Genomic DNA, 55,405 nt, shown 5'->3' with positions numbered 1-55,405 from the left:
AGGGCAAAGACGCCTGCGCCTGTCGCCGCGAACGCGACTACAAATGCGACTGCGAATGCGACGACACCTGCAAGCCAGAGTGCGAGTGCGCCAGAACCTCCGAGCGCACCTTGGTCTGCGCCCCGGGATGCGACAGCGAACAAACCGATGCCCGGGACCCCGCCTGCGACTGCCAATGCAAATACGCCTGCGCCCGGGGCGGCGTCGAAGAGTACGCCCGCGACTGCGCCTGCACTTGCGACTGCGACTGAAAGCCACCGTAAAACACGCCACATGGCGCGCCGACAGACGGGCAGTGGGCGGGAGACCCATATCCAGGCTACTATCGATCCGGGCAATGGCAGCGCAGACAGTAGACGGGTGGCGCCGGAAACATCGCCCGCCATGCCCAATGCCGCCTCAACCGGACCGGACTGTCCCGTCACATACCAGACCAGCACCACACTCATCACCGGGTAGACGAGCGCGATCAACAGGCAGCGATCCAACGCGGCCCCGCTCCAATATCGGGACCAGCCAGATTCTGTGCCCGCCGCACTGCCCGCCGCGCCATCATAGAACCGGTCGACAGTATCGAGGGTTCGGGTGAGCATGGCCTCGTAAATCGCCGGAAACCAGCCGCCCGCCCCCAATCGAGAGCGCCAGTTGCCGTAGCCTTCACGCATGGCAGCAACGGCAGCATCCTCGCCGACATAGTCCTTGCCGGGGCGGAGCTGAACTTTAAAATAGTAGAAGAAATTTGCGAGGACCACCAAGCCCACCACGATCAAAACCCCGGCAGCGTAGGTCCCGAAGAGATCGGCCAGAAGCCGAAAATAGCTGTATATATCCAACAAAGGGCCGCTCCCGGTTCAACGCCAGATTAGCGGTGATGTCCGACAGCGCAACCTGGGAGCTAGCAGCCAACCCAATACTCGTGCCGGGGCAAGAGTCTCCAATGCATCAACACCGCCAGCAGGCCCCACCCAGACAAGCCGGCGGATCAGTTGCGCGCCGGACGCCCCCCCGGCCGATTTACCCCGCCCGCACCGGCGGCACCCAGTCGGGCGAGCCGAGCATATAGGGGCGTTTGGGGCGGCCCGTGACTTCCATCGACTTCGACAGCACGGCGCCGTCGGCAGCGAGGATGAGTTTGAGCATGCGGGTCTGGTGGCGGAAGCTGAGGCGGAAGCGGCCGGCATCGGTGTCCATGCCGGCTTCACACAGGCTGGTGATCTCGCCGGCCTGCATTTTCGCTTTCACTGCAGCCTGGTCGAGACCGAAGGCGGCGGCGAGGAGGTCGGCATCCACAGTGAAGTCGCCGGCGGTGATGGTGACGGGGCTCATCGCGGCCTCAGCTGCACTTGGAATAGCCGCAGCTGGTGCAGGTATTGCAGCCTTCCAGCTTGCGGATGGTGGGTTGATGGCATTTCGGGCAGAGCGGACCGGGTGGCCGCGTGGCGACCGCCTCGACCTCGGCCTGGCCGGCCGCGGCGCGCTGCGCCTCGGGCAGGATTGTCACCGGCGCCCCGACGCCCTCGATCATGTTGAGATGGCGTTCGATGACACCGCCGATCACGGCCAGCAGGCTTGGCTCGTAGCGGCCATTGACGAAGGCGCCGCCCTGGGGATCGAACACGGCGCCGAGTTCCTCGGCGACAAAGCGGACATCGCCGCCGCGCCGGAACACGGCCGAGATCATCCGCGTCAGCGCCAGCGTCCAGGCGTAATGGTCCATATTCTTGGAATTGATGAAAATCTCGAATGGCCGCCGCGTGGTGATGGTCGCGCCATCCTCGCTCTCGCGGGTCTCGAGAATATCATTGAGGGTGACATAGATCGCGTGCTCGCTCTGCGGCCAGCGGATCTTGTAGGTCTGGCCGGGCAATTCCTCAGGCCGGTTCATGAAGCCGGCCGGCGTCGCCCCGGCACCTGTTGCCCCGGAGACGGGTGCCGTAACCGCCGGCGCGTCCGGCTTGGACAGGACCGAGCCGGTGATGTCATTGGGCCGGTAGGTGGTGCAGCCCTTGCAGCCGAGATCATAGGCGAGCCGGTAGACCGATTTGAAGGCCTCGAAATCGATATCGCGCGGCAGGTTGATGGTCTTGGAGATGGAGCTGTCGACCCATTTCTGCGCCGCCGCCTGCATCACGACATGCTCGCGCGGGGTCAGCCCGTCGGCCTCGACGAAATAATCCGGCAGCGCCGCATCATCCCCGAACAGGGCGCGGTAGGTGAGATAGGCGAAATCGCGAACCTCCTCCTCGACGCGCGAGCCATCGGGCTGCAGGACCTTGCGGTTGAAGACATAGCCAAACACCGGCTCGACGCCGCCGCTGGTATTGTTGGCGAACAGCGAGATGGTGCCGGTCGGGGCGATCGAGGTGAGATGGCTGTTGCGGATGCCGTGCTCGGCGATCAGGGCGCGCACATCCGCGTCGAGCGCCTGGACCATCGGCGCCTTGAGATAATGCTCGGCCTCATAGAGCGGAAAGGCGCCCTTCTCGGCGGCGAGCAGGGCGCTGGTGCGATAGGCCTCATTGGCGATCAGGCCGAGCCAGCGATCGACCGCCGCGACGGCTTCATCGGAGCCATAGCGGATGCCACACATGATCAGCGCATCGCCCAGCCCGGTGACGCCAAGGCCGAGCCGGCGCTTGTTGAAGGCTTCCTCGCGCTGTTTTTCGAGCGGGAAATTGCTGACATCGATGACATTGTCCATCATCCGCACCGCAGTCGCGACGCAGGCTTTGAGGGCCTCGGGGTCAATGTCCGCGGTGTCGGTGAAGGGGTCGGCGACGAAGCGGCTGAGATTGACCGAGCCGAGCAGGCAGGCGCCATAGGGCGGCAACGGTTGTTCGCCGCACGGATTGGTCGCGGCAATCGTCTCCAGCCAGGACAGGTTATTGCTCTGGTTGATGCGGTCGATGAAGATCACGCCCGGCTCGGCGCAGTCATAGGTCGCCTGCATGATCGCGTCCCAGAGCTCACGCGCCCGCAGGGTCGAATGGCGCTTGCCATTGAAGTGCAGCGGCCAGTCGGCGTCCTGGTCGACCGCCTCGATCAGGGCGTCGCTGACGAGGACGGAGAGATTGAAATTGCGCAGCCGCGCCTGGTCGCGCTTGGCCTCGATGAAGGCGAGAATATCGGGGTGATGGTCGCGCATCACGCCCATCATCGCGCCACGGCGCGAGCCGGCGCTCATGATGGTGCGGCACATCGCGTCCCACACATCCATGAAGCTCAACGGCCCGCTGGCATCGGCATCGACGCCGGCGACATGATCGCCCTTCGGCCGGATGGTGGAGAAATCATAGCCGATACCGCCGCCCTGCTGCATCGTCAGCGCCGCTTCGCGCAACATGTCGAAAATGCCCGGCAGGCTGTCGGGGATGGTGCCCATCACGAAGCAGTTGAACAGGGTGACATTGCGGCCGGTGCCGGCGCCCGAGATGATGCGGCCTGCGGGCAGGAAACGGAAATCCTGCAGCGCGCTGCGGAATTCGCGCTTCCAGCGCGCCGCCTTCTTGCCCTCGCAGCGCGACAGCGCCTTGGCGATGCGCTCCCAGCTGTCCTCGATCGTGGCATCGACAACGCCGCTCTCGCCGCTCTTGAAGCGGTATTTCATGTCCCAGATATCGGTCGAGATTTTTTGCAGGGCGATCATGATGCTCTCTGTTGGGTGCGGGCCGGAAATCAGGCGCAAGGGGCGAAATATACGGGATTCCGGGCCCGTTGCCTGCCCGGATCGACGGTCATCTTGACGCAGACCAATAGGCGTTGGCAGCCGCGATGGTCGCGAAATGCGTGGCGATCACGGCGCTGACCGCGATCAGGGAATCGGCATTTTCCGCATAGTCGGGCCGCAGACGGTCGCGCACGGCAGCATCGCCCTGGGTTTTCTTGACGCTCATGCGCGCCAGCTTGATTGCCAGATCATAGCCCTCGCCCGGCGTTGCCGTGGTCAGGGTGGGAAGCCAGTTGTCCATCTCTTTGCTCTCCTCTTGCGGGTCAGGAATCGGCCATGGCGGCCAGTTGTGGCAGCGCAACATCGGCCAGGGTGGAGCGGTCGAGCTGGGCCAGGAAGGCCGTCTCGGCCTCGCGCAGCCGCGATTTGAGTCGGCAATGCGGGGTGATGGAGCAATTGCCGCCATCGGCGGCGAAGCAATTGACCAGCGCCTGGTCGTTTTCCAGCACCCGGATGATGTCACCCAGGCTGATCTCGCGGGCCGGACGGCCCAGCCGGGCGCCGCCGCCACCGCCGCGCCGCGTCGTGACGATGCCGGCCTGGGCCAGCGTCGCCATGATCTTGGTGAGATGATGCCGCGACAGCCCGAATTCATCGGCGAGTTCCGCGGTCGAATAGGCCCGGTCGGGGTCCGAGGCCATCCGCATCAGCGCCCGCAGGCCAAAATCGGTGAAGGAGGTCAGGCGCATGGCGAATCGACTCTCAATTGGTATTTACAATACCTATTAGCAGGGTCTATGCGTGAGGCAAGCCCTGAATTCAAAACCGCCGGAATGCCACCTGACCCTTCCTGTCCCGCCCCATCTTGCCCAAGGAGAGACCCGCATGACGCAAGACCTGCCCCCCGATGACCCGGCCGAACTCACCCGCTTTATCGAGACGCGCTACCACGCCATACACCGCGCCCAGCTGCCCGATCTGACGGCGATGGCGCTGCGTGTCGAGCGCGTCCATGCCGACGCTGCCAAGACCCCGCACGGGCTCGCCGACCTGCTTCAGGAATTGATAGGCGCGCTGGAAGTCCACATGAAGAAGGAGGAGCTGATCCTCTTCCCCGCCATCCGCCGCGGCGGCGCTTCAGGGCTGGAAAACCCCATTGCCGTGATGCGGACCGATCATGAGGACCACAAGGCGGAAGTCGCCAAAATCCTCACCCTGACCGACAATCTGACCCTGCCCGATGGCGCCTGCCGCACCTGGACGGCGCTCTATGACGGCCTGGAGATCTTCATCAGGGATCTGGACGCCCATCTCCAGCTCGAGAACGAAGTGCTGTTCCCGCAATTCGAGCCGGAACAGGTCTGAGCCGGACTCGGCAGGCCGCGCGAGCGCCGCGCCATCTTCCCGTCCAAGGCGGGCCATCGCATAATCGCCCGTCAAGCGCACCGGCCTGCCCGGCCGGCCCGGAGGACAAACCGAATGAGCGACGCCAAGGACAACTCACGCGGCTTTGCCTCACCGCCCTGCCTCGCCCACGAGATCGACCCGGCTTATGCGGATATGGTCGGGACCGATCCGCAGCAGGCGCTCGAGGTCACGCGCTGGCGCACCGCCGAACGTGCACGGCTGCTGGGCGAGCGGGCCGCACTGTCGCTGGCGGCGCGCAAGGCTGCCGCTGCCGCGATCACCCCGCGGCTTGATCAGCTGCTGGCGCGGCACTTTGACCGGCTCGACGGGCTGACGGTCTCGGCCTGGTGGCCGATCCGGGCCGAGCTCGATCTGCGGGACTGGCTCTCGAGCCTGGCCGCACGCGGCGCACGCGCGGCCCTGCCTGTGGTGACCACAAGGCACGCACCGCTGGAGTTTCACGCATGGACACCGCAGACGCCGATGACACGCGGTTTCCGGGATATCCCGGTGCCGGCCGCAGGCCCGGCCGTCATCCCCGACATCGTGCTGGCGCCGCTGGTCGGCTGGGATGGCGCCGGCTACCGGCTCGGCTATGGCGGCGGCTATTTCGACCGCACGCTGGCGGGCCTCGCCCCGCGTCCTCTGGCGATCGGGATTGGCTTCGAGGCGGCCCGTCTGGCCACGATTTTCCCGCAACCCCACGACATCGCCATGCAGGCGATCATCACCGAGACCGGCGTCGCTGCGCTGGATCCTGCACGCTGATCCGGCATCCGGGCGCAGCTGCTTCGACCCATGAAAAAGGCGGCACCGGTGACCGGTACCGCCCTCCTCGCAATCATCGGCCAGGATTATTCCTGGGGCATGGCGGCTTCAGGCGCCGCATGCATTTCATGCGTTCCAGCCGGTGCCGCATCGTCCTGCGGCATGTCCTGCATGCTGCCTTCATGATGCCCGGCAGCCGTGTCATCCTCGGGATGACGCTGCGCATGGATGATGTCGTGACAGGCGTTGAAGCGGGCGCGGGTCTCGTCGTCCATGCCGGCCAGAACGGCGTCATGGGCGGCGGTATCGCCTTCAGCGACACCGGCCATCAGGCCGTCATACAGCGCCATGCAGGCTTCCTGGGTCGGCGCGGTGGTTTCGCCGGCCATATGGTGGTCCATGGCAAGGGCCGACGAGCCGATCAGACTCAGGCTCGACGATGCCATCATGGCCAAAACGAACTTATTCATGGGGGTCTCTCTCCTGGATGACCAATGGGGCATTCGCCCCGGATATGCGCCCTGATGCTGTGTGGCACGGTAGCCGCGCCGGTCGTCAGGGCCCCTCACCATGCGCCCGCTTCTGCCTTCTCAGCAAGGGAAATCGGCAGCAATCCGCCACCCGGCTTAGAACATAATAGCGCGTGTAAGTAACTATTCACTTGCGTCAATCGGAAAGCCGTGACAAACGGCATGTGAATGAACGCTTACTTTCATGCCTGACGGAGACTGACCATGACCGGAAAACTTCGCGAAGACCTGTTTGAGGGTGCCGATCCGAATATCGGCGTGACCGCCCCGCGCGGCACGACCAAGGCGCGCATCGAGCGCGCGGCGCTGCAGCTGTTTGCCCGCCACGGCATGGACGGCGTCTCGATCAAGCAGATCGCCGAGGCCTGCACGATTTCCGACGGCGCCATGTATCGTCATTTCAAGAGCAAGGACGCGCTGGCGCGGCAAATGTTCGAGGCGATCCATGCCCGCCTGCTCGAGCTCGTCGCCAGCACGATCAAACCCGATGCCAGCCTGGAAGACACTGTCCATGCCGTCGTCGCCGCCTATTGCGAGCTGGCCGAGGCCGATCCGGCGCAATTCACCTACCACCTCACCCACCGCAACTACTTCATCGCGGCGAGCGGTGATGGCGGTGCCGATCCGTCCTCGGTGATGGCGGCCTGCGTGGCCGACGCGATGGCGCGCGGCGAGATCCCGGCCGGCGATCCGGAACTGGCGGCCGCCATGGCGCTGGGTCTGGTGATGCAGCCGGCGGAATACCGCATTTTCGGCCGCATCAAACAGCCGATGACCGAACTCATTCCCGTTTTCACGGCCGCCATCATGGCCGTGCTGCGCGCCGCCTGAGCGCCCTGCCCCTGATTTCGAACCCAAATTTCGGAGACACATCATGCGATCCCTGATCTTCAATCTCGCCTATTATACAGTCTCGGCCATCTATGCGGTTATCTGCGCGGTGCTGGCGCTGCTGCCGGGACGCAAAATCCTGATGCATGGCATACGCTCCTATGCCCGCATGACGGTGCTGCTGATGCGCTGGATTTGCGGGATAAGGGTGGAGGTGCGCGGCACGCCGCCGAAGAACCAGGCCGTGATCCTGGCCGCCAAGCACCAGTCCTGGGGCGATGGCCTGGTGATGATGGCCAAATGCGGAAATGTGAACTTCATCTGCGGCGACCACATGCTCAACTACCCGCTGATCGGCTGGGTGTTGAAACGCTGCGGCGCCATCGTGGTCTCCAACCAGGGCGGCCCCGAGGCCATGGCCAGCCTGCGCGACGGCGTGACACGCGCCCAGGGCGAAGGCTCGCCGCGCCCGATCCTGATCTATCCGGAAGGCCATCTCACTCCGGTCGGCACCGGCATGCGCTACCGCTCCGGCGCCTGGCAGCTGTCGTCACAGCTGAACCGTCATGTCGTGCCGGTCGCGACCAATCTCGGCCAGTGCTGGCCGCAACAGAAATGGACCAAGTTTTCCGGCGCGGCGGTGATCGAATTCCTTGAACCGATGGGCCCGAGTGCTGACCGCAACACCTTCCTGGCCGAGCTGGAGCTGCGCGTCGAAACCCGCTCCCGCGCCCTTGAGGCTGAATTTGCGACGCCGGACACAGAATCGGGTTCTGATCGCGCAAAGACAACAAAAACAAACGCGACCATGCATACACGCCTGGTTTGACTGAACAAGCAATCGCTGGGGTAGAGCAATGCGTTCGCTTCTCTTGAATATCGTCTTCTGGACCCTTTCGGGCGTGTTTGCCATCCTCTGCTATATTGCAGCCTGGCTACCGGGACGCCGCGTGCTGATGGCGACGATAATCGCCTATGGCAAGGCCACCCGCCTGTGCATGCACTGGGTCGGCGGCATCCCGGTCGAGGTGCGCGGCCAGCCGCCCGTCGGCGAGCCGGTGATCATCGCCGCCAAACACCAGGCCTATCCTGACGGGCCGCTGATGGTGGCGCTGGCCGGCGATCTCAACTTCGTCATCGGCAATGGCATCGAGAAATTCCCCATGGTTGACCGCATCGTCAAATGCGCCGGTGCCACCATGGTCGATGCCCAGGGCCATACCCGCGCCCAGGGCGCCTTGCAGCAGGCCGTCAGGCGCATTGCCGATGATCATCGCCCGCTCCTGATCTATCCGGAGGGCGGCATGGCCGCTGTCGGCGTCACCCGGCGCTACCGCAAGGGCGTCTACATGCTCTACGCCGAACTGGGCCGCGCCGTGGTGCCGGTCGCGACCAATCTCGGCCTGCGCTGGCCCGAGGAGGAATGGGAAAAACATCCCGGCCCGGCCGTGATCGAATTCCTCGAACCCATCCCGCCAGGGCTTCCTCGTGAAATCTTCATGCAACGCCTGCAGGATGTCATTGAAACGCGAACCCGCGAGCTTGAAGCGGAGGGACAATCATGAGTGCCAGAATCGCAGCCCAACTCGTCACCCAGAGACGTTTCCTGCCGCTGCTGCTGGCGCAATGCCTCGGCTCGCTCAATGACAATCTCTTTCGCTATGCCCTGGTGACCATGGTCACCTTCTCCGGGCTGACCCTGTTCGGGATCGAGCGCGACATCCTGGTGCCGATCGCGGCCTCGATGATCACCCTGCCGATCTTCCTGTTCTCGGCCATTGCCGGCCGGATGGCTGACCGGTTCGACCGGACCCGCATCATGCGCGTCACCAAGCAGATCGAGATCTGGATCATGCTGCTGGCCGCGCTCGCCCTCGTGCTGCGGCAACCCTTGCTGCTGCTGCCGACCCTGTTCCTGATGGGGACGCAATCCGCCTTTTTCACCCCGGCGAAGAATGCAGCCCTGCCCAGCCTGATGGCACCACACGAGCTGGTGCCCGCCAATGCGCTGCTCAGCGGCTTCCTCAATGTCTCGATCCTCGCCGGCGTGGCGCTGGGCACCTGGCTGGCGGTGCGCCCGCTGGGCCCGGAAATCATCGGCGGCGCCCTCGTCGTGATCGCCATTCTAGGCTGGCTGTCGGCGCGGCAATTGCCCCATGTCGACGGCGCCAATCCGGACCTGCCGCTGAATTTCAACTTCCTCGCCGAAACCGTCCGCGTCCTCGGCTATGCGCTCAAGGCACCGGAAGTGTTGCGGCCCCTGCTCGGCGCGGCCTGGTTCTGGATGCTGGCCGCCTCGATCATCACGCTGATGCCGGTCTTCACCGCCTCGGTGCTCGGCGCCGACGAGACCGTGGTGCTGTTGTTCAGCGCCCTGTTCACGGCCGGTGCGGCCATCGGTGCGCTGCTGTGCGGTGCGCTCAGCGGCAAGGGCGATGCGCTCGCCTTCTCGATCGCCGGCGCGATCGGGCTGGTGATCTTCACCACGGACGTCGCCCTGGCCACATGGTCCAATCCGCTGGTGCCCGAGGGCGCGCCGCTAATGGATGCCACCGCCTTCTTCGCCGAGCGTGGCAATTGGCGTCTGCTCGCCGATCTCGGACTGGCTGCCGTCTCGGCCGGCCTGTTCGTGGTCCCGCTGCAGGCGATGGCGCAGCGCCGCGCCGCGCCGGAGCTGCGTGGACGCCTGCTCGCCGCCGGCGGCATCATGAATGCGGCGACGGCGACGCTGGGCCAGTTCACCCTCGCCTTCATCGCCATGGGCCAGCTACCGATCCAGACCGCCTTCCTGCTGATTGCCGGCGGCAGCGCCCTGGTGGCGCTGGTCACGATCTGGCGGCTCAGCCTGCGCCGCAAGGCAGCGTCTGCGCCTCAATGATAGCCAAAAGCCGGCTCAGGCGCTAAAGGGCCAAGGCATGAACATTATCACGACAACAGACCAGCTCGCCCGGGCCTGCGACGCCCTCCTCCAGGCCGAACATGTAGCCGTCGACACCGAATTCATGCGCGAGACGGTCTATTGGCCTTCCCTGTGCCTGATCCAGGCCGCTGGCGGCGATACCGAAGTCATCATCGATCCGCTCGCCGAGGGCATTGATCTCGAGCCCTTCTGGGAATTGATGGTCGATGAGCGGGTGATGAAGGTCTTCCACGCGGCACGCCAGGATCTGGAGATTTTCTACAATCTCGGCGACGGGCTGATCCCGACGCCGATGTTTGACAGCCAGGTCGCGGCGATGGCGATCGGGCTGGGCGATTCCATCGCCTATGACAATCTGGTCCAGACCCTGCTCAAGCGCCCGGTCGACAAGGGTTCACGCTTCACCGACTGGTCACGCCGGCCGCTATCGGACAATCAGCTCGTCTATGCGATGGGCGATGTGACGCATCTGCGCGATCTCTACCCGATCATGCGCGAGCGGCTGGAAAAGAAGAACCGCACCGCCTGGGTGCAGGACGAAATGGCCATCCTGACCAGTCCCGACACCTATCGCATGGATCCGGAAGACGCCTGGAAGCGCCTCAAACTGCGCAAGATGCATCCCAAATGGCTTGCCGCCCTGCGCGCCGCCGCCGCCTGGCGCGAACGCGAGGCCCAGACCCGTGACATGCCGCGCCAGCGCGTGATGAAGGATGATGCGCTCTACGAGATCGCGACCCTGGCCCCGACCGAAGAGGGGCAGATGCAGGGCCTGCGCGCCGTGCCGCGCGGCTTCGAGCGCTCCAAACCGGCCGAACGGCTCTATGCTGACATGAAGGCCGCGATGGCCGATCCGGAAAGCTATGCGCCCAAGGTCGAAAAGCCGGCACCAACGCCGCAGGGCATTGGCCCGACCATCGAATTGCTCAAGGTCTTCCTCAAACTGGTCGCCGAAGAGGCCGGCGTCGCGCCGCGCCTGATCGCCACCATGCCCGACCTGGAAAAGATCGCCGCCAGCGACAATCCCGACGTGCCCGCCATGCGCGGCTGGCGCCGCGGTGTGTTTGGCGAACCGGCAATGGGCCTCAAACGCGGCGAAATCGCGCTGGCGCTCGAGGACGGCAAGGTCATCGCCAAACCGGTGGGCAACAAGGCCTGATCAGCAGCCATCGCGGCCCGCTAGTCCAGCGTCACGCGCGTTGTCTCAGCCGAGACGATGGCGAGATTGCGCGTCCCCGCCTCACCCCAACGCAGCTGGTAGTCGCCCGGCGCCAGGGTGACTGGCTCGCCTGCACGGCCGTGGCCGGCAGTTTCGCCGGTGGCCGCATCGATGATTTCGAACTCGACCGCGATCGCCTGGCTGAGCGCAGCTTCCAGCTCGGCACCGTCACCGGCGGTGAAATAATCGCCATTGCCGAGCGCCGCCCAGGCGCGAAATTCGGCTTCCAGATCCGCATCATCGATGGCAAAACCGACGATATTCACGCGGATATCCCAGCCCCGGTCACGCAGGCTCTGGATCGCGGCCGCCGGATCGCCGTCACAGGTCTCCTCACCATCGGTCAGCAGGATCAGGATGCGCTGGCCCGTCGCCGCGCCCAGGTCATCGCCAGCCAGGGCGATGGAATGGCCCAGCGGCGTGCGGGCGAGATTCATCGCATTGACGTTCGAGATCACGGCGCTGGCGGCGTCCGGCACCAGCGGTCCGAGCGGGATTTCCAGGTCGGTGCGGCAGGAATCGGTTTCCCGGTGGCCAAACACCCGCAGCGCGAAACCGGTGCCGGCGGGGATGGTGTCGCTGACCAGATGCGCCAGCGTCTGGCGCGCGATCTCGATACGCCGCTCGCTGCCGATACGCTGCAGCATCGAGCCTGAGGCATCGAGGATGACCCCGACCGCGTCCTGCGGTCCGAGCTGGGCGCGCGACTGTTCGACCAGCAATTCGCCGGGCAATTGCGGCGCCGGACGGACGGTGATCGCGCGGCGTGCCATCTCGCGGCCGGCGCGGCTGAAATAGACCAGCTCATACTCACCTTCGCTGGCGGGCGCGACCAGCGGCGCGACCGGCTCGTTCGGGTCGATATAGCGATAGGCGGCCTGGCTGCCATCGGCCGCCTGCATCCGGATGACATCGCCCTGATTGCCGGCGCCCGACCAGCGCGCCTCGAACTGCATCCGCGCCTCGACCGCGGACGGGGCGTCCAGTTCGATACTGGCGGGAATGACCTCGATCGGTGTGCGGCCGATCACCCGTCCGCCGGAGAGATAGACGATATCGACCGGTCCGGTGGTTTCCGCCGCGATCAGTACCACGCTTTGCCCGGTCGCGGCGCTGACATAGCGATAACTCGCGCCGCCCAGCGGCTCGCCATCGCGCGCGGCGAAGGTGATCCGGTCCTGTGCGTTGCGCGGGCCCTCCCACGCGACGGTGACGGTCCCGCCTGCATGCACCTGCGCCGGCGCGGACAGGCTGGCGGTGATGCCGCCAACCGTCAGCGGTGCACGCGCCAGCACGGTGTCGGCGCTGACATAGACGATATCGTACTCGCCGGCATCGCGCGGCGCTGTCAGGCGCACCGGGCTGCCATTGCGGCTGCCGGTATAGGCATAGCTCAGACCGCGGATCACGGCGCCATCGCGTTCGGCCAGGGTGATGCGGTCGCCATTGCTGTCGGGTCCGGTCCACACCACCTCGAACGCCGCGCCTGCATCGGCCGTATCGGGTGCCGCCAGTGTCGCCTCGGGCAGGTAGACGCTGAGCGGGCGGCTCGCCTGCACCTCGCCGCCATGGACATAGACGATCACATACTCGCCGGCCGCATTGGGCGCGAGAATGCTCTGGGGATTGGCGCGGACATAGGCATAGACAGACCGCCGCTGCTCGCCATCGGCGGGGCGGATCTCGATCAGGCCGCCATCGTCCTGCGGTGCGGTCCAGCCGATATCCAGGCTCTCGCGGATATGGGCCCGCTCCGGCCCGTCGATGGTGTAGGCCTGGGCCAGGCCGGCGCCGCTGACGACAAGCGAGGCGAAGAAGGCGAGCAGATACCGCATGGTCTTGATCCTTGTTCCGGGAGCGAGCTCAGGGTTCGACATGGTGATAGCGCTCGAAGGCGCGAAACTGCGTCCCGTCCCAAAACACGGTCCAGGCCTGTTTTTCGATCCGCTCGACGGAGATCACATCGCCGTGCACGCCGGGGACGATGCCGGGACGTTCAGCCTCGGGCCCGGCATCCAGTGCGGTGACTTGCCAGGCTTCGGCCTGCTGCAGATAGGCGCCGAATGCATCAGCCGCCCCGCCGTCGACCGCTTCAAGCACGTCAATCCAGCTGCCGGCCCGGCAGATCGCGATGGCGCGGGACTGATCGCGGGTCCGCCGCACCGGCGCCGCGATATCGAGCGCGCCATCGCCATCAAAATCACCGCCCAGCGTGCGCGGCAGCATCCAGGCCTCCAGCTCATAGTCAGAGGTGAGGCCGCAATCGCGCAGCTGCTCCACCTCCTCGGGGAGGAAAACCGGGCTGGCAAGATCGGCCGCCGTCTGCTGCTCTTCCTCCGTGCGCGGGAAATACAGACAGGCGTCGAAGCGCAGATAAACCAGCCGCGCCCGCTCTCCCGGCTCCAGGTCAGCGAGACCGTAATCGCGGATATTGAACACGCCCGGCGCCGGATTGCCGTCATCGCCGGCGATCACCAAACGGCGCTCCAGTTGCGGCGCATTGATATCGCCCTGATTGGCGGCGGTATTGGCGGCATTGCGCAAATGCCAGCCGCTGAGCCGGCGCGGATTGGTGTCCAGATGCAGCGGCGGTGTCAGGGCGGTGCGGTCCTGCCCGTCGGCGTCGATCACGGCAATGACCCAGCCATGGGGCTGTGGCTGCAGTTCGAACCGCCAGTCGCCATTGACCAGAACGCTATAGGCATGCGCGCCGGAGATCTCGCCGGACACAGACCCGGCGCGCAGCGCTGAAGTATCCTCGCAGACCTGTGCTCCGGCCGGCGCGGCCAAACCCGTCAGCATCAGCGCCAGGGTCAGAACGGGGGCCAGCGCGCTGCAGGACATCACCTCATTGGCCGACATGGTCTCCCCCTATTCCGGACCCGCCCCGGAGGCGGGAAGCTGTGTCACGGGCCGGGTCTCATTCGGATCTCCCACCGCTTCACCGCTGACGATGACGGCGCGATAAGCGATGAAGACTGCCAGCCCCGCCGCGAGCAGCAGGCAGACGAGCGTCAAGGCGTTGAGCCGGGCCGCAGGCAGCCAATGTCCGGCAGTTGCGGCAATGAGACCGGCGATGAGTGCGCCGCCGAGCCCATAGCCCATGGCTTCAGGCGCGGCCGCCAGACCGGCGCCGGGATCGACCCAGAACTGTCCCGCCAGCCAGGTCGTCAGCGCAAAACCGACCAGGATCGCGGCCAGTGTGCGCAGTGGCAGGAGGACGAAACGGGCCAGGGCGGAGCCGGGACGCGACGTGATCACGCGCCGCTAGCCCAGTGCCAGAGTGACCAGACTCATCGTCGTCCCCGAGGCGCCCGGGGTCAGCGTCAGCATGACGCGACGATTGTCCTTTTCGAAGATCATGGCGGTCTGGCCCGGCACGCCCTGCGGTGCGTCGGCCTCGCTCCAGCCCTCGGACGGCATCTGCGCGGAATACCAGCTGGCGACAGTGCCGGCCTCGGCCTCACTCATCGCGGCGATACTGTGGCCATTGCCCGGAATTGTGCTGGCGCCATAGATATTCAGGCCCGGATAGAGCGGGATATCGCCCGGGAAGCCGTCGGGCAGATCCAGATTCATGCCGACCTGCCCCATCCCCTGATCGATCGCCACCGACTCGACCTCGCCATCGGGCGCGGTCCGGACATCGGCATCGACGCCATGCGCCGCAGCATAATCCTCGATCTGGTCCGCCTGCGTTGATTGCGCGGATTGCGTGCCGCTGTCACCGCAGCCGGCCATGAGTCCCGCGGCCAGGCATAGTGTCGTCATTGACCTGAAAATCGTGTTCAAAACATCCTCCCCGAAAGGACCGGTCCTGGCCCGGCCGGACCGCGCCAGGGCGATCACAACCCGGGCAGGCAGTCCGGCGCATGGTTAACCTATACGTCACCTTCACGCAGGAGCGGGGAAATGTGAAGCAAAAAGCGGGTGGCGCTATAAATACCGCACTTCGCCCTTGCGCCCGATCGCGGCCGCGAGCGTTTCCAGCAGGGAGACCGCGCGCTCGATATAGAGGTCGTGGACGCTCTCATCGATGTCGAGGCAGACCAGCCCGGGCTCGACGCGCAGGGTGAAGCGGTCGAGCAGGCTGGCGGAGCGGCCCGAGAGCTTGGCGCCAAGGCGCAGGGTACAGCCCAGCATCTGGGCGACATCGTGCTGGGCCTCGTCGATCAGATGGAAGACCGGCAATTCGTCGAGCGCGCTGCGCTTGCCGCCATAGCGATGATGCATCACGGCGGCGAGAAAGGCCCGCTCGGCGTGATTGATGCCGGCGAAGGGCGCATAAAGCACGCTGTCGCGCGTCAGTTCGAGGCGGTGATCGGGATGGCGGCGGGCACCGAGATCGGCCAGCCGTGCCGCCGCTTCCTGCAGCACGCGGTCGCGACGCGGGGTGAAGACGGTGGCCACCTCGGCCATGGCCGGCGCGATCCAGCCCGCCAGCGAGCGCCCGAAATCCGGGGTCGGCGAGACCGGTCGCGCCAGCGCCTCGGCGCCGGCAATCAGGGGGTCGATCGCCTGGACCGCCGCGGGCAGGCCCTGCATCAACACACCTTCGCGCAAGCCATAGGCGGAAAACACGACATGGGAGAACTTCCCCATCTCGACGATGCGGCTGAGCAGCAGGGCCGCATAGGGAATGGTCGGCGCGCGGCGCGAGGAGATGCCGGGAATGCCGGCCAGTGATGCCGTGCTGAGGCGGCTGGCCAGCCGCGTCAATTCCCGCACCCGCTTGGCGTCAATACGAAACTGGTGCGCGACCCGCAACGGATAGTCGGAGCGCGCGAATGCCAGCTGCGCCAGCGATCGCCAGGCACCGCCAATCGCATAGAATTCGCCGCGCTGCCCGATCAGGACTCCAGCCTCGCGCAGGCGTTCATCGATCAGTCCACAGACCGCATCGGCATCCCACGGGCCGGGCGGGATCCCCTCCTGGGGGCCGAGCGCGAAGGTTTGTCCCTCACCGAGTGCGCCATGATCGATCGGCGTCAGTTCGAGGCTGGAGCCTCCGAGATCGCCCATCATGCCGTGGGCACCGGGAATACCGGTCACCAGGCCAAGCGCGGAGAGTTCGCCTTCCTGCGCGCCGGACAGGACGCGAAGCTGGAAACCGGTCTCCGCGGCAACGCGCTGCACGAAATCCGGCCCGTCGCTCGCATTGCGCACGGCGGCGGTGGCCACCGCATAACGCTCGCTCACACCCTTGGCGTCGAGCAGGCGTTCGAAGCGTTTCAGGGCCCGCATCGCAATATCGATATTGTCGGGATGCAGCGTACCGCGCTGGCGCAAGCCGCGACCAAGCCCGGCCATCACCTTCTCGTTGAAAACCGGCCAGATCGCCCGCCCCTCAAGGCGGAAATGTACCAGGCGCACGGTGTTCGATCCGACATCGATCACCGCGATATCACGCTCGATCGCATTCTCCGCAAAGGCCGGATGAGTGATGGTGTGTGCCGGATCCAAGAGCGCTAACCATCCCCCGTGAGCACGGGCGGCTGGTCATTCTTGAGCGCATGACCGCGCCCGGACAGGCTCGGATTGGTCATGAAATAGGCATGGGCGCTGAAGGCCTTCTTCATGCCCGACGTATCGACCCGGCGATACTCGCCCTGCCCGTCCATATACCAGCTCTGGGCGGTATCATTGAGATTGGCGACCATGATCTGGTCGAGCACCTGCCGATGGACAGTCGGGTTCTGGATCGGACAGAGCAGCTCGACGCGGCGGTCGAGATTGCGCGGCATCCAGTCAGCCGAGGAGATAAACACCTTCGCCGCCGGAGACGGCATTTCGCTGCCATTGGCAAAACAGGCAATGCGCGAATGTTCCAGAAAGCGTCCGACCAGGCTTTTGACCCGGATATTCTCCGACAGGCCGGGAATGCCGGGGCGCAGGCAGCACACACCGCGCACGATCAGCTCGATGCGCACGCCGGCCTGGCTGGCGCGGTAGAGACCATCGATGATTTCCGGGTGCACGAGCGCGTTGAGCTTGGCCCAGATCGCGGCCGGCTTGCCGGCTTTTGCGTTGGTGATCTCGTTCTCCATATGCGCCAACAGGTCTTCCTTCAGCCGCAGCGGCGAGACCGAGAGGCGTTCGAGATTTTCCGGGCGTGCATAGCCGGTCACGAAATTGAAGATACGGCCGGCATCGCGGCCAAAGGCGGGGTCAGCGGTAAACAGCGAGAGGTCGGTATAGATCCGCGCCGTGATCGGATGGTAATTGCCGGTGCCGAAATGAGCGTAGGTGCGCAGGACCGTGCCCTCGCGCCGCACGACCAGCGAAATCTTGGCGTGCGTCTTGTATTCCATGAAGCCATAGACGACCTGCACCCCGGCACGCTCCAGGTCGCGGGCCCATTTCAGATTGGCTTCCTCGTCAAAACGCGCCTTGAGCTCGACCAGGGCAGTGACATTCTTGCCCGCCTCGGCGGCCTCGATCAGGGCGGCGACAATCGGCGAGTTTTTCGAAGTGCGGTACAGCGTCTGCTTGATGGTGACGACGTCGGGATCTGCCGCCGCCTGGCGCAGAAATTTCACCACAACATCGAAGCTCTCATAGGGATGGTGGACGATGATGTCCTTCTCCCGGATGGCCTCGAAGCAATCGCCGCCATGATCGCGAATGCGTTCCGGATAACGCGGTTCATACGCCGGGAAGACAAGGTCGGAACGGTCATCGGGAATGAGCTGATCGATCTGGGCCAGACCAAGCAGGCCCGGCATCGGCACGACATCCTGTTCTTCGGCATGCAGGTGAGCAACGATGAAATCGCGAAGCACCGGCGGCATTTCCGCATCCATCGTCAGGCGCACGATGACGCCGCGGCGGCGCTGCTTGACCAGACGTTCGAATTCCAGAACCAGATCCTCGGATTCCTCCTCGACCTCGATATCGCTGTCGCGGATCACCCGGAACGCTCCGCGTCCGAGCATTTCATAGCCGGGAAAGAGCTCGTCGACATACATCGACAATACGGTCTCCAGCGCCACGAAGCGCCGGTCCGGTCGGCCGCGCCCGCCATGAGCCCGCGCTGGCAATTCGACGAAGCGCTTGACGCCGGACGGCATCGGGATCAGCGCGTTCATGATCTTGCCGGTGCGGTTATTGCGCAATTGCAGCGCCAGCGCGAAACCCAGATTGGGAATGAAGGGAAAGGGATGCGCCGGGTCGATCGCAAGCGGCGTGATCACCGGCAGGGTATGGGAGAGGAATTCCCCGCGCAGCCAGGCGATATCGGCCTTCGACAGATCAGCCTCCGCGAGCACGCAAACGCCAAGCGCCGCGATCTCGTCGCGCAAGGCGCACCACAGGGTCTGCTGCTTGCCAATCAGTTCGCTGGCCAGGACATGGATCTGCTCGACCTGCTCGCCCGGGGTGAGCCCGTCGAGACTGGTGGCGGTGACGCCATTGCGGATCTGGGCCCGCAGACCGGCCACCCGCACCATGTAGAATTCATCGAGATTGCTCGCCGAGATCGACAGGAAGCGCAGGCGCTCAAGCGCTGGATGGTTCGGGTTTTCCGCCTCGCTGATGACGCGGCGGTTGAAGCGAAGCCAGGACAGTTCGCGGTTCAAGAACCGGTCCGGCGATGCCATCAGAGCCTCAATATCCGGCGCGGTATCCGGCGTGGCGAGCTTGGTCATTCGCTGTCTCCATCCTCGGGCAGGTCTTCGAGCACCGCGCGCACCACGGCACGGTTGACCGGTGTCTGCCGGGCCAGGGCAAGCTTGTCCATGCGGTCAACAAGGCTGCGCACGGCCGAGACCGAGCGCTCCATGCGCGGCAGCATATACTCGATGACGCCCGGCCGCAGCGGCGCTCCACGGTCCTGGAATTGCTTCAGCAGGAACCGGGTCAGCAATTCATCATCGGGTTCACTCAACTCGACATGCGGCAGGGCCCGCAGGCGTGAAACCAGATCCGGCAGGCTGGCACGCCACAGCACGGGCGGTGTGGCGCCCGTCATCAGCAGGGCCGGGATATCGCCCTCCGCAGCGCGATTGATGGCGTGAAACAGCGCCGCATCATCAATCCCGCCATCGACATCCTCGACCACCAGGCAGCGCCCGGACGGCAAACCCGCCAGGCAAGCCGCGAGGCCGGCCGCATTGGTGATCTGGGCTCCGGCCTGCTGCGCCCAGATTGCCGCGAGATGGGATTTGCCGGCGCCGCGCGGTCCGGTCAGGGCCATTACGGCGCGCGGCCAGTCCTGCCAGCGCGACAGGGCCGCAACAGCATCCGCATTGGCGCGGCCTTCGACAAAGCTTTCCGCGCTGAAATCCACCCGGACGGGCAGATTGAGCACCAATTGGCCGGTCATGCGTTTACAGGTCCGATCCTGGCTCAGAATGCGCTGCGAACGACCCAGCCCAGCCCGGGATGCTGTTCCAGCGCCGCACCACGTTCAGCAAGTTCTGAAGTCAGCTGTTCTAGCGCACCGCGATGGCTGACCGTCATCAGGGCACCGTCGCGCGAAATCGCATCCAGGCGCGCATCACTGACCAGCGAGGCGCCGGTCAGCGCCGCCTGCAAGGACTGCCACTCGGTCAGCCCGCCATAGATCACCGTAATGCGCATTTCCTCGGTCGAGGTGTTGCGCACGATGGCTTCGCGCTTCCAGGCATTCTCGCGCCCGACGACGAAGCTCAGGGCACCGTCGCGCCAGCTGCCATAGACCGTTTCCGGCCCCCAGGTATCAACGGCCATTTCGGTGCCGGCTTCCAGGCTTACCAGGAAACCGCCGATACGGCGCACGCCATCGCGTTCCTGGCCACGCAGAATGGCGATCCGGCTGACGCCATGGAGCGCGGCAATCTCGCGCAAGCGCGGCTCGTCCAGGCTCAACGCATCGCGGGCCGAGAGGATCGAGCGGCCTGCATCGCCATCCGGTACAATCATCGGCGCCAGGGCGTGGGCGTAGGAGCGGCTGGTCCAGGCCGACAGCCAGGGATTTTCGTCCCAGAGATAGAATTGCCCGCCAGCATCATAGACCGGCAGCACCAGGGTCGGCCGCGCCTGGGATTCGACGAAGGGAACGCCATAGCTGGTGAGCAGTCGCACGACGGCGCGGCGGTCGAAATTGACCGCCAGTTCACCGAGATAGCGGGTCGCGCTGCGTTGCTCATTATCGATCTGCAAGCCAGAGATAAGCTCGGCAATCGCGGCACTGTCGAAGATCGAGTCGATCGCACCGGCCGAACCGAAATCAAGCGGCGTGCCGACGCGGTCCTCCGGCAGGGTCATGCGCTCGATCAGCCGCTGCGCGGCCTGCGCCTGTCCACGCCGCATGGCGATAGTCTGGGCGTCGAGCGCATTGCTGCCGGTGGCGTCAATGGAGACGCCGAGAATCGTATACGGGTCATCGGCGCTGGCGAGCGCGGGAATGGCGAGGAACAGGCAGATCGCGGCAAATATCGGTCGCACGGGCACGACTCCTTGGTATCGATTGACCTTTAGTATAGCCAGACACAGTCGCGCGTGAAGCCCGTGACTTGCTTCTCAGGCAGGTTTCGACTGTACTCCGCCGCGTTTCACTCAGGGCTTGGAAACCAGCATGACCGCCACAGATGACAAAAAACGCCCCAACGGGCTGACCTATGCGCAATCGGGCGTCGATATCGATGCCGGTGATGCGCTGGTCGATCGCATCAAACCGCTGGCCAAATCGACCCGCCGCCCCGGCGCTGCGGCCGATCTGGGCGGGTTTGGCGGCGCCTTTGATCTCAAGGCCGCGGGCTATAATGATCCGATCCTAATTTCCGGCACTGACGGGGTTGGCACCAAGCTGCGGCTGGCAATCGATACCGGCAAGCTCGACACGGTCGGGATCGATCTCGTCGCGATGTGCGTCAATGATGTCCTCGCCCAGGGCGCCGAGCCGCTCTATTTCCTCGATTATCTCGCCACTTCCCGGCTCGACCCCGTGCGCGGCGAAGCGATCATTGCCGGCATTGCCGCCGGCTGCCGCGACAGCGGCTGCGCCCTGATCGGCGGCGAAACCGCGGAAATGCCCGGCATGTATGAGGGCGATGATTTCGATCTCGCCGGCTTCGTGGTCGGCGCGGCCGAGCGCGGTGCGCTGCTGCCCGATCATGACCGCATGGCCGCCGGCGATGTGTTGATCGGCCTCGCCTCCTCGGGCGTGCATTCCAACGGGTTCTCGCTCGTGCGCAAGGTCGTCGAACTGTCCGGCCTGACCTGGTCGGATCCCGCCCCCTTCGCTGCCGGCCTGACACTGGGCGAAGCCCTGCTGGTGCCGACACGGCTGTATGTGAAGGCCTGCCTGCCGCTGATCAAGGCCGGTCTGGTCAATGGCCTCGCCCATATCACCGGTGGTGGCCTGGTCGAAAATCCGCCGCGCATGACACCCGACCATCTCGTTCCCGTCATCAATTACGACGCCTTCGAACTGCCACCCGTCTTTGCCTGGCTGACGAAGACCGGCGGGATTTCGGCGCATGAAATGCACCGCACCTTCAATTGCGGGATCGGCATGTTGCTCTGCGTCGCACCTAACGATGTCGATGCGACGATCAGCGCGCTTGCGCAAGCCGGCGAGAACGCCATGATTATCGGCGAACTCAAGCCCGCCTGATCCCGGCCCAAGCCGCAGATAACAACCTGAGCCAAGGACGCACTAGATGGCGAAGACCCGAATCGCCGTGCTCATTTCCGGGCGCGGTTCCAATATGCAGGCGATCATCGAAGCGGCGAAGGCCGACAGCTATCCTGCTGAAGTCGTGGTGGTCATCTCCAATAATCCCGGTGCCGCCGGACTCGATTTTGCCCGCGAGGCCGGGATCGAGACCGAAGTGGTCGACCATCGCGAGTTCGAGACCCGTGAAGAGTTCGAACAGGCGCTCGATGCGACCCTGAAACTCTATGATACGCGCATTGTCTGCCTGGCCGGCTTCATGCGCATCCTCACGCCCTGGTTTACCGAGCGCTGGCGCGACCTCCTGCTCAATATCCACCCCTCGCTGCTGCCGGCCTTCAAGGGCCTGCACACGCATGAACGGGCGCTGGAAACCGGCGTGCGCATCCATGGCTGCACGGTGCATTATGTGCGTCCGGAAATGGATGATGGCCCGATCATAGGCCAGGCCGCCGTGCCGGTCCTGCCCGATGACACGCCCTCGACGCTGGCCGCCCGCGTCGTCTCGGCCGAGCACAAGCTCTACCGCCAGTGCATCGCCCTGGCCTGCTCCGGCAAGGCGCGTGTCGCCGGCGGCCGTGTCCGTCTGCAAGTGCGCGAATTCGGCGCCGAGTTGCTGATGAACCCGCACGATTGAGGCGATCAGGGATATTGCGATGCAAATCACACCATCCCTGGAGATCGACGAGGCCGAACTGGAAGAGCGCTATACCCGCGCCTCCGGCCCCGGCGGTCAGCATGTCAACAAGACCGAAAGCGCGGTGCAGCTACGCTATAATCTCGCCGCCTCGACGGCCCTGCCGCCAGCCGTCAAGGCCCGCCTGGTCCGCCTCGCCGCCAGCCGCCTGACCAAGGAAGGTGTGCTGGTGATCCGCGCCGAGGAGACGCGCTCGCAGGAGCGCAATCGCGCTGCAGCGCGCGAACGGCTCAAGGCGCTGGTGATCGAAGCGCTCACCCCGCCCAAGCCGCGTATCAAGTCACGGCCCTCGCTGTCCTCGATCAAGAGGGTCAAGGCGGCGAAGGCGATCCGCGGGACGCGGAAGTCGCTGCGGCAAAAGCCGGGTACGGACGACTAGGCTGACGCCTCGGCCACCACCGCATCGATCGCTGCCAGGTGCGCCTCGATCTCGGCGGGCTCGAGGAAACTGCCGCGGAAGGAATTCTTCGCCAGCTCGATGATCTCCGCCTCGGTCAGCCCGATCGCATCGGCGGTACGGCGGTAGTTCTCGTTGATATAGCCACCGAAATAGGCCGGATCGTCGGAATTGACCGTCGCGCGCAGGCCGAGCGAGAGCATGGTCTTGAGCGGGTGATCCTCGAGCCGCTTGATGACGCACAGGCGCAGATTGGAGAGCGGGCAGACCGTCATCGTCATCTTCTCGCGGCCAAGCCGGGCGACCAGCGTGCCGTCCTCCAGGGCGCGATTGCCATGGTCGAGCCGGTCGATATCCAGCATGTCGAGCGCTTCATGGATATAGGCCGGCGGCCCCTCCTCGCCGGCGTGGGCGACGCGCTTGAGACCGAGCGTGCCGGCGGCAGCAAACACCTGGCGGAATTTCGACGGCGGATGGCCAAGCTCGGAACTGTCGAGGCCGACACCGTCGATGCGGTCGAGATGTTCCGACGCCATTTCCAGCGTCTCGAAGGCGTCCTCCTCGGAGAGGTGACGCAGGAAGCACAGGATGAGCTTCGAGGTGATGCCCCATTTCTCGCGGCCCTCATCGAGGGCGGAGGTGATGCCATTGATCACGGTGGCAAAGGCGATACCGCGATCGGTATGGCCCTGGGGATCGAAGAAAACCTCGACATGGCGGACATTGTCGGCGTGGACACGCTCGAGATAGGCCAGCGTCAGATCGTGGAAATCGGCCTCGGTGACCAGCACATTCATGCCGACATAATAGATGTCGAGAAAGTCCTGCAGATTGGAGAAATCATAGGCCTTGCGGATGTCCTCGACGCTGGCGAAGGGGATCTCGATGCCGTTGCGCTTCGCCAGTTCGAACATCAGTTCCGGCTCCAGCGAGCCTTCCAGATGCAGATGGAGTTCGGCCTTGGGCAGGCGTTCGATCAGGGCGTGAAGGGATGACATGCCGGGCCTCGCATTTGCGGTGGGATGAGTCGGGCGCAAACTGACGCGCGCCGGGCCAATCGGCAAGGGCCTCAACCGAGAAGGATCATCGCGGTCGTGACCAGCAGGATCGCCCCGATGGCGAGATTGAGGATACGCGCCGAGCGGCCATCAGCCATGAAACGCTTCAACGCTCCGCCCGTGAACACCCATAACAGGCCGCAGGGCGAACCGAACAGAATGAAGGTGACGACCATCAGAACCGCCCGCTCCGGTGCGGTATCGGCCAGGGCGACATAGGCGCCGGCCGCCGACAGCGTCATCAACAGGGCTTTCGGATTGACCCACTGGAACAGCGCCGCCTCATAGCTCCGGATCGGCCGCGAGCGCGAGGGCGCCGCCGCCTGGCCCTGCGCACCCGGCTTCGCCAGACCCGCACGCAAAAACAGCCAGGCCATCCAGGCGAGCCAGATCGCACCGCCGAATTTGACCAGCATCACGGCCATCGGAAAGCGCGCCACCAGCGTGCCGAGTCCGAAAACCGCCGCGACGAGCATGATGTTGAAACCGATATTGACGCCGAGCCAGGTCGGCAGGGTCGCGCGCACGCCGAACAGGGCGCTCGAGGACATCAGCATCAGATTGTTCGGCCCCGGCGTTACCGACATGACGATGACGAAGCCGACCAGGCTCAGATATAACGCAACATCCATCAGTCATGGCTCCCGACGCGAAGCCATTCAATCCGGCAGGCCCGGCCCGGTTTCAAGCCGGGCGCGCAGCGCGTCACGCCGCTCAACCCGCCGTCAGGATCATCACCACGGTGGCAATGAAGACGGCGCCGATGGCGAAGTTCAGGATGCGCGCATGATGGTGATTGCCCATCACCCGCCGCAACATCCCGCCCGCCAGCACATAAATCAGGCCGCAGGGCGTGCCGAACAGCGCGAACACGCCCAGCATCACCGCGGCCCGCTCAGCCGATGTCTCGCCCAGCGCCGAATAGCCGCCGACGATCGACATCGCCAGCAAGAGGCCCTTCGGATTGACCCACTGAAACAGCATCGCCTCGGGCACATTCATCGGACGCGCCCCGGTCTTGGCAGCCTCGGCCGGGTCGGTGACGCCGCCGCGAATGCCGGCCCGGATATAGGTCCAGCCCATCCAGCCCAGCCAGGCGGCACCACCCAGGCGAACCAGCAAGGCCGTCCAGCCGAAGCGCTCGAACAATTCGCCGAGCCCGAACACCATCGCCGTCAGCAGGATAGCAAAGCCGAGATTGGCGCCGATCCAGTGCGGCACGGCAGCGCGGGCGCCAAACAGGGCGCTCGAGGTCAGCAGGATGAGGTTATTCGGCCCCGGCGTGCCCCACATGGCGAGGATCAGGCCGGCGAGGCTTGCCATCAATGCGATATCCAGAATGTCTCTCCTGCGGCAAAGGCCTGTATTCACAAAAAAGGCCCGGCGTTTCCACCGGGCCTCCTGTCTGCGTATCAGCGGTCAGCCTTAGCCGACCATTTCGATACCGGCGAAGAAATAGGCGATCTCTTCAGCAGCGGTTTCAGGCGCGTCGGAGCCGTGGACCGAATTGGCTTCGATCGACTCGGCGAATTCCTTGCGGATCGTGCCGGCTTCGGCCTGTTCCGGATTGGTGGCGCCCATGACGTCACGATATTTCGCAATGCCATTCTCGCCTTCGAGAACCTGGACCACGACCGGGCCGGAAATCATGAAGGAGACGAGGTCGTTGAAGAAGGGACGGGCCTTGTGGACGCCGTAAAACGTCTCGGCCTGGGCGCGGCTCAGCTGCATGCGCTTTTGCGCGATGATGCGCAGGCCGGCGGCTTCAATCTTGGCATTGATGGCGCCGGTCAGATTGCGGGCAGTGGCGTCAGGTTTGATGATCGAGAAGGTGCGTTGCAGCGCCATGATGTGAATTCCTTGGATTGGGGAGGTTGAGATTGACCGGCCCGGCCGGGGTGGAGATGTTGCGCGGGCTTATAGCGGCGCTTGCGCAATGTGTGAAGCCGGGTTACGCGCCTGCCCATGCTACACATCAATGATCTGACATATCGTATCGAAGGCCGGATGCTGTTCGACCAGGCGACCTTTCACCTGCCCCCCAAATGCAAGATGGGGCTGGTCGGGCGTAACGGGACCGGCAAGTCGACCCTGTTCCGCCTGATCCGCGGCGAGATCGCGCCCGAGGGCGGCGACACCACGCTGCGCAAGGGTGCGCGCGTTGGCTGGGTCGCCCAGGAGGCGCCCGGCGGTGACGAGAGTCTGATCTCCGTCGTGCTCGATGCCGACCTCGAGCGCGCCGCCCTGCTCACCGAAGCGGAGACGGCAACCGATCCCAACCGCATTGCCGAGATCCAGATCCGGCTGGCCGATATCGATGCCCACACCGCCGAGGCCCGCGCCGGCTCCATCCTCTCCGGGCTTGGTTTCACGGCTGAAGAACAGTTGCGCGCCTGCCGCGAGTTTTCCGGTGGCTGGCGTATGCGCGTCGCCCTGGCCGCGACCCTGTTTGCCGAACCCGACGTATTGCTGCTCGACGAGCCGACGAACTATCTCGACCTTGAAGGCGTGATGTGGCTGCAGACCTATCTCAAGAGCTTCCCCGGCGCCGTGCTGGTGATCTCCCACGACCGCGATCTGCTGAACGGTTCGATGCAGCGCATCGCGCATCTGAAAGACGGCAAGGTCAGTGTGTTTGAAGGCGGTTATGACGACTTCGAGGCCGCCCTGGCCGAGCGTCAGCGCCTGCAGGTGAAGATGGCCGACAAGCAGGATGCCGAGCGCCGGCATTTGCAGGCCTTCGTCGACCGCTTCAAGGCCAAGGCCTCGAAAGCGAAACAGGCCCAGTCCCGCGTCAAGCGGCTGGAGAAGATGCAACCGGTGGCAACCGCGGTCGCCGATCCGGTCGCGCCCTTCCTGTTTCCGGCGCCGAAAAAGGCGATGGCGCCGCCAATCGTGCGCATTGAAGAGGTCGATGCCGGCTATGCCCCGGGCAAGCCGGTGCTGCGCAATGTCAATCTGCGCATCGATCCGGATGACCGTATCGGCATTCTCGGCCGCAATGGCGCCGGCAAGTCGACGCTGGCGAAGCTGTTGTGCGACAAGCTGACCCCGCTCTCGGGCCATATGCGTCACCACAAGAAGCTGGAGATCGCCTATTTCGCCCAGCACCAGATTGACGGGCTGCATGCCGACACCTCGGCCTATCAGCACGTGATCGACCTGATGCCGGATGCGACCGAGGCCCAGCGCCGCGGCCGTCTGGCCCGGTTCGGCCTGCCGCGCGACCGCCAGGAAACCCCGGCCGGTTCCTTGTCGGGCGGCGAGAAGGCACGGTTGATGTTCAACCTGATCACCTTCCATGGCCCCCACTTGCTGATCCTCGATGAGCCGACCAATCACCTCGACATGGACAGCCGCTCGGCCCTGATCATGGCGCTGAATGATTATGAAGGCGCCGTCATCCTGATCAGCCACGACCGGCACTTGATCGAGAGCTCGGTCGACCGTCTCTGGCTCGTCGCCGATGGATCGGTGAGACCCTATGACGAGGATATCGAGACCTATCGCCAGAGCTTCTCGGGGCGTCCGGCCCGTGCGGCCAAGCGCGAGAGGAAGGAATTGCCGCAGGACGACAAGAGCGTCAAACGCCGCAATCTTGCAGCCCGCCGTGACGAGCTCAAACCGCTGCGCACCGAATCCACCCGCTGGGCCAAGGAAGCCGATCGCCTGCGCGGCATTCTCGAAGTGATCGACCGCGGTCTCGCCACGCCCGGCCTCTACAAGAAAGACCCCAAGGCCGCCAAGGACCTGCAGATGAAGCGCGCCAAGGCGGTCGAGCTGATCGATGCGGCCGAGGCGAAATGGATGGCGGCAGAAGAAAAGCTCGAAGCGGCACGGGCGGGATAGGCGGCGCACCAAAATCTCCACGCGGCTCGCCGCTGGAGGTTTGAGGTGTTCCCACCGGGGTGGGAGGGTGTGGGACGCCTTCGAATGCCGAACTGGCGCCAGTTTGATTTTGTTTGGTGTGACAATCGAAGCCGTCCCACACGTGCAGTTTTGTCGGACTGTCTCCACCCCGGTTCCAATCCAGAAAGGTACTCAGGTCGGTCGTTTAGTGCCGTCAGACCTTCTGGACGCCCTGCCAGCGCTCGGGATGTCACCCCTCTGCCCGGACAGGCTGCACGCTTCCAACCGCCGCGATTGACTGAGCTCACGCCTCCCGTGCGACCGGAACAACGTGATTATGCGCCAGGGTTGGCGGGGTGGGGATAACTTCCCTCAAAATTCGTCATCCCGGCGAAGGCCGGGACCTCGAACGACCGGGCTCCGCGCCTGTCACGTCTGGGTCCCGGCTTTCGCCGGGATGACGTGGGATCATTGTCCGCCATGGGGGATAGCGGGCCCTTGCACGGCGCGTGGGCCAGGCTCACAATCAGCACCGCGAGACTCGGCGAAGACGGCCTCAACGATGAAAATCAAACCCTGGTATGCCCAACTGAACAAGCCCGCCTGGGCGCCGCCGGCCTGGCTGTTCGGACCGGTCTGGGCGGTGCTCTATTTCATTATCGCGATCAGTTTCAGCTTTGTGTTCTGGCTTGCCCTGAACGGCGCCATCTCACCGTGGCTGGCGCTGCCTTTCGGCCTGAACCTGATCTTCAACGCCGCCTTCGCACCCTTGCAGTTCGGCCTTCGCAGTAATGGGCTCGCCGCCATTGATGTCACGCTGGTTGTGATAACGCTGGTCTGGGCCTTGGTCGTCATCCACCCGGTGCTGCCATGGGTGGCATATGCCAATCTGCCCTATCTGGCCTGGGGCCTGTTCGCCACGGCGCTGCAATACACCATCACCTGGATCAATCGCGATCCGGCTAGCCGCAGGTAATGCTCTCGACCGTATCGTCATCGGCGATGCGAATGGTGAGGCGTTCGGGGATGTATTCCATCGTGACGCGCGAATAGCGGCCGATGACGCGGTAATTGGGCGGCAGGCTGCGGCTGTCGACGCTGACGCGCGGCTGGCCGACATGATGCTGGAAGTTTTCCATGCCGCACGAACCGGTAATCGGGCGCTGGACCTCGGCGGTGCCGATATCCTGGACCGCGCCCATGGCGGGCATGTCGGAGGCCGGCTGGGCCGGGGCCGTCGCGGGCATGGCGGTCGGCAGCGCCGGGTGCGGGGCCGGGGCCGCGTCAAAGGCGCAGCCCGCCAGCAGCAGGCCGCCCACAAGAATTGAAACAGTTTTCATGAAATCACGCCCGCCGGGTCAACCACACCAGAGACGCACGATAACGCCGTCGCCATCGAGATCAAGATTGAGGCGTTCGCCGCGATAATCCATCGTCACCGGCTGGCCGGGGTGGATCGGACGCACCAGGCGCGCCAGGCTGTCGAGATCGACCTCGCTGACCGCCTGGCCGATCAGGTATTCGCGCGCGACGGCGCCGCAGGGATCATCGGTATTGTCAAAGCCCGGCAAGGTCGTCGTGCCGCCGGTGTCCGGCGCGATCGTGGCGCAGGCCGAGACGGCGAGCGCCGACAGGACGGGTAACAGGATGCGCTTGCTCATGCCTTCTTCTCCCATCGGCCTTCCGGTGACTGACGCCAGTATGAGACGGTTCGCTGCGGTGTCGACAGTTGTTTCCACAAACGCCGCGCCGCATTGACCGCGCTCTCGTCCTGGCCGTCGAACATGACGATGACGCGCTCGAACGCGTCCGGATTGTCCGGCTGGGCACCATCGAGCAGGAAGAGGCATTGCGCCTGACCCGGATTGGCCTCGTCGCTGGCGAGCAGGACGGGCTGGCGCTCCGGCCCGGGCTCGTCGGCGCGGCCATGCGGCAGGAAACTGTCCTCGCGCCAGGTCCACAGCGACTTGTCGAGTGAGGCGAGACGGTCCGCATCACCGGAACGCACCAGCGCGCGCCAGCCCTTGGCCAGCGTCTTTTCAAGCAGTTCGGGCAGCACATCTTCAGGCCCCGAACGCTCGAGATGGTAGAACCAGATATCGGCCGGCATGGACAAAAAGGGCGGCCCGAAAGCCGCCCTCTCCTGTTTCGAAGGCTAGCCCTCGTAATTGTCGCGCACGAAGCGGTCGAGCATGCGCACGCCCCAGCCCGTGCCCCAGCTGGGCTGGCGTGGATCGTCCTTCATGCCGCCCATCGCCGTGCCGGCAATGTCGATATGGCACCAGGGCTTGTCATTAACGAAGCGCTTGAGGAATTCCGCCGCCGAGATCGAACCGGCCAGACGGCCTTCGCCGACATTGCGCATATCGGCATTCTTGGTCTCGATATGCTTTTCATAGTCGGAGCCGAGCGGCAGACGCCAGACGGGTTCGTCGGCGGCATTGCCGGCCGCGAACAGCTTGTCGGCGAGATCGTCATTATTGGAGAAGATGCCGGCGCGCGAATTGCCGAGCGCGATCAGGATCGCGCCGGTCAGCGTGGCGAGATCGATCATCAGCTTCGGATCGAAGGTCTGCTGTGCATACCAGAGCACGTCGGCCAGCACGAGACGGCCTTCGGCATCGGTATTGAGGATTTCGATCGTCTGACCCGACATCGAGGTGACGATATCGCCGGGGCGCTGGGCATTGCCATCGGGCATGTTCTCAACGAGGCCGACAATGCCGATCGCATTGACGTCGGCCTTGCGTCCGGCCAGCGCGGTCATCAGGCCGACCACGGCAGCGGAGCCGCCCATATCGCCCTTCATCTCGTCCATGCCGGCACCCGGCTTCAGCGAGATGCCGCCGGAATCGAAGGTCAGGCCCTTGCCGACGAAGACGAGCGGCTTGTCGCCCGTCTTGCCGCCATTCCATTTCATGATCGCGATATGGCTCTCGAACTCCGAAGCCTGGCCGACGCCGAGCAGGGAATGCATGCCCAGGTCGAGCATTTGCGCCTCGTCGAGGATCTCGATCTCGAGGCCGAGCTTGGCCATGCCTTCGATCTGCTTGGCATAGGTTTCCGGGTTGAGAATATTCGGCGGCTGGTTCAGCAGCTCGCGCGCGGTATCGACGCCATCGGCGACCGGGCCCCAGCTTTTCCAGGCGGATTGCGCGGCGGCGACATCGTCGACGGCGATCATGACCTGTTTCAGCGACGGCTTCTTGTCGTCGGAAAGCTTGGTGCGGTACTGGTCAAAACGGTAGGCGGCCAGTCGCGCACCGAGGCCGGCGCGGGCAGCGCCATCGGCAGCGGCCTCGCCATCAAGACGCAGGGTAACGACGGTTTCGCCGCCGGTCAGCAGCTTGCCAACGACCGCAGCGGCGGCTTTCTCGAGCACGCTCTCGTTGAGCTTCGCCTTCTCGCCAAGACCGAAGATCACGACGCGCGGCGCGTCGATGCCGGCCGGCGCGATGATTTCCAGCGTCTCGCCGGCGCCGCCCTTGAAGCGCGAGGCCGCGATGGCGCGGGTGAGCGAACCGAATGTGGCGTCATCCACGGACTTGGCCGCTGGCGACAGCGTGGCCTTGTCATAGGCCGGGACGGCGATGGCTCCGGTAGCGGAACCGGCAGTGACGAATTCGATCTTCATGGCTTGACCTTCTCGAAAAGCGGGAGCTCCAAAGATGCGCATGGAGCCGAAAAGATGGATTGCGGAAGTGGTATCCGATCCAGACGTGAGATAGAAGGCGGATCACGCAGCGAAAATTCGGTCATGATTCTGGTTCAACGCTATTTCTTTTCCCAATTGCTCTGGCCCTTCATCACGTCGGTGTCCGCGCTGGCAGGGTTGGCGCTGCTGACGCAGAGCCTGTCGAATGTCGACCTGGTCTCGGGCTATTCGCAAACCGCGCTGACCTTCCTGAAAGTGACGCTGCTGGCGCTGCCGCAATTGACAGCCCTGCTGGTGCCGATCGCATTGTTCATCGCGGTATTGTCGGGAATGAACCGGCTTTCCGCCGACAGCGAACTGGTGATCGCCTCGGCCTCGGGCATGAGTCGGCTGGCGGTGTTGTCGCCGCTGCTGCGGCTGGCCGTCTATGTCATGATCTTCAATCTGGCGATCAATCTCTTCGTCCAGCCACTGGCCTATCGCGAGATGCGGCGCAGCCTGCACGACCTGCGTTCCGACGCCGCGGCCAGCCTGATCACGCCGGGCGCCTTCACCCAGATCGGCGCCGGCGTCACCCTCTATGCCCGCGAACGCGGCCGCGACGGACGCATGCAAGACGTGCTGATCCACGATACCCGCGTCACCAACGAGCCGACCACCATCACGGCGCGCGAGGGCTTTATCGTTCGCTCCTCGACCCAGTCCTCGATGGTGTTGGCCGATGGCAACCGGCAGCAGATCGACGCCGCCGGCGAGCTGGCCTATGTCACCTTCGACCGGACCGAATTCGATCTCGGCGAGTTCATCGGCCCGATCGACGCCCTGTTCTTCAAGGAAAGCGACCGCTTCCTGCACGAGCTGATCTGGCCGGACGCCAGCACGATCGCCCGCAGCGGCGGCCCCGAACGGGCCTGGGCCGAGGCGCATTATCGCCTCTCTGCACCGCTCTATAATCTCGCCTTCGTCCTGATCGCCGCCGCCGTGTTTCTGGCCGGAGACTATTCGCGCCTGGGTTATGGCCGCCGGGTGATGGTCGCGGTCGCGCTCGGGCTGACACTGCGACTGGCCGGCTTTGCGGTACAGTCGGCCAGCGCCGTCGATGGCGCGGCCAATATCGGCCAGTACCTTGTGCCGCTGCTGGGCTGCCTGGGCGCCGTGGCGGTGATCTACTGGCCGACGCGGGCGCGTCCGGCCCGTCACGTCATGACGGGGGTCTGAGCCATGCCCTTCAGCCGCCTGAACCGTTACATGATGGCCCAGACCCTGGTCGGGCTGGGCCTCGCCCTGCTGGTGATCAGTACCGTCATCATCCTGGTCGATTTCGTCGAGCAATCGCGCTCGATCGGCACGCGGATCAATATCGGCTCGCTCGACCTGCTCGGCCTGACCCTGCTGAAGACGCCGTCACTGATTGAAACCACCCTGCCCTTCGTCTTCCTGTTTGGCGTCCTGACCTCGCTGTTCCGGCTCAACCGCTCCAGCGAGCTGATCGTGATGCGCGCCTCGGGCATGTCAGCCTGGCGCATCCTGTCGGCCCCGATCGCCCTGGCGGTCGCTGGCGGCCTGGTCGGCGCGCTGGCGCTCAATCCGCTCGGCTCGGCCGGCAATGCCGAGTTTGAGCGCCGCCGCGATGCGCTGATGGATGTGCGACGCAGCCCCGATGTCGAGCAGCCGGTCTGGCTGCGCGAGACCAATCTCGATGGATTCACCGTGATTGCGGCCCTGTCGCTCGACGAGGACAGCCAGCGCCTGATGACGCCGGCCTTCATGTATTTCTCGGTCGATCCGCAGGGCGTGCCACGCCTGGAGCGGCGGATCGATGCCGGCAGTGCCAGCCTGCGCGACGGTTTCTGGGAAGTCACCGAAGCGGTCGAGCGCACACCCAACAGCGCCGCGCTGCAGCTGGGCCTGGTAACAATCCCGACCCTGATCAACCGCCAGGCCCTGTTTGAACGCTCGCGTTCACCGGACGGGGTTTCGGTCTGGGACCTGCCCGGCCTGATCGATTCGGCGCATGAGGCCGGCCTCGCCACCGAACGTTATCAATTGCGCCTGCATCGGCTGCTGGCGCTGCCGCTGACCTTGCTGGCCGCCACCCTGATCGCCGCTGCGGCGACGCTGAGACTGCACCGCCTGGGCGGCGCCGCCGCCTTTGCGCTGGCCGGCGGACTGGCCGGTTTCCTGATGTTCTTCCTGCAGGAAGTCCTCGGCTCCATGGGGGCAACCGGCGCGCTTCCGGCCGCTACTGCGGCCTGGGCAGCACCGGCGCTTACCGCGCTGCTGGCCATGAGCTATATCGCCTCGACCGAAGACGGATGACGCGATGGACGACCGCGACCGGTTCCGTTAGTCATAAAGGCCGGTATTCGAACCTGGCCGGGTCAGACAAGGAGTGACGCATGGCGTCGCAGTTTAGCCGTCTCGCGGCTGTATTGATGAGCTCGAGCGTGCTCGCCCTGTCGCCTGCGGCCCTGGCCCAAGCACCGGAAGCGGATGATGCGCCGGTTTATCTGGAAGCGGACAGGCTCGAGGACCTCGGCAATGGCGCCGGCTTCCTGGCCACCGGGCATGTGCGCGCGCGCCAGAGCGGCCGGACCCTCTATGCCGACGAGCTCGAATACCATCCCGAGCTGAATCGCATCATCGCCCGCGGCAATGTCGTGATTCACGGGCAAGGCCCCTACCCGCAATATGCCGACGAGGTCGAGCTTGATTCGGAAATGTCGGCCGGCCTGGCGCTCGGGTTTGCGACCATGCTGGAAAACAACGGCCAGATGGCTGCCGCCGCCGCGATTCGTCAAAGCAATGGCGGCATGCAGCTGGAGGACGCCTACTACACGGCCTGCCAGCTGTGCGAAGATGGCGAGGCCGAGCCGACATGGCGCCTGCGCGCCCGTCAGGTGATCCAGGATCCCGACGAGCAGATGATCTATTATCGCGATGCCCGGTTTGAAGTGATGGGCGTGCCGGTGCTCTACTCGCCCGTCTTCGCCCATCCGGACCCGTCGGCCGAGCGCCATAGCGGCCTGCTCTTCCCGGGCTTCAGCGTTTCCTCGCGGCTCGGCTTTTCGTATCAGCAGCCTTACTACTGGGCGATCTCGCCGTCGCAGGACATCACCCTGGCGCCGCGCGTGATGACCAATGTCAATCCGCTGCTCTTCACCGAGTACCGCAAGCGCTTCTGGTCGGGCGAGATGGCCTTCGAGGGCAGTATCACCCATGAGGCCGAAATCGACAGCGATGGCGACCGTTACGGCGACGAGACCTGGCGCTGGCACCTGTTCGGCGGCGGCCAGTGGGACATCAATCCCGACTGGCGTTGGGGTTTCGGCATCCAGCGCGCCTCCGATGACCTGCATTTGCGGCGCTATGACTTTTCCGAAATCGACCGCGACCGCGGTGCCCCGATCGAGGGCGGCAACCGGCGTCTGGTCAGCCAGGTCTATGTCGAGGGACGTACACGCAACAGCTATGGCTCCCTGATCGCGGCGGACTATCAGAGCCTGCGCGAGAACGAGGATGACGACACCATCCCGACAATTGCGCCGATGTTCAATTATGAGCGCGTATTCAACGCGCCCGGCGCCTGGGGCCGGGTCAAGCTGGGCGGCAGTGCCGTCATGCTCGAACGCCAGCTCGGAACCGACTATGCCCGCGCCAGTGTCACCGCAGACTGGCGTGCCCGCTGGGTCAGCGCCAGTGGCATCGTGGTGGAACCCTTTGCCTATGCGCGCAGCGACACCTATTCCTTCAACGACCTGCCGGCCACCTATGCCGAGAGCGAAGACAGTTTCTCGCGTCAGCTCGCACTCGCCGGCACCGAATTCAGCTGGCCGTTTTATCGTGCCGGCGAGACGGTCGACTGGATCATCGAACCGGTGATCTCGGCGGTTATCGCCTCCGATGATCCCGAGGCGGACCGCGTTTACAATGAAGACAGCATCTCGCTCGATCTCGACGAGAGCCTGTTGTTCGAGGCCGACCGGGCTGCAGGCTTTGACCTGTGGGAGCCGGGACAACGTGTCAGCTATGGCATGCGCACAACCGCGCAATGGGGCGAGAGCGCGCTGGCCAGTCTTTTCCTCGGCCAGAGCTACCGGCTCGATGGCGATCCGGTCTTCTCGGCCGGCAGCGGCCTGTATGAGGATGAATCCGACTATATCGTCGCCGGCTCGATCGAGATTGCCGGCTTTGAGGCCGAACTGCAGACCCGCCTCGACGCCATGGACGGCGACATCAATCGCGTCGATGTCGGCTTTGGCTATACGAGCGACCGCTTCACCGGCCAGATCAGCTATATGGAAGTCAGCGATGACGACGGCACCCGTTCGGATCAGCGCGAGGCGCGAGCCAATTTCGAAGTCCGCCTGACCGACCGCTGGAGCGCCATCGGCAGCACGGTCCGTGACCTCGATCGCGACTATTCACGATTGACGACGGCCGGCTTCCGCTATGCCGACGAATGCACCGAGCTCGACATCGTCTATCAGCGCGAGGACGAACTCATCGCACTGCTCGGACCGTCTGAATCGATCCAGATTCGCATCACCCTGTTCACCCTCGGTGGTATGAGTCCTGACTAAACTACAGTGCCGGGCGATTGCACCGGCAGCGTCTTTGGGTAATGTTCCGCGCGGAACCGGATAGCGAATGTTTATGACACCCGTTAAAAACCTAGTACTGGCGTTTATGGCGTCCCTGCTCGTGATAGCGGCGCCTGGCGCCCTGGCACAATCGACCGAGGGCGTTGCCGCGCTTGTGAATGATCAACCGATCACTACGGTGGACGTTCGCAATCGTATGCGGCTGATCATTGCCTCGACCGGCATGACCCAGATTGACCCGGCCACCCTGGCCCAGATCCAGAGTCAGGCGATCCGCGGTCTGGTGGACGAAAACCTGCAATTGCAGGCCGCGCGCGAGTATGACATCGAGGTCACGGACGAAGAGATCAACCAGTCGATCCAGGACCTCGCTGACCGCAACAACACCACGATTGACGCCATTGTCGGCGATCTGGAACGGTCCGGCGTTGATGTCTCGACCCTGCGGCACCAGCTTGAGGCGGAAATCGCCTGGCAGGTCCTCGTCAATGGCCGCTATGGCTCGCGCATCCGCATCAGTGACCAGCAGATCGAAATGGCCCTGGAGCGCCTCGCCGCCAGTGCCTCCCAGCCGCAATTCCGGATTTTCGAAATGTTCTTCGAAATTCCCAACGTCAATGCCGAGGAGGAAACCGTGCAGCGCGTCATCGCCGTGATGGACCAGCTGCAGCGCGGCGCGCCCTTCCCGGATCTGGCGCGCCAGTATTCCGACGCGCCATCGGCCGCCAATGGCGGCGATATCGGCTGGATCGTCGCCTCGCAATTGCCGCCTGAAGTCGCGGCCATCATCCCTCAGCTGATGCAGCAATATTCCCAGAGCCGTGGCGGCGCTGCCCTGTCCAATCCGGTGCGCGTGCCGGGTGGCTTCACCATCATTGCCCTGGTTGCCGCCCGCGATGGCACAACGACCCTGCAATTCGACCTCGTGCAGATCACTGTTCCGGCCAGCGCTGTCGAGCCTGGCACCAACGCCGCCCTGAGCACCGCGCTGGCGGCCAACCCGACCTGTTCCGAGGCCGAGGCTGCCGCAAGCCGTGTCCCGGGTGCCGTTGTCACGCCTCTCGGGGCCATCGGGGCCGATTCGCTGCTGCCGCAGGTCCGGAATGCCCTGACGCCCCTGCGCGAAGGCGAGAATACCGGCGTGCTGCAGACCGCAGCCGGACTGCAGGGCCTGATCGTCTGCGAACGCACAATCACCGGACCGGGCGTGCCCAGCCGGGATGATCTGGAATCGCAATTGCGCGGCCAGCAGCTCTCCCTGCACTCGCGCCGCTGGCTCAGGGATTTGCGCCGCGACGGTACGGTCGAGATCCGCGAGTAATGACTGGCGCCTCACCTGTCGTCATTTCGATGGGTGATCCGGCTGGTATCGGCCCGGAAATCATCCTCAAGGCCTGGTCACAACGTCGATCCGGAGCGTTCACCTTTGTCTGTGTCGGCGCCGCCGAAGTGCTGCGTGCCAGCGCACGGCAGCTTGATCTGCCGCCGCCGGTCGAAATCAATTCACTCGCTGAAGCCAATTCCGCCTTCGGCACCGGCCTGCCGGTGCTGGCCGCCCCGCTCCGGCTTGAAGTTCCCGCCATTGCCGGCCGGCCCGCCGCGCGCAATGCCGCCTGTGTCAAGGCGTGTATCGAGGCCGCCGTCGGATTGTGCCTGAGCGGCGAGTCCAGCGCTTTGGTGACCGCACCGATCGCGAAATCCGTGATGTATGAGGCGGGCTTCAGCTTTCCAGGCCATACCGAATTCCTCGCCGAGCTCACCCGCGACCATGGCGTCGACGGACCGCGCGGCCCGGCCATGATGCTGGCCGGCGGCGGCCTGCGCGTCGTGCTGACCTCGATCCACGAACCGCTGGCCCAGGCGGTCGCCGGTCTCTCCGCCCCCCGCATTGAGCACATGGCGCGGCTGACGCACGCGGCCCTGCGCCAGGATTTCGGCATTGCCCAGCCCCGTCTCGCCCTGGCCGGTCTCAACCCGCATGCGGGCGAAGGCGGCTCGCTCGGGCGCGAGGAGATCGAGATCATCAATCCCGCTGCGGCCCGCCTGCGCGCCGAGGGCATCGCCATCACCGATGCGCTGCCACCGGACACCATGTTCCATGCCGAGGCACGGGCCGGTTATGACGCCGCGATCTGCCTCTATCACGATCAGGGCCTGATCCCGGTCAAGACGCTGGATTTCCATGGCGGCGTCAACATCACGCTGGGCCTGCCGATCGTGCGCACCTCGCCCGATCACGGCACCGCCTTCGACATTGCCGGCCGGGGCCTTGCCCGCGCCGACAGCCTGCTGGCAGCCCTTGATGCCGCCGCTGAAATCGCCGGACACCGCGCATGACCGATCCGCTACCTCCGCTGCGCGATGTCATCGCCCGCCATGACCTGGCGGCGAAAAAATCCTTCGGCCAGCATTTCCTGCTCGATCTCAACCTGACCGCCAAGATCGCCAGCTTCGCCGGTGATATGTCCGACAGCCACGCGATCGAGATCGGGCCCGGCCCGGGCGGTCTGACGCGCGCGATTCTCGGCGCCGGCGCCCGCCATCTCACCCTGGTGGAGAAAGATGCGCGTTTCCTGCCGGCGCTGGAGGAAATCTCCGCGGCGTATCCGGGCCGCCTCACCGTGCTGGAAGCCGACGGGCTGACGATTGACGAGACCGCGGTGATGAGCGGCGAGGACCGGGTCATCCTGTCCAACCTGCCCTATAATGTCGGCACGATCCTGCTGATCAAATGGCTGCAGGCGCAGCCAATCTGGTGGCGCCGCGCAGTCCTGATGTTCCAGCGCGAGGTTGCCGACCGCATCGTCGCGCCGGTCGGCGACAAGGCCTATGGCCGCCTCGCCATCCTGACCCAATCGGTGTGTTCAGCCCAGATAGTGATGAAGATCCCGGCCCAGGCTTTCACCCCGCCGCCAAAGGTCGAATCGGCTGTCGTGATGCTCGATCCCCTGCCCGACGGCCAGCGCTTCACCGATCTGCAGGCGCTCGGCACCGTCACCGCCTCGGCCTTCGGCCAACGGCGCAAGACCTTGCGGCGCAGCCTGGCGCAGGCGGCAAGCCAGACGACAGCCTCGACCGAAGATCTGATCATGGCCGCCGGGCTCGAGCCCGGTGCCCGAGCAGAGACGATTGATATTGCGGGCTTCCAGGCGCTGGCCACGGCCTGGCGCTCGGCGCGCCCTACTCGGACATGAGCGCGTCGACAAAGCCGTCCAGCCAGGGGTGACGCGAGCGCTTGAGGCGTTCGGCGTGCAGGATCTGGTTGAGCTTGTCGAGAGCGCGGGCGAAATCATCATTGACGATGACATAATCGTATTCGTGCCAGTGGCTGATCTCGTCCTTGGCCCGGGCCATGCGATCGCGGATGATTTCCGGCGTGTCCTGGCCGCGCTTGGAGAGACGGTCCTCAAGCAGATCCAGCGAGGGCGGCAGGATGAAGATCCGCACCGTATCCTCCGGCGCCTGCGCCGCCAGCGCCTGGGCGCCCTGCCAGTCGATATCGAAGATCACGTCGCGGCCATCATCGATGGCATCCAGCACCAGCGATTTCGGGGTGCCGTAATAGCGTCCGAACACCTCGGCCCATTCGAAGAAATCACCGGCCTCAATCTGGGCCTTGAAGTCTTCGACGCTGACGAAATTGTAGTCCTGCCCGTCCACCTCGCCGGGGCGCGGCTGGCGCGTCGTGGTCGAGACCGACAGCACGACATCCGGATTCTGGCTCAGCAGGCGTTTGGACAGTGTCGTCTTGCCGGCACCCGACGGGCTCGACAGCGCCAGAAGCACACCGCGGCGGCCGCCGCGAAAGATCGGTGGATGTCCGTCACTCGACATTCTGTACCTGCTCCCTGAATTGGTCGACCGCGTTTTTCATGGCGAGGCCAATCTGGGTCAGTGAAGAATCGGAGGACTTGGAGCATAGAGTGTTTGCCTCGCGATTAAACTCCTGTGACAGAAAGTCGAGCTTGCGGCCGGTCGGCGAACCGGCGTCGAGCAGTTCACGCGCAGCGCGGATGTGGGCGTGCAGCCGGTCGAGTTCCTCGCGCACATCCATCTTCACCGCCATCGCGGCCGCCTCGGTGGCGAGGCGTTCCGGATCGAGCCCCTGCGGCAGCAGTTCGGCATATTTGGCGGCAATGCGGTCGCGGATCGCATCCAGCCGCACCGCAGCGCTGGTCTCGGCCTGCTGCGTCAACGCCTCGATGGTGTCGACATGGCCGCTGAGCAGGGCCTTCAATTCACAGCCCTCGACCAGGCGCACATCACGCAGATGATCCAGCGCCAGCGCCAGGCTCTCCAGCAGGGCCGCGTCGAGCTCGTCGGCATCCTCGGGCTCGCTGCGATCCTCGACATCGAGCACGCCGCGCACCGCCAGCAAGCCGTCGAAACTGACCGGGCGCACCCGGCCGCTGACGACATAGGGCTCGGCGGCGGCGAGAATGGCGTCGATGCGTTGGGTATCGATCCGCAGCGCCGCCTGGGCGGCATCGCGATTGAGTGTCAGGCTGGCCTGGACATTGCCGCGGGCAAAGCGGGCCTTGGCGAGATCGCGCGCGGCGGCCTCGAGGCGTTCATAGCCGCCGGGAAAGCGAAAGCGCGCCTCCAGCCCCTTGCCATTGACGCTGCGCGCCTCCCAGACCCAGCTGAACTGCTCGAAACTGGCCTCGGTGCGGGCAAAGCCCGTCATGCCGGATAGTGGCGCCATGTCAATCGCCCGCGCGCTGGCGGGCCCTCTCGATCTGGCGCCAGCGCGCGACATTCCGCTGATGCTCGGCATAGGTGGCGGCAAAGGCGTGTCCGCCGGTGCCGTCGGCGACAAAGAACAGCGCCCGGCTCTCGGCCGGATTGAGCACGGCGGCGATGGATTCGGCCCCCGGATTGGCGATCGGCGTCGGTGGCAGACCGTTGATCTGATAGGTGTTCCAGGCGTTGTTGGCATTATCGAGTTCGGAACGGCGCAGGCCACGTCCGAGCGGCTCACCGCCGGTGATGCCGTAGATGATGGTCGGATCGCTCTCCAGCCGCATGCCGCGGCGCAGCCGGTTGACGAAGACGGCGGCGACTTCCGGCCGTTCCGAAGCGACACCGGTCTCCTTCTCGACGACGGAGGCGAGAATGATCGCCTCCTCGCGGGTTTCAAACGGCAGGTTCTCGGCCCGGTTCGGCCAGAGTTCGTCGAGGAGTTCACTCTGGGCTGCGAGCATGCGATCGATCACCGCCTGGCGCGTGGTGCCGCGATCGACCAGATAGGTTTCGGGCAGGATCGTGCCCTCGGCGGGGATCTCCGTGACTTCACCGGTAAGGACATCGGCCTCCTGCAGCGCGGCGACGATCATGGCGCTGGTCAGGCCTTCGGCGAAGGTGACCGAGTGCTGCACCGTGCGTCCCGAGCGCAGCAATTCATAGATCTGCGCCATGCTCGATGCGGCGGGCACGGAATATTCGCCGGCGCGCAGGGCGCGATCACCGCCATCAAGCGTCACGGCGGCGCGGAACAGACGGCCGTCGCGCACCAGGCCGGCGGCCTCGAGCTCGCTGGAAATCCGCACCAGTCCGGCGCCGCGCGGCAGCGTGATCACGGTTTCCTCAAGCGCAGGTCCCGGACGCGCAAACTCCGCCTGCAGCCAGCGATAGCCGCCATAGACGGCGCCGGCCGCCAGCAGGGCCAGCACCAGCAGGCTGACAAACAGCCACAGGATCACCCGTCCGATGCCGCCCTTGGGCTTTGCATTGGCGTTGACCGTCGCCTTGGGCGTTTTCACGTCACTCATGGAGCCATCCCGAACAGCGGCCTACTCAATCGGCCGCGACAAATACCACGGAGGCATTGGTGCCACCGAATCCGAAAGAATTCGATAGCGCCGCGCGAACCGGACGTTTGACCGCCTTTTTCGCGGCCAGATTGAGGGAGGTCTCGACCGACGGATTGTCGAGATTGAGCGTCGGCGGGCAGATGCCGTCGCGGATTGCCAGAATGGAGAAAATCGCCTCGACGGCTCCGGCCGCACCGAGCAGATGCCCGATCGCCGACTTGGTCGAGGACATCACGACATCATTCCGGTCGCCAAACAGGCGTTCGACGGCCCGCAATTCAATCTCGTCGCCCTTGGGCGTCGAAGTGCCGTGGGCATTGACATAATCAATCCCGGACGGGTCCAGCCCGGCATCCTTGAGCGCCGCCGACATGGCACGGAAACCGCCATCGCCATCATCGGCCGGCGCGGTAATATGGTGGGCATCGCCGGACAGGCCATAGCCCTTGACCTCGGCATAGATGGTCGCACCGCGCGCCCTGGCGTGCTCGTATTCCTCGAGCACAACGACGCCGGCGCCCTCGCCCATCACGAAGCCGTCGCGGTCGCGGTCCCAGGGGCGCGAACCGGCGGCCGGCTCATCGTTGAAACCGGTCGACAGCGCCTTGCAAGCGATGAAGGACGCAATGCCCAGACGGCAGACCGCGGCTTCGGCGCCGCCGGCGACCATAAGATCGGCATCGCCGCGCGCCACCAGCCGTGCCGCATCGCCGATCGCGTGCGCGCCGGTCGAACAGGCGGTGACGACGGAATGATTCGGCCCCTTGAGCCCGTGCCGGATCGAAACCTGGCCGGACGCCAGATTGATCAACAGGCCGGGAATGACAAAGGGAGAGAGCCGCCTTGGACCTTTTTCGTGCAGGTCGATGGAGGCGTTATAGGTCGATTCCAGACCGCCAATGCCCGAGCCGATCATCACACCGGCGCGGCAGCGTTCTTCCTCGGATCCGGCGACCCAGCCGCTGTCGGCGATCGCGTCATCGGCCGCGGCTATGCCGTAAAGAATGAAATCATCGATGCGCTTCTGGTCGCGCGGGCTCATGACGGCGTCCGGGGCAAAGGCACCGGGATCGTCAGCCGAACCACCACCGCGGCCATCGACGCGCGGCACGAGACCGGCGATCTGGCAGGCCAGATCACCGGTCTCAAAATGCTCAATCCGGCCCAGACCCGACTGGCCGGCAAGGAGACGTCCCCAGACGATATCCTTGCCGCAACCCAGCGGCGTGACCAGACCGATACCCGTGACGACGACGCGCCGCATGGTCCGGTCTTTAGCCGACTTTCTCGGAGATGAACTTCACAGCGTCACCGACTTTTTGAATGTGTTCGGCGGCGTCGTCAGGAATTTCGATATCGAATTCCTCTTCAAACGCCATCACGAGTTCCACATTGTCCAGGCTGTCAGCACCCAGATCATCGATGAAGCTCGCATTATCCGTGACTTTTTCGATGTCGACATCGAGATGCTCAACAACGATTTTTTTAACGCGCTCGAGAACGTCAGACATTTCAGACCCTCATGGTAATTCGCCGCAGGAAATCGACGGCGCAGGAAAGGAGGCAGAGCGCCCCAGAACCGGGCCGCCTTCACCAAGATGCGCGGGCAAGTAACACACTTCCCGAGCGGTGACCAGAATGGGCAACCGTGCTCATTCTGACAAGATAGTATGCTAAATCATAGCCATGCCGCCATTCACATGCAGCGTCTGGCCCGTAACATAATTGGCTTCCTGGCTGGCCAGATAAACAATCGCAGCAGCAATATCATCGCCAGTACCCAGATCACCAGCGGGAATCTTGGTCAGGATCGCCTTGCGCTGTTCTTCATTGAGCACATCGGTCATCGGCGAGGCGATAAATCCGGGTGCGACGCAATTGACCGTGACGCCGCGCGAGGCGACTTCCTGGGCCAGGGATTTGGAAAAGCCGATCATGCCGGCCTTGGAGGCGCAATAATTGGTCTGGCCGGGATTGCCGGTGACGCCGACGACGGAGGTGATGCCGACAATGCGGCCCCAACGCGCCTTCATCATGCCGCGCAGCGCCGCGCGGCAGAGCCGGAAATAGCTCTCCAGATTAACCCGCAGCACCATGTCCCAGTCATCATCCTTCATCCGCATCAACAGCTGGTCGCGGGTGATGCCGGCATTGGCGATGAGAATGTCCATCGAGCCCATCGCCTCGGCGGCCTGTTTCGGCAGCGCGTCGACGGCGTCGGCGTCGGAGAGATTGCACGGCAGGACATGGGTGCGCTCCCCGAGTTCGGCCGCGAGCTCCTGCAACACGTTTTCGCGCGTGCCCGAGAGGGCGACAGTCGCGCCTTGCGCATGCAGGGCCTTCGCAATCGCCTGGCCGAGGCCGCCGGTGGCGCCGGTGACGAGCGCATTCTTGCCGGTCAGATCGAACATGGTCAGTTATCCTCTTTCAGCGAAGCCGCGAAGGCTTCCAGATCGGCGGCCACATTGAGCGGCACGCCCTTCGCATCCTTGGTGGTGCGCTTGAGCATCGTGGTCAGCACCTTGCCGGCACCGGCTTCGGCGAGCGTGGTGATACCGCCCTCCTCGACCATCCACATCACGCTCTCGCGCCAGCGCACCCGGCCGGTCACCTGCTCGACCAGCTGGCGGCGGATGGTCTCGATGTCCGAGGTCGGGCGGGCGGTGACATTGGCGACCACCGGCACGGTCGGCGGCGAGATGATGGTCGAGGCCAGCGCCTCGGCCATCGCATCGGCAGCCGGCTGCATCATCGGGCAGTGGAAGGGGGCCGAAACCGGCAGCATCATCGCCTTCTTGACGCCGAGCGCACTGGCGCGGTCGATGGCAGCCTCGATGGCTGCGGTGGAACCGGAGATCACGATCTGGCCCGGTGCATTGTCATTGGCAATGGCGCAGACACCGACCAGCGAGCCGGCATCGACGGCCTGCTGTGCCAGGTCTTCATCGGCGCCGAGCAGCGCCGCCATGGTGCCAAGCCCGACCGGGACGGCCTGCTGCATGGCGCGGCCGCGCAGCTTGAGCAGTTTCGCGGCATCGCTGATCGTCAGGGCGCGCGCCGCTGCGAGGGCGGAATATTCGCCCAGGCTGTGGCCGGCAACGAATTTCGCCGCTCCGACATCAACCCCGAACTCGGCCTCCAGCACCCGCATCACCGCCAGGCTGGCGGCCATCAAGGCCGGTTGGGCGTTTTCGGTGAGCGTGAGATCCTCGATCGGACCATTGGCCATCAGCCCGGAAAGATTCTGCCCGAGCGCCTCATCGACCTCGGCCAGCACCGCCCGCGCGACGGCGAATTCGGCGGCCAGCTCCTGGCCCATGCCGACGGCCTGGCTGCCCTGGCCGGGAAATACGAATGCGAGCGTCATCCGAACGCCTCCCATCAATTGAATTGTCCGCTCGATACCCCTTGTCATGTTGCACGCGCAAGAGGGGATGCGGCTTGCACGGCGGATCGCTATGGGCTACACGCGCGCTTCGCTTGGTTGCGGTCCTGTCCCATTATCTCCGTCACATGGTGTGGCGGATCGGTCCAGGAGCCACCGCGAGCCTGCCCGCCCCTTCGGCGAGGCTTGCGCCGCAACCGCTTATGAAGGGAGCCAAGATGGCACTTTACGAGCACGTATTCATCGTACGCCCGGACGTTTCTCCGGCCCAGATGGAAACTCTTCTGGAAGAGACGAAGACCCTGATCGAGACCAATGGCGGCAAGACCGGCAAGATCGAATATTGGGGCCTGCGCAACCTGTCCTACCGCATCAACAAGTCGCGCAAGGGCCATTACGGCCTGATCGATATCGACGCCAATGGCGCCGTCATCGACGAACTTGAGCGCCTGCAGCGCCTGTCCGAAGACGTCATGCGCTTCATGACCCTTCGTGTCGAAGAGCACACCGATCAACCTTCGGCGATCCTGTCGAAGAAGGATGATCGTCGTCCGCGCCGCGATTTCCGGTCGTAAGGAGAGATAGAAGATGTCATCCGATAATATTGCAAACCTGCCTGCGCGCCGGCCTTTCATGCGCCGCCGCAAGGTGTGTCCGTTCTCCGGCGAAAATGCGCCTGCGATCGACTACAAGGACCCCAAGCTCCTGCTTCGCTACATGTCCGAGCGCGGCAAGATCGTCCCGTCCCGTATCACGGCGGTATCCGCCAAGAAGCAACGTGAACTGGCCCGCGCCATCAAGCGCGCCCGCCAGATGGCCCTGCTTCCCTATGTGATGGATTAAGGAGAGCGCACGATGAAACTGGTTCTCCTGGAACGCGTCGAAAAGCTCGGCGTCATGGGTGATATTGTCTCGGTCCGCCCGGGATTCGCCCGCAACTACCTTCTGCCGCAAGGCAAGGCGCTGCGCGCCAATGAAGGCAATATGGCCCGCTTCGAAGCGGAAAAAGAAGCCCTGATCGCGCGCAATGCCGAACGGGCTGCTGAAGCGGCGACCGCCGGTGAAGTGATCGATGGCGAAACCTTCGTCATGGTTCGCTCGGCTGGCGAAAGCGGTCAGCTCTACGGTTCTGTCTCCTCGCGTGACATTGCCGAGATCGTTTCGGAATCCGGCACTTCGGTCGCCCGCTCGCAGATCGATCTGCACGCGCCGATCAAGTCGCTGGGCCTGCACGACATCCGTATCCGTCTGCACGCCGATGTGGCCGTGACGGTGACGATCAATGTCGCCCGCTCGCTCGACGAAGCCGAACGCCAGGCCTCCGGTGAAGATGTGATCGCAGCCCAGGCTGACGAAGATCGCGCCATCGCCGAAGCCCAGGCTGCCGAACTGTTCGAAGCCAGCGAAGAAGGCGAAGAACTGGCCGAACGCCGCGCCGAAGGTGCGGACGATTCGGAAGCGCCCGAAGACGACGAAGACTAGGCCTTCAGCCAAGACTGAATACCGGAAACGGGCGGGTTGCAGGACCCGCCCGTTTTTGTTTGCCACCAGACTTGTCCACACCTGTCCACAGGCCGGCGGAAATGCTGTGGTAAAGATTCACCCTTCGCTGTTTGAGGGGTCGTCTCGCTGGCCGCAAGCGGGTATCCAAGGTCCATGACCACTGAGCTGATGACCTTCGAGACCGGCGAACCGACGACGCTGGAGACCGCACCGCACAATCTGGAAGCCGAACAGGCCTTCCTCGGTGCCTTGCTCTACGACAACGAGATCTATCACCGGGTCGCCGACTGGCTGAAGCCGGAGCATTTCTATGATCCCGTCCATGGCCGGATTTTCGAGACCGCCTCCGATCTGATCGGCCGCGGTTCCCTTGCCGATGCCGTGGTGCTGAAAACCCATTTCGACCGCGATGACGGTCTGCGCGAGATTGGCGGCACCACCTATCTGGCCGTGCTGATCGAGAGCGCGGCGAATAATTCCGCCGCCACCGAATATGCGCGGATGATCTATGAGCTGGCGCTGCGCCGCGACCTGATCCGCATCGGCGACGAACTCTCCGCCACGGCGACGACCGATTCGGAAACCCAGCCGCGCAAGCTGATCGAGGCGGTCGAACAGCAATTGTTCAATCTCGCCGAGGCCGGCTCAACCTCGCGTGGCTTTGTCAGTTTCAAACAAGCGCTGACCGAGTCGGTCGAGACCGCTGCCGCCGCTTATGAGCGCGATGGCGGGCTGTCGGGGATTTCCTCCGGCCTGAAGGCGCTCGACGACAAGCTCGGCGGCATGCACCCGTCCGACCTGATCATCCTCGCCGGTCGTCCCTCGATGGGCAAAACCGCGCTGGCGACGAATATCGCCTTCGACGTGGCCCGCAATTACGCCTCCGAGGAACAGCCCGACGGCACGATGAAGACGACCAAGGGCGGCGTCGTCGGTTTCTTCTCGCTGGAAATGTCGGCCGAACAGCTCGCCATGCGTCTGATCGCCGATTACACCGGCATCCCCGGCTATATGATCCGCCAGGGCACGATCGACGCGACCCAGTATGAAGAGATCCGCGATGCGGTGCTCGAGATCCAGTCGCTGCCGCTCTATATCGATGACACCGGTGGTCTGCCGATCGGCGCCCTCGCCGCGCGCGCCCGCCGCCTCAAGCGCACCCACGGGCTTGATCTCATCATCGTCGATTACCTGCAGCTGGTGACCTCCTCGCGCAACCGGCCCGGCGACAGCCGCGTGCAGGAAGTCTCGGAAGTAACCCAGAACCTCAAGGCCCTGGCCAAGGAACTGGAAGTTCCCGTCATCGCCCTGTCGCAGCTGTCGCGGAATGTCGAAAGCCGCGAAGACAAGAAGCCGCAGCTCTCCGACCTTCGCGAATCCGGCTCGATCGAGCAGGACGCCGACGTGGTCTTGTTCGTCTATCGCGAGGCTTACTACAAGGAACGCGAGAAGCCGCGTGAGGACACGCCGGAATATCTCGCCTGGCAGGAAGAATTCCGCGTCATCGAAAAGCTCGCCGAAGTCGTGATCGGCAAGCAGCGCCATGGTGCCATCGGCACCGCCAAACTGGCCTTCGACGGCGCGCGCACGAAGTTCAGCGATCTCGATGTCCGCTTCGAAGACGGCCAGGACTGATCCGATGGTCCAGCCGGCGCCGCGTCTGATCATCGACCTGGCCGCGATCCGGCGCAATTACGCCCGCCTGCAGGCGATGGCACCGGGCGCGCGGGTCGGCGCGGTGGTCAAGGCCAATGCCTATGGCCTCGGAGCGATGCAGGTCCTGCCGGTGCTGGCCGATGCCGGCTGCCGCACCTTCTATGTCGCCCACACCGCCGAGGGCCGCGAGGCGCGCGAGGCGCTGGCGGGGCGACCGGCCGAGATTTTCGTCTTCAACGGCTTCTGGCCCACCGATCTGGCAGCGCTGCGCGAGGCGGAGCTGTTTCCCGTCATCAATGACCTGCACCAATTGCACCAGCTGCGCGAGCTGGCGCCCGACCTGCCCTGCGCCATCCATTTCGACACCGGCATGAACCGACTCGGGCTCGGCCCGAATGCGACGCAGACGCTGATCGACAATCGCGACTGGCTCGCCGGTCTCGATGTACGCCAGATGCTGAGCCACCTCGCCTGCTCCCACGAGGCGGCGCATCCGCTCAATGCCCGGCAGCTCGAGCGGTTTTCCCGGATCCGCGAGGCCTTCCCCGACATCCCGGCCAGCTTCGCCAATTCCGGCGGCACCATGCTCGGCCCGCGCTATCATTTCGACATTCTGCGCCCCGGGCTGGCGCTGTATGGCGGCCCGCCTTCCGACGACCTTCCCAATCCGTTCGAGGCGGCGGTTCGGGTCGAGGCGCCAGTGCTGCAGGTCCGCACCATCGCGGCCGGCGATTGCGCCGGCTATGGCGCCATTTTCACCGCTGACCACGAGATGCGCATCGCCACCGTCGCCACCGGCTATGCCGACGGCCTGCTGCGGGCCTGCGGCGATGGCGGCTTTGGCCGTATCGCCGGCACGGCGGTGCCGATCATCGGCCGCATCTCGATGGATCTGACCACGCTCGATCTGAGCAATGTCACCGACCCGGTCGAGCCGGGCGACTGGGTCAGCTTTCTCGGCGAGGATGTCGGCGCGATGGCAGAGACGGCGCACACCATCACCTATGAATTCCTCGTCCGCCTGGGCCAGCGCTTCCAGCGCGTCTACCGGGACACACCGGACACCGCAGACTGAGCTTGCCGCGCAGCGGAACAGAGTGTGAACTGGGCCGCAAGCTGAAGAAGACGAATCGCCATGGCCCGTGCTGAAAATATCTATGTCTGCCAGAGCTGCGGTGCCTCCCAGAGCAAATGGGCCGGGCGCTGTGATGCCTGCGGCAGCTGGAATACCCTGGTTGAGGAAACCCCGGCCGCACCGCTGGGCACCCAGGCGACCAGTGCCAAGCGCCGCGGCAAGGGCAATACGCTCGACCTGGTCGATCTCGGCGCCGACACGCCGGAAGCGCCGCGCCTGAAGTCCGGCATTCCCGAGCTCGACCGGGTTTGTGGCGGCGGACTGGTGCGCGGCTCGGCCATCCTGGTCGGCGGCGATCCGGGGATCGGCAAATCGACCCTCTTGCTGCAACTCGTCGCCCTGATGGCGCGCGCCGAGGCCCGCGCGATCTATGTTTCCGGCGAAGAGGCTGTCGCCCAGGTACGCCTGCGGGCACGGCGGCTGGGCCTCGCCGATGCGCCGGTCTCGCTGGCGGCAGAGACCTCGCTCAACAATGTGCTCGACGGTCTGAAATCGGAAAAGCCCGACATCGTCGTGATCGATTCGATCCAGACCATGTGGAGCGACCAGCTCGCCGCGGCGCCGGGCACGGTGGCGCAGGTGCGCGCCTGTTCGCAGGAATTGGTGCGCTTTGCCAAACAGCGCAATTGCATCGTCATCCTGGTCGGCCATGTCACCAAGGACGGCCAGATCGCCGGCCCGCGCGTGATCGAGCACATGGTCGATGCGGTGCTGTATTTCGAGGGCGAGCGCAGCCATCAATTCCGCATCCTGCGGGCGGTGAAGAACCGTTTCGGTCCGACCGACGAGATCGGCGTGTTTGAGATGGGCGATGCCGGACTGGGCGAGGTCGCCAACCCCTCGGCCCTCTTCCTCGATGGCCGCGGCGAATCGACCTCCGGCGCGGCCGTCTTCGCCGGCATGGAGGGCACACGGCCGGTGCTGAGCGAGATCCAGGCCCTCGTCGCCCCCGCCGCCTTCGGCACACCGCGCCGCGCCGTGGTCGGCTGGGATTCGGGACGCCTGGCCATGGTGCTCGCCGTGCTGGAGGCGCGCTGCGGCGTCGATTTCTCCAATCGCGACATCTTCCTCAATGTCGCCGGCGGTCTCAAGATCGCCGAGCCGGCGGCCGATCTCGCGGTCGCGGCCGCCATCGTCTCCTCGGCGCTGGATGTGGCCTTGCCCTCGGACGGCGTTGTTTACGGAGAAATCAGTCTTTCCGGCGATGTTCGCCCCGTCGGGCGCAGCGATTCGCGCCTCAAGGAAGCGGCCAAGCTTGGCTTTACACGGGCGATCGCCCCGAAGGCCTCGGCCGACGATGCCGCGCCGGTGCGTGTTCTGGGCGTGGCCACAGCGCTCGAACTGGTGCAAACTCTGCAGGCAATGGCGGGCGAATAAGGAACAGGCCGATGGACGGCTCCCTGAGTGCATTCGATGGAATAGGTCTGACGATCCTTCTGGTCTCCGGCCTGCTGGCGCTGGTGCGCGGTTTCGTGCGCGAGGCGCTGTCGGTGACGGCCTTCGTCGTCGCCTCGCTGGCGACCCTGTGGGCACTGCCGGCCTTTCTCCAACCGGCGCGCGACCTGATCGACCCGGACTGGCTGGCGCCGCTGGCCATCGGGGCCGTGATTTTCCTGCTGGTCTATCTGGCGATCACCTTCGTGACCTCCTCGCTCTCCAGCGGGTTGGCCAAGGGTGATGATGTCAATGTCATCGACCGCACGCTCGGCTTCGCCTTCGGCGTCGTGCGCGGGCTGATCCTGCTGGCGCTGGGCGTGATTTTCATGACCGCGACGCTTGGGTCCAACGGTCAGCCACCGGCGGCTGTAACGGCGTCCCGCATCTATCCGCTGGTCAACGCCACCGCCCGCGCCCTGCAGACACTGGCGCCGGCAACCTCGCGTCTCGCCGCGACCGGGCGCCTGCCGGAAGCCGGCTCCGATTCCGTGTACGATCCAATTGCAGAAACCATAAGAAATGATGCGGCCTCCTATGGCAGCCGCGACCGAAACCGACTAGATGAGCTGATCGGTTCGACCACGGATGACCAGGATGACGATGGATGAGCGATAGAAACGCACTTCCCTCCACGCTGACTTATGATCCCGCCACGGATCGCCCCCAGGAAGAATGCGGCGTCTTTGCCGTCTATGGCAGCGAGGATGCGGGTGTTCTCACCGCTCTGGGCCTGCACGCGCTACAGCATCGCGGCCAGGAAGCCTGCGGCATCGCGACCCATGACGGGTCGCGTTTTCATGTCGAGCGCTATCTCGGCCTGGTCGGCGAAAACTTTGCCTCGCCTGACATGCCCGCCCGCCTGCCCGGCAAGGTCGCCATCGGCCATGTGCGCTATTCGACCCAGGGCGCCTCGGTGCTGCGCAATGTGCAGCCGCTCTATTCCGACGTCCGCGGCGGCGGCATCGCCCTGGCGCACAATGGCCACATCACCAATGCCCGTGTCCTGCGCGAGGAGCTGGTGGCCAATGGCTCCATCTTCCAGTCGACCAGCGATTCGGAAGTCGTGCTCCACCTCGCGGCGCTGTCACGCAAGTCCAAGCTGACCAATCGCCTCTCGCACGCGTTGAAACAGATCGAGGGCGCCTTCGCCTTCGTGGTGCTGGTCAATGACCGCCTGATTGCGGCGCGCGACCCTTACGGCATCCGGCCACTGGTGATGGGCAAGCTGGACGATGCCATCGTCTTCGCCTCCGAAACCACGGCGCTGGACATGGTTGGCGCAACCTATGTCCGCGATGTCGAGCCGGGCGAGGCGGTGATCCTCTCCGATGGCGAAATGCGCAGCGAACGCTTCTCGCCGGCGCGCCCGGCCCGGACCTGCGCCTTCGAATACATCTATTTCGCCCGTCCCGATTCGATTATCGGCGGTCGCAGCGTCTATGAGGCGCGCAAGGAAATGGGGCGCCAGCTGTCGGTCGAATCGCCGGTCGATGTCGATGTCATCATTCCGGTTCCCGATAGCGGCGTGCCCGCTGCGATCGGCTATTCCGAGGCCAGCGGCATCCCGTTCGAGCTTGGCATCATCCGCAGCCATTTCGTCGGCCGCACCTTCATCCAGCCCAACCAGGACCGGCGCGACCTTTCGGTCCGGCTCAAGCACTCCGCCAACGCCGCTGCCGTGCGCGGCAAGCGCGTGCTGCTGATCGATGATTCCATTGTCCGCGGCACCACCTCGCTGAAGATCGTGCGGCTGATGCGCGAGGCCGGAGCCACGGAAGTGCATTTCCGCTCCGCCTGCCCGCCGATCAAATTCCCCGACTTCTACGGCATCGACATGGCCGGCCAGAAGGAATTGATCGCCGCGAACATGGAAGTCGACGAAATGGCGACCAAGTTGGAGGCTGACAGTCTCGCCTTCCTGACCGTCGACGGCATGTACAAGGCCATCACCGGCGGCCCGCGCAACAATCGCGCGCCACAACTTTCCGACCATTACTTCACCGGCGATTATCCGACGCGGCTCATGGATCATGACCGCGCCCTGTCGGCGAAGGAGTTCCAACTCTCCCTCTTGGTGGATGCATGACCCCTGCTGACCTGACTGGCCGCGTCGCCCTGGTGACCGGTGCTTCGCGTGGAATTGGCCGCGCCATGGCGCTCGAACTCGGCAAGGCCGGCGCCCATGTGATCGCCACAGCACGCACCACCGGCGCCCTGGAAGAGGTCGACGACCTGATCCGCGCCGCCGGCGGATCCTCGACCCTGGTGCCGCTGGATCTGATGTCGAGCGATGGCATCGAACAGCTCGGCGCCATTGTCGAGGAGCGGTGGGGCAAGCTCGATATTCTGCTGTCGAATGCCGGCCAGCTCGGCGTGCTCACCCCGGCCGCCCAGGTCAAGGCAAAGACCTGGAATGAGGTCATCGGCGTCAATCTGCTGGCCCCGGCCCGCCTGATCCGCGCTTTCGAGGCGTTGTTGATGAAGTCCGAAACGGGCGGACGCGCGGTGTTTATCTCATCGGGTGCCGCCGCCTCGCGCCGCGCCTTCTGGGGCCCCTATGCGGCGAGCAAGTCCGGGCTCGACGCCCTGGTCCAGTCCTGGGCCGAGGAGCACAAGAACAACCCGCTCAGGATCAATGCCGTCTATCCCGGTGCCGTGCGCACGGTGATGCGCGCCAAGGCCTTCCCGGGCGAAGACGCCAAGACGCTGCCGGAACCGGTCAGCCTGTGGCCATTGATCCATGAGCTGGTCGCCGATGATTGCCGGCGTCATGGCGAGATCGTCCGCGCCTGAGACCTTCCGCTTGCCGCACAAAAAAGCCCGGGCCATGACCCGGGCCTTGATGAATAGTCCTGCGATCAGCGTTTCTTCGGCCCCTGCGGGGTCCCGCCACGCTCATTGCCGGCTTCCTTGTCGACATAAGGATTCTTGCCGGCCTTGACGATCAGACGGATCGGCACGCCGGGCAGATCAAATGCCGTGCGCAAGCCGTTGATCAGATAGCGCTTGTAGCTATCGGGCAGATCGGCAGCGCGCGAACACATCAACACGAAGGTCGGCGGACGTGACTTGGTCTGGGTCAGATAGCGCGGCTTGATGCGGCGGCCATTGACGGCCGGCGGCGGGTGACGCTCGATCATCTCGTGCAGCCAGTCATTGAGATCGCGGGTTTTCACCTTGGCGTCCCAATTATGGTGCAGCACCGACAGGGTCGGCATGATCTTGTCGAGCCCCTTGTTCTTCAGGGCCGAGATCGGCAGCAGCGGCGCGCCGGACATCTGCGGCAGCAGCCGGTCAAATTCCTCGCGCACTTCCTTGAGGTAGGCTTCGCGATCAGGCACGAGATCGAATTTCGAAATCGCCACTGCGACGGCGCGGCCTTCCGAGAACGCCATGTCGGCGAGCTGGAGGTCCTGCTTTTCCAGCGGATGGCTGGCATCCATCAAGAGCAGCACGACTTCGGAGAATTTGATCGCACGCAATGTATCGGCGACGCTCATCCGCTCGAGCCGGTCGGAGACCTTGCCTTTCTTGCGCAGGCCGGCGGTGTCGTGCAGGCGCACGCGGCGCCCGTCCCACAACCATTCAACCGCGATGGCGTCGCGGGTGATGCCGGCTTCCGGGCCGGTAATCAGGCGTTCCTCGCCGATCAGGCAATTGATCAGGGTCGACTTGCCGGCATTGGGTCGGCCAATCACGGCGATGCGCAGCGGCGGCGCATCGGGGCGGGCCTTCGAACTCTTGCGCGGCTGTTCGCCAACGGCGTCGACAATCGCCTGGTAGAGCTCGCTCATCCCCTCGCCATGCGCGGCGGAGATGGCGACCGGTTCACCCAGGCCCAGGCTGTAGGCATCGAGCAGACCCGCCTGCCCGGCGCGCCCCTCGGCCTTGTTGGCCAGCAACACCACCGGCTTGCCGGCCTTGCGCATCACTTCGGCGAAAGTCTGGTCGAGCGGCATGATGCCGGCGCGGGCATCGATCAGGAGCAGACAGATGTCGGCGTCCTTGATGGCGATCTCGGTCTGGGCGCGCATTTCCGCTTCCAGACCTTCCTTCTTCTCGTCGTCATAGCCGGCAGTGTCGATCAGACGCAGATCCATATCGCCAAGACGGCCCACGGCTTCGCGGCGGTCGCGGGTCACACCCGGCCGGTCATCGACAATTGCCAGCGGCTTTCCCGCCAGACGATTGAACAGCGTCGATTTTCCCACATTGGG

The 55,405-nt window shown here is 64.8% G+C and carries 57 protein-coding genes (2 of these 57 cut by a window edge); 27 read left to right on the top strand and 30 right to left on the bottom strand.

Going from position 1 to position 55,405, the window contains the following annotated elements:
• The 5 genes from ACN0YL_RS00850 to ACN0YL_RS00830 all read right to left on the bottom strand — a co-directional run.
• Positions 1-836 carry the 5' portion of a hypothetical protein gene (locus tag ACN0YL_RS00850; protein WP_417496717.1) on the bottom strand. It extends 772 nt beyond the left edge of the window, so only the first 836 of its 1,608 coding nucleotides appear in the window; the start codon lies at positions 834-836; its stop codon lies off the left edge, out of view.
• A gap of 178 nt (positions 837-1,014) precedes the next feature.
• On the bottom strand, positions 1,015-1,326 hold the full coding sequence (locus ACN0YL_RS00845) for a DUF6522 family protein (protein ID WP_417496716.1): 312 nt from the start codon (positions 1,324-1,326) through the stop codon (positions 1,015-1,017).
• Between the two features lie 7 nt (positions 1,327-1,333).
• Entirely contained in the window at positions 1,334-3,646 is a 2,313-nt protein-coding gene (locus ACN0YL_RS00840; protein ID WP_417496715.1) for an adenosylcobalamin-dependent ribonucleoside-diphosphate reductase, read from the bottom strand.
• 88 nt (positions 3,647-3,734) lie between these two features.
• Positions 3,735-3,968: a hexameric tyrosine-coordinated heme protein gene (locus ACN0YL_RS00835; protein WP_417496714.1), complete on the bottom strand. Its 234-nt coding sequence runs from the start codon at positions 3,966-3,968 to the stop codon at positions 3,735-3,737.
• A 22-nt stretch (positions 3,969-3,990) separates the two neighbouring features.
• Positions 3,991-4,416 (bottom strand): Rrf2 family transcriptional regulator, encoded by a 426-nt coding sequence (locus ACN0YL_RS00830; protein WP_417496713.1) that lies wholly within the window; start codon positions 4,414-4,416, stop codon positions 3,991-3,993.
• A 136-nt stretch (positions 4,417-4,552) separates the two neighbouring features.
• Here ACN0YL_RS00830 and ACN0YL_RS00825 point away from each other — a divergent pair, with 136 nt between their 5' ends.
• A complete protein-coding gene (locus ACN0YL_RS00825) occupies positions 4,553-5,032 on the top strand; it encodes a hemerythrin domain-containing protein (protein WP_417496712.1) in 480 nt (159 codons plus the stop codon).
• Between the two features lie 114 nt (positions 5,033-5,146).
• Complete coding sequence (locus ACN0YL_RS00820) at positions 5,147-5,842, top strand: 5-formyltetrahydrofolate cyclo-ligase (protein WP_417496711.1); 696 nt, start codon at positions 5,147-5,149, stop codon at positions 5,840-5,842.
• Between the two features lie 86 nt (positions 5,843-5,928).
• Here ACN0YL_RS00820 and ACN0YL_RS00815 read toward each other — a convergent pair whose 3' ends face one another.
• A complete protein-coding gene (locus ACN0YL_RS00815; protein WP_417496710.1) occupies positions 5,929-6,312 on the bottom strand; it encodes a hypothetical protein in 384 nt (127 codons plus the stop codon).
• A 264-nt stretch (positions 6,313-6,576) separates the two neighbouring features.
• On the opposite strand from ACN0YL_RS00815, the gene ACN0YL_RS00810 reads away from it, so the two are divergent.
• From ACN0YL_RS00810 to rnd, 5 genes are read left to right on the top strand one after another with little or no spacing between them, the layout of a single operon-like run.
• The gene (locus tag ACN0YL_RS00810) at positions 6,577-7,203 is read left to right on the top strand and encodes a TetR/AcrR family transcriptional regulator (RefSeq protein ID WP_417496709.1); all 627 of its coding nucleotides are present in this window, start codon (positions 6,577-6,579) and stop codon (positions 7,201-7,203) included.
• Between the two features lie 43 nt (positions 7,204-7,246).
• Positions 7,247-8,032 carry a lysophospholipid acyltransferase family protein gene (locus ACN0YL_RS00805; protein ID WP_417496708.1) on the top strand — a complete coding sequence of 262 codons (786 nt, stop codon included), beginning with the start codon at positions 7,247-7,249 and terminating at the stop codon, positions 8,030-8,032.
• A gap of 28 nt (positions 8,033-8,060) precedes the next feature.
• Entirely contained in the window at positions 8,061-8,768 is a 708-nt protein-coding gene (locus ACN0YL_RS00800; RefSeq protein WP_417492350.1) for a lysophospholipid acyltransferase family protein, read from the top strand.
• Positions 8,765-10,081 carry an MFS transporter gene (locus tag ACN0YL_RS00795; protein WP_417496707.1) on the top strand — a complete coding sequence of 439 codons (1,317 nt, stop codon included), beginning with the start codon at positions 8,765-8,767 and terminating at the stop codon, positions 10,079-10,081. Before ACN0YL_RS00800 ends, ACN0YL_RS00795 begins: the two co-directional genes overlap by 4 nt.
• Positions 10,082-10,118: 37 nt before the next feature.
• The gene (gene rnd / locus ACN0YL_RS00790; RefSeq protein ID WP_417496706.1) at positions 10,119-11,282 is read left to right on the top strand and encodes a ribonuclease D; all 1,164 of its coding nucleotides are present in this window, start codon (positions 10,119-10,121) and stop codon (positions 11,280-11,282) included.
• A gap of 20 nt (positions 11,283-11,302) precedes the next feature.
• On the opposite strand, the gene ACN0YL_RS00785 is transcribed toward rnd, so the two are convergent.
• From ACN0YL_RS00785 to ACN0YL_RS00750, 8 genes are all read right to left on the bottom strand, one after another.
• The gene (locus tag ACN0YL_RS00785; protein ID WP_417496705.1) at positions 11,303-13,177 is read right to left on the bottom strand and encodes a vWA domain-containing protein; all 1,875 of its coding nucleotides are present in this window, start codon (positions 13,175-13,177) and stop codon (positions 11,303-11,305) included.
• Positions 13,178-13,205: 28 nt separating this feature from the next.
• Entirely contained in the window at positions 13,206-14,204 is a 999-nt protein-coding gene (locus tag ACN0YL_RS00780; RefSeq protein ID WP_417496704.1) for a hypothetical protein, read from the bottom strand.
• A 9-nt stretch (positions 14,205-14,213) separates the two neighbouring features.
• Positions 14,214-14,603 carry a hypothetical protein gene (locus ACN0YL_RS00775; protein ID WP_417496703.1) on the bottom strand — a complete coding sequence of 130 codons (390 nt, stop codon included), beginning with the start codon at positions 14,601-14,603 and terminating at the stop codon, positions 14,214-14,216.
• A 6-nt stretch (positions 14,604-14,609) separates the two neighbouring features.
• Entirely contained in the window at positions 14,610-15,083 is a 474-nt protein-coding gene (locus tag ACN0YL_RS00770; protein WP_417496702.1) for a hypothetical protein, read from the bottom strand.
• A gap of 195 nt (positions 15,084-15,278) precedes the next feature.
• The gene (locus ACN0YL_RS00765; RefSeq protein WP_417496701.1) at positions 15,279-16,805 is read right to left on the bottom strand and encodes a Ppx/GppA family phosphatase; all 1,527 of its coding nucleotides are present in this window, start codon (positions 16,803-16,805) and stop codon (positions 15,279-15,281) included.
• A gap of 5 nt (positions 16,806-16,810) precedes the next feature.
• Positions 16,811-18,988 (bottom strand): RNA degradosome polyphosphate kinase, encoded by a 2,178-nt coding sequence (locus tag ACN0YL_RS00760; RefSeq protein WP_417496700.1) that lies wholly within the window; start codon positions 18,986-18,988, stop codon positions 16,811-16,813.
• Positions 18,985-19,665: a chromosomal replication initiator DnaA gene (locus tag ACN0YL_RS00755; RefSeq protein WP_417496699.1), complete on the bottom strand. Its 681-nt coding sequence runs from the start codon at positions 19,663-19,665 to the stop codon at positions 18,985-18,987. Before ACN0YL_RS00755 ends, ACN0YL_RS00760 begins: the two co-directional genes overlap by 4 nt.
• Before the next feature lie 23 nt (positions 19,666-19,688).
• Complete coding sequence (locus tag ACN0YL_RS00750; protein ID WP_417496698.1) at positions 19,689-20,768, bottom strand: DUF2066 domain-containing protein; 1,080 nt, start codon at positions 20,766-20,768, stop codon at positions 19,689-19,691.
• 130 nt (positions 20,769-20,898) lie between these two features.
• Between ACN0YL_RS00750 and purM the strand changes: the two genes are divergently transcribed.
• The 3 genes from purM to arfB are packed head-to-tail and all read left to right on the top strand — an operon-like array spanning position 20,899 to position 23,075.
• The gene (gene purM, locus ACN0YL_RS00745; protein ID WP_417496697.1) at positions 20,899-21,939 is read left to right on the top strand and encodes a phosphoribosylformylglycinamidine cyclo-ligase; all 1,041 of its coding nucleotides are present in this window, start codon (positions 20,899-20,901) and stop codon (positions 21,937-21,939) included.
• A gap of 46 nt (positions 21,940-21,985) precedes the next feature.
• Positions 21,986-22,636 carry a phosphoribosylglycinamide formyltransferase gene (purN, locus tag ACN0YL_RS00740; RefSeq protein WP_417496696.1) on the top strand — a complete coding sequence of 217 codons (651 nt, stop codon included), beginning with the start codon at positions 21,986-21,988 and terminating at the stop codon, positions 22,634-22,636.
• Between the two features lie 19 nt (positions 22,637-22,655).
• A complete protein-coding gene (arfB, locus tag ACN0YL_RS00735) occupies positions 22,656-23,075 on the top strand; it encodes an alternative ribosome rescue aminoacyl-tRNA hydrolase ArfB (protein WP_417496695.1) in 420 nt (139 codons plus the stop codon).
• Here arfB and ACN0YL_RS00730 read toward each other — a convergent pair.
• From ACN0YL_RS00730 to ndk, 4 genes are all read right to left on the bottom strand, one after another.
• On the bottom strand, positions 23,072-24,091 hold the full coding sequence (locus ACN0YL_RS00730; protein WP_417496694.1) for an adenosine deaminase: 1,020 nt from the start codon (positions 24,089-24,091) through the stop codon (positions 23,072-23,074). The two genes, arfB and ACN0YL_RS00730, sit on opposite strands and share 4 nt — an antisense overlap.
• 71 nt (positions 24,092-24,162) lie before the next feature.
• Positions 24,163-24,783, bottom strand: a complete 621-nt coding sequence (locus ACN0YL_RS00725; protein WP_417496693.1) for a LysE family translocator — start codon at positions 24,781-24,783, stop codon at positions 24,163-24,165.
• Positions 24,784-24,865: 82 nt separating this feature from the next.
• Positions 24,866-25,474: a LysE family translocator gene (locus ACN0YL_RS00720; RefSeq protein WP_417496692.1), complete on the bottom strand. Its 609-nt coding sequence runs from the start codon at positions 25,472-25,474 to the stop codon at positions 24,866-24,868.
• A 102-nt stretch (positions 25,475-25,576) separates the two neighbouring features.
• Positions 25,577-25,999: a nucleoside-diphosphate kinase gene (gene ndk / locus ACN0YL_RS00715; protein ID WP_417481513.1), complete on the bottom strand. Its 423-nt coding sequence runs from the start codon at positions 25,997-25,999 to the stop codon at positions 25,577-25,579.
• A 117-nt stretch (positions 26,000-26,116) separates the two neighbouring features.
• Between ndk and ACN0YL_RS00710 the strand changes: the two genes are divergently transcribed.
• Complete coding sequence (locus tag ACN0YL_RS00710) at positions 26,117-28,000, top strand: ABC-F family ATP-binding cassette domain-containing protein (RefSeq protein ID WP_417491979.1); 1,884 nt, start codon at positions 26,117-26,119, stop codon at positions 27,998-28,000.
• Positions 28,001-28,562: 562 nt separating this feature from the next.
• Positions 28,563-28,976 (top strand): TspO/MBR family protein, encoded by a 414-nt coding sequence (locus tag ACN0YL_RS00705; RefSeq protein ID WP_417496691.1) that lies wholly within the window; start codon positions 28,563-28,565, stop codon positions 28,974-28,976.
• On the opposite strand, the gene ACN0YL_RS00700 is transcribed toward ACN0YL_RS00705, so the two are convergent.
• The 4 genes from ACN0YL_RS00700 to ACN0YL_RS00685 are packed head-to-tail and all read right to left on the bottom strand — an operon-like array spanning position 28,963 to position 31,634.
• The gene (locus tag ACN0YL_RS00700) at positions 28,963-29,340 is read right to left on the bottom strand and encodes a hypothetical protein (protein ID WP_417491977.1); all 378 of its coding nucleotides are present in this window, start codon (positions 29,338-29,340) and stop codon (positions 28,963-28,965) included. The genes ACN0YL_RS00705 and ACN0YL_RS00700 overlap by 14 nt on opposite strands.
• Before the next feature lie 18 nt (positions 29,341-29,358).
• Positions 29,359-29,661, bottom strand: a complete 303-nt coding sequence (locus tag ACN0YL_RS00695; protein ID WP_417496690.1) for an I78 family peptidase inhibitor — start codon at positions 29,659-29,661, stop codon at positions 29,359-29,361.
• Positions 29,658-30,110 carry a DNA polymerase III subunit chi gene (locus tag ACN0YL_RS00690; protein WP_417496689.1) on the bottom strand — a complete coding sequence of 151 codons (453 nt, stop codon included), beginning with the start codon at positions 30,108-30,110 and terminating at the stop codon, positions 29,658-29,660. The genes ACN0YL_RS00695 and ACN0YL_RS00690 overlap by 4 nt, the downstream gene beginning before the upstream one ends.
• A 45-nt stretch (positions 30,111-30,155) precedes the next feature.
• Positions 30,156-31,634, bottom strand: coding sequence for a leucyl aminopeptidase (locus ACN0YL_RS00685; RefSeq protein ID WP_417496688.1), 1,479 nt, complete (start codon positions 31,632-31,634; stop codon positions 30,156-30,158).
• Positions 31,635-31,757: 123 nt separating this feature from the next.
• Here ACN0YL_RS00685 and ACN0YL_RS00680 point away from each other — a divergent pair, with 123 nt between their 5' ends.
• The 6 genes from ACN0YL_RS00680 (at position 31,758) to rsmA (ending at position 39,453) form a co-directional block, all read left to right on the top strand.
• A complete protein-coding gene (locus ACN0YL_RS00680; RefSeq protein ID WP_417491972.1) occupies positions 31,758-32,873 on the top strand; it encodes an LptF/LptG family permease in 1,116 nt (371 codons plus the stop codon).
• Positions 32,874-32,876: 3 nt separating this feature from the next.
• Entirely contained in the window at positions 32,877-33,974 is a 1,098-nt protein-coding gene (locus ACN0YL_RS00675) for an LptF/LptG family permease (protein WP_417491971.1), read from the top strand.
• An 80-nt stretch (positions 33,975-34,054) separates the two neighbouring features.
• Complete coding sequence (locus ACN0YL_RS00670) at positions 34,055-36,238, top strand: LPS-assembly protein LptD (protein WP_417496687.1); 2,184 nt, start codon at positions 34,055-34,057, stop codon at positions 36,236-36,238.
• 67 nt (positions 36,239-36,305) lie between these two features.
• On the top strand, positions 36,306-37,580 hold the full coding sequence (locus ACN0YL_RS00665; RefSeq protein WP_417496686.1) for a peptidylprolyl isomerase: 1,275 nt from the start codon (positions 36,306-36,308) through the stop codon (positions 37,578-37,580).
• Positions 37,580-38,596 carry a 4-hydroxythreonine-4-phosphate dehydrogenase PdxA gene (pdxA, locus tag ACN0YL_RS00660; protein WP_417496685.1) on the top strand — a complete coding sequence of 339 codons (1,017 nt, stop codon included), beginning with the start codon at positions 37,580-37,582 and terminating at the stop codon, positions 38,594-38,596. The genes ACN0YL_RS00665 and pdxA overlap by 1 nt, the downstream gene beginning before the upstream one ends.
• Positions 38,593-39,453: a 16S rRNA (adenine(1518)-N(6)/adenine(1519)-N(6))-dimethyltransferase RsmA gene (gene rsmA / locus ACN0YL_RS00655; RefSeq protein ID WP_417496684.1), complete on the top strand. Its 861-nt coding sequence runs from the start codon at positions 38,593-38,595 to the stop codon at positions 39,451-39,453. Before pdxA ends, rsmA begins: the two co-directional genes overlap by 4 nt.
• Here the strand turns inward: rsmA and gmk are convergent.
• From gmk to fabD, 7 genes are all read right to left on the bottom strand, one after another.
• Complete coding sequence (gene gmk / locus ACN0YL_RS00650) at positions 39,440-40,093, bottom strand: guanylate kinase (protein WP_417468277.1); 654 nt, start codon at positions 40,091-40,093, stop codon at positions 39,440-39,442. The genes rsmA and gmk overlap by 14 nt on opposite strands.
• Positions 40,083-40,964 (bottom strand): YicC/YloC family endoribonuclease, encoded by an 882-nt coding sequence (locus ACN0YL_RS00645; RefSeq protein WP_417496683.1) that lies wholly within the window; start codon positions 40,962-40,964, stop codon positions 40,083-40,085. The genes gmk and ACN0YL_RS00645 overlap by 11 nt, the downstream gene beginning before the upstream one ends.
• Position 40,965: 1 nt before the next feature.
• Entirely contained in the window at positions 40,966-42,030 is a 1,065-nt protein-coding gene (mltG, locus tag ACN0YL_RS00640) for an endolytic transglycosylase MltG (protein WP_417496682.1), read from the bottom strand.
• A gap of 25 nt (positions 42,031-42,055) precedes the next feature.
• Positions 42,056-43,336: a beta-ketoacyl-ACP synthase II gene (gene fabF / locus ACN0YL_RS00635; protein WP_417496681.1), complete on the bottom strand. Its 1,281-nt coding sequence runs from the start codon at positions 43,334-43,336 to the stop codon at positions 42,056-42,058.
• Positions 43,337-43,346: 10 nt separating this feature from the next.
• On the bottom strand, positions 43,347-43,583 hold the full coding sequence (locus tag ACN0YL_RS00630; protein WP_091770144.1) for an acyl carrier protein: 237 nt from the start codon (positions 43,581-43,583) through the stop codon (positions 43,347-43,349).
• Between the two features lie 162 nt (positions 43,584-43,745).
• A complete protein-coding gene (gene fabG, locus ACN0YL_RS00625; protein ID WP_417491963.1) occupies positions 43,746-44,483 on the bottom strand; it encodes a 3-oxoacyl-[acyl-carrier-protein] reductase in 738 nt (245 codons plus the stop codon).
• Between the two features lie 2 nt (positions 44,484-44,485).
• A complete protein-coding gene (gene fabD / locus ACN0YL_RS00620) occupies positions 44,486-45,439 on the bottom strand; it encodes an ACP S-malonyltransferase (protein ID WP_417496680.1) in 954 nt (317 codons plus the stop codon).
• Positions 45,440-45,675: 236 nt separating this feature from the next.
• Between fabD and rpsF the strand changes: the two genes are divergently transcribed.
• From rpsF to ACN0YL_RS00575, 9 genes are all read left to right on the top strand, one after another.
• On the top strand, positions 45,676-46,032 hold the full coding sequence (gene rpsF / locus ACN0YL_RS00615; RefSeq protein ID WP_417468288.1) for a 30S ribosomal protein S6: 357 nt from the start codon (positions 45,676-45,678) through the stop codon (positions 46,030-46,032).
• A 28-nt stretch (positions 46,033-46,060) separates the two neighbouring features.
• Entirely contained in the window at positions 46,061-46,300 is a 240-nt protein-coding gene (rpsR, locus tag ACN0YL_RS00610) for a 30S ribosomal protein S18 (protein WP_091770326.1), read from the top strand.
• A gap of 12 nt (positions 46,301-46,312) precedes the next feature.
• Positions 46,313-46,939, top strand: coding sequence for a 50S ribosomal protein L9 (gene rplI, locus ACN0YL_RS00605; RefSeq protein ID WP_417496679.1), 627 nt, complete (start codon positions 46,313-46,315; stop codon positions 46,937-46,939).
• A 174-nt stretch (positions 46,940-47,113) separates the two neighbouring features.
• Positions 47,114-48,595, top strand: coding sequence for a replicative DNA helicase (locus tag ACN0YL_RS00600; protein ID WP_417491960.1), 1,482 nt, complete (start codon positions 47,114-47,116; stop codon positions 48,593-48,595).
• Between the two features lie 4 nt (positions 48,596-48,599).
• Positions 48,600-49,691, top strand: a complete 1,092-nt coding sequence (alr, locus tag ACN0YL_RS00595) for an alanine racemase (protein WP_417496678.1) — start codon at positions 48,600-48,602, stop codon at positions 49,689-49,691.
• A 60-nt stretch (positions 49,692-49,751) separates the two neighbouring features.
• Complete coding sequence (gene radA / locus ACN0YL_RS00590; RefSeq protein WP_417491958.1) at positions 49,752-51,128, top strand: DNA repair protein RadA; 1,377 nt, start codon at positions 49,752-49,754, stop codon at positions 51,126-51,128.
• Between the two features lie 11 nt (positions 51,129-51,139).
• Entirely contained in the window at positions 51,140-51,796 is a 657-nt protein-coding gene (locus ACN0YL_RS00585) for a CvpA family protein (RefSeq protein WP_417496677.1), read from the top strand.
• A complete protein-coding gene (gene purF / locus ACN0YL_RS00580; protein WP_417491956.1) occupies positions 51,793-53,274 on the top strand; it encodes an amidophosphoribosyltransferase in 1,482 nt (493 codons plus the stop codon). Before ACN0YL_RS00585 ends, purF begins: the two co-directional genes overlap by 4 nt.
• A complete protein-coding gene (locus tag ACN0YL_RS00575) occupies positions 53,271-53,981 on the top strand; it encodes an SDR family NAD(P)-dependent oxidoreductase (RefSeq protein WP_417496676.1) in 711 nt (236 codons plus the stop codon). Before purF ends, ACN0YL_RS00575 begins: the two co-directional genes overlap by 4 nt.
• 65 nt (positions 53,982-54,046) lie before the next feature.
• On the opposite strand, the gene der is transcribed toward ACN0YL_RS00575, so the two are convergent.
• Positions 54,047-55,405, bottom strand: the 3' portion of a protein-coding gene (gene der, locus ACN0YL_RS00570) for a ribosome biogenesis GTPase Der (protein ID WP_417491954.1). The gene runs 39 nt beyond the window's last position; the window shows 1,359 of its 1,398 coding nt (coding positions 40-1,398); its start codon lies beyond the right edge, outside the window; the stop codon is at positions 54,047-54,049.

The organism is Maricaulis sp. (assembly GCF_048269565.1).
Classification (GTDB): Bacteria; Pseudomonadota; Alphaproteobacteria; order Caulobacterales; family Maricaulaceae; genus Maricaulis.
The sequence above is the reverse complement of the archived record's forward strand: the minus strand, read 5'-3'. Positions and strand labels throughout refer to the sequence as shown.

What these genes read in the sequence shown, in the direction of transcription:
- ACN0YL_RS00825 (WP_417496712.1), top strand. Translation starts at nt 4,553, where the DNA reads ATGACGCAAGACCTGCCCCCCGATGACCCGGCCGAACTCACCCGCTTT.
- ACN0YL_RS00705 (WP_417496691.1), top strand. Translation starts at nt 28,563, where the DNA reads ATGAAAATCAAACCCTGGTATGCCCAACTGAACAAGCCCGCCTGGGCG.
- alr (WP_417496678.1), top strand. Translation starts at nt 48,600, where the DNA reads ATGGTCCAGCCGGCGCCGCGTCTGATCATCGACCTGGCCGCGATCCGG.
- ACN0YL_RS00805 (WP_417496708.1), top strand. Translation starts at nt 7,247, where the DNA reads ATGCGATCCCTGATCTTCAATCTCGCCTATTATACAGTCTCGGCCATC.
- ACN0YL_RS00760 (WP_417496700.1), bottom strand. Translation starts at nt 18,988, where the DNA reads ATGACCAAGCTCGCCACGCCGGATACCGCGCCGGATATTGAGGCTCTG.
- ACN0YL_RS00675 (WP_417491971.1), top strand. Translation starts at nt 32,877, where the DNA reads ATGCCCTTCAGCCGCCTGAACCGTTACATGATGGCCCAGACCCTGGTC.
- ACN0YL_RS00690 (WP_417496689.1), bottom strand. Translation starts at nt 30,110, where the DNA reads ATGCCGGCCGATATCTGGTTCTACCATCTCGAGCGTTCGGGGCCTGAA.
- purF (WP_417491956.1), top strand. Translation starts at nt 51,793, where the DNA reads ATGAGCGATAGAAACGCACTTCCCTCCACGCTGACTTATGATCCCGCC.
- ACN0YL_RS00700 (WP_417491977.1), bottom strand. Translation starts at nt 29,340, where the DNA reads ATGAAAACTGTTTCAATTCTTGTGGGCGGCCTGCTGCTGGCGGGCTGC.
- ACN0YL_RS00710 (WP_417491979.1), top strand. Translation starts at nt 26,117, where the DNA reads ATGCTACACATCAATGATCTGACATATCGTATCGAAGGCCGGATGCTG.
- ACN0YL_RS00780 (WP_417496704.1), bottom strand. Translation starts at nt 14,204, where the DNA reads ATGTCGGCCAATGAGGTGATGTCCTGCAGCGCGCTGGCCCCCGTTCTG.
- ACN0YL_RS00755 (WP_417496699.1), bottom strand. Translation starts at nt 19,665, where the DNA reads ATGACCGGCCAATTGGTGCTCAATCTGCCCGTCCGGGTGGATTTCAGC.
- ndk (WP_417481513.1), bottom strand. Translation starts at nt 25,999, where the DNA reads ATGGCGCTGCAACGCACCTTCTCGATCATCAAACCTGACGCCACTGCC.
- ACN0YL_RS00835 (WP_417496714.1), bottom strand. Translation starts at nt 3,968, where the DNA reads ATGGACAACTGGCTTCCCACCCTGACCACGGCAACGCCGGGCGAGGGC.
- ACN0YL_RS00845 (WP_417496716.1), bottom strand. Translation starts at nt 1,326, where the DNA reads ATGAGCCCCGTCACCATCACCGCCGGCGACTTCACTGTGGATGCCGAC.
- pdxA (WP_417496685.1), top strand. Translation starts at nt 37,580, where the DNA reads ATGACTGGCGCCTCACCTGTCGTCATTTCGATGGGTGATCCGGCTGGT.
- ACN0YL_RS00665 (WP_417496686.1), top strand. Translation starts at nt 36,306, where the DNA reads ATGTTTATGACACCCGTTAAAAACCTAGTACTGGCGTTTATGGCGTCC.
- rsmA (WP_417496684.1), top strand. Translation starts at nt 38,593, where the DNA reads ATGACCGATCCGCTACCTCCGCTGCGCGATGTCATCGCCCGCCATGAC.
- ACN0YL_RS00785 (WP_417496705.1), bottom strand. Translation starts at nt 13,177, where the DNA reads ATGCGGTATCTGCTCGCCTTCTTCGCCTCGCTTGTCGTCAGCGGCGCC.
- ACN0YL_RS00600 (WP_417491960.1), top strand. Translation starts at nt 47,114, where the DNA reads ATGACCACTGAGCTGATGACCTTCGAGACCGGCGAACCGACGACGCTG.
- ACN0YL_RS00585 (WP_417496677.1), top strand. Translation starts at nt 51,140, where the DNA reads ATGGACGGCTCCCTGAGTGCATTCGATGGAATAGGTCTGACGATCCTT.
- ACN0YL_RS00815 (WP_417496710.1), bottom strand. Translation starts at nt 6,312, where the DNA reads ATGAATAAGTTCGTTTTGGCCATGATGGCATCGTCGAGCCTGAGTCTG.
- ACN0YL_RS00685 (WP_417496688.1), bottom strand. Translation starts at nt 31,634, where the DNA reads ATGAAGATCGAATTCGTCACTGCCGGTTCCGCTACCGGAGCCATCGCC.
- mltG (WP_417496682.1), bottom strand. Translation starts at nt 42,030, where the DNA reads ATGAGTGACGTGAAAACGCCCAAGGCGACGGTCAACGCCAATGCAAAG.
- ACN0YL_RS00575 (WP_417496676.1), top strand. Translation starts at nt 53,271, where the DNA reads ATGACCCCTGCTGACCTGACTGGCCGCGTCGCCCTGGTGACCGGTGCT.
- ACN0YL_RS00820 (WP_417496711.1), top strand. Translation starts at nt 5,147, where the DNA reads ATGAGCGACGCCAAGGACAACTCACGCGGCTTTGCCTCACCGCCCTGC.
- fabF (WP_417496681.1), bottom strand. Translation starts at nt 43,336, where the DNA reads ATGCGGCGCGTCGTCGTCACGGGTATCGGTCTGGTCACGCCGCTGGGT.
- ACN0YL_RS00680 (WP_417491972.1), top strand. Translation starts at nt 31,758, where the DNA reads ATGATTCTGGTTCAACGCTATTTCTTTTCCCAATTGCTCTGGCCCTTC.
- ACN0YL_RS00730 (WP_417496694.1), bottom strand. Translation starts at nt 24,091, where the DNA reads ATGTCATCCCTTCACGCCCTGATCGAACGCCTGCCCAAGGCCGAACTC.
- purM (WP_417496697.1), top strand. Translation starts at nt 20,899, where the DNA reads ATGACCGCCACAGATGACAAAAAACGCCCCAACGGGCTGACCTATGCG.
- ACN0YL_RS00830 (WP_417496713.1), bottom strand. Translation starts at nt 4,416, where the DNA reads ATGCGCCTGACCTCCTTCACCGATTTTGGCCTGCGGGCGCTGATGCGG.
- fabD (WP_417496680.1), bottom strand. Translation starts at nt 45,439, where the DNA reads ATGACGCTCGCATTCGTATTTCCCGGCCAGGGCAGCCAGGCCGTCGGC.
- ACN0YL_RS00630 (WP_091770144.1), bottom strand. Translation starts at nt 43,583, where the DNA reads ATGTCTGACGTTCTCGAGCGCGTTAAAAAAATCGTTGTTGAGCATCTC.
- radA (WP_417491958.1), top strand. Translation starts at nt 49,752, where the DNA reads ATGGCCCGTGCTGAAAATATCTATGTCTGCCAGAGCTGCGGTGCCTCC.
- ACN0YL_RS00720 (WP_417496692.1), bottom strand. Translation starts at nt 25,474, where the DNA reads ATGGCAAGCCTCGCCGGCCTGATCCTCGCCATGTGGGGCACGCCGGGG.
- rplI (WP_417496679.1), top strand. Translation starts at nt 46,313, where the DNA reads ATGAAACTGGTTCTCCTGGAACGCGTCGAAAAGCTCGGCGTCATGGGT.
- ACN0YL_RS00645 (WP_417496683.1), bottom strand. Translation starts at nt 40,964, where the DNA reads ATGGCGCCACTATCCGGCATGACGGGCTTTGCCCGCACCGAGGCCAGT.
- rpsF (WP_417468288.1), top strand. Translation starts at nt 45,676, where the DNA reads ATGGCACTTTACGAGCACGTATTCATCGTACGCCCGGACGTTTCTCCG.
- ACN0YL_RS00800 (WP_417492350.1), top strand. Translation starts at nt 8,061, where the DNA reads ATGCGTTCGCTTCTCTTGAATATCGTCTTCTGGACCCTTTCGGGCGTG.
- ACN0YL_RS00810 (WP_417496709.1), top strand. Translation starts at nt 6,577, where the DNA reads ATGACCGGAAAACTTCGCGAAGACCTGTTTGAGGGTGCCGATCCGAAT.
- ACN0YL_RS00840 (WP_417496715.1), bottom strand. Translation starts at nt 3,646, where the DNA reads ATGATCGCCCTGCAAAAAATCTCGACCGATATCTGGGACATGAAATAC.
- ACN0YL_RS00670 (WP_417496687.1), top strand. Translation starts at nt 34,055, where the DNA reads ATGGCGTCGCAGTTTAGCCGTCTCGCGGCTGTATTGATGAGCTCGAGC.
- fabG (WP_417491963.1), bottom strand. Translation starts at nt 44,483, where the DNA reads ATGTTCGATCTGACCGGCAAGAATGCGCTCGTCACCGGCGCCACCGGC.
- ACN0YL_RS00795 (WP_417496707.1), top strand. Translation starts at nt 8,765, where the DNA reads ATGAGTGCCAGAATCGCAGCCCAACTCGTCACCCAGAGACGTTTCCTG.
- arfB (WP_417496695.1), top strand. Translation starts at nt 22,656, where the DNA reads ATGCAAATCACACCATCCCTGGAGATCGACGAGGCCGAACTGGAAGAG.
- ACN0YL_RS00725 (WP_417496693.1), bottom strand. Translation starts at nt 24,783, where the DNA reads ATGGATGTTGCGTTATATCTGAGCCTGGTCGGCTTCGTCATCGTCATG.
- ACN0YL_RS00695 (WP_417496690.1), bottom strand. Translation starts at nt 29,661, where the DNA reads ATGAGCAAGCGCATCCTGTTACCCGTCCTGTCGGCGCTCGCCGTCTCG.
- ACN0YL_RS00770 (WP_417496702.1), bottom strand. Translation starts at nt 15,083, where the DNA reads ATGGCCGGCTGCGGTGACAGCGGCACGCAATCCGCGCAATCAACGCAG.
- purN (WP_417496696.1), top strand. Translation starts at nt 21,986, where the DNA reads ATGGCGAAGACCCGAATCGCCGTGCTCATTTCCGGGCGCGGTTCCAAT.
- gmk (WP_417468277.1), bottom strand. Translation starts at nt 40,093, where the DNA reads ATGTCGAGTGACGGACATCCACCGATCTTTCGCGGCGGCCGCCGCGGT.
- rnd (WP_417496706.1), top strand. Translation starts at nt 10,119, where the DNA reads ATGAACATTATCACGACAACAGACCAGCTCGCCCGGGCCTGCGACGCC.